Source organism: Streptomyces sp. NPDC089799, assembly GCF_040684755.1.
In the GTDB taxonomy this organism is placed as follows: Bacteria; Actinomycetota; Actinomycetes; order Streptomycetales; family Streptomycetaceae; genus Streptomyces.
The window spans coordinates 1-54,056 of the sequence record NZ_JBFBGR010000042.1 but is presented as its reverse complement, the minus strand read 5'-3'; the positions used below and the strand labels follow the sequence as shown (position 1 = coordinate 54,056).

62 protein-coding genes and 6 pseudogenes are annotated in these 54,056 nt (G+C 68.4%); 36 read left to right on the top strand and 32 right to left on the bottom strand.

Going from position 1 to position 54,056, the window contains the following annotated elements:
- The first annotated feature begins 43 nt into the window (after positions 1–43).
- The gene (locus AB0O36_RS32210) at positions 44–382 is read left to right on the top strand and encodes a hypothetical protein (protein WP_365116340.1); all 339 of its coding nucleotides are present in this window, start codon (positions 44–46) and stop codon (positions 380–382) included.
- A 78-nt stretch (positions 383–460) separates the two neighbouring features.
- On the opposite strand, the gene AB0O36_RS32205 is transcribed toward AB0O36_RS32210, so the two are convergent.
- On the bottom strand, positions 461–673 hold the full coding sequence (locus AB0O36_RS32205; protein WP_365116339.1) for a DUF397 domain-containing protein: 213 nt from the start codon (positions 671–673) through the stop codon (positions 461–463).
- Positions 670–1,542 (bottom strand): helix-turn-helix transcriptional regulator, encoded by an 873-nt coding sequence (locus tag AB0O36_RS32200; RefSeq protein ID WP_365116338.1) that lies wholly within the window; start codon positions 1,540–1,542, stop codon positions 670–672. Before AB0O36_RS32200 ends, AB0O36_RS32205 begins: the two co-directional genes overlap by 4 nt.
- Before the next feature lie 477 nt (positions 1,543–2,019).
- On the opposite strand from AB0O36_RS32200, the gene AB0O36_RS32195 reads away from it, so the two are divergent.
- From AB0O36_RS32195 to AB0O36_RS32150, 10 genes are all read left to right on the top strand, one after another.
- A complete protein-coding gene (locus AB0O36_RS32195; RefSeq protein ID WP_365116335.1) occupies positions 2,020–2,340 on the top strand; it encodes a recombinase family protein in 321 nt (106 codons plus the stop codon).
- Positions 2,337–2,795 carry a hypothetical protein gene (locus AB0O36_RS32190; RefSeq protein WP_365116332.1) on the top strand — a complete coding sequence of 153 codons (459 nt, stop codon included), beginning with the start codon at positions 2,337–2,339 and terminating at the stop codon, positions 2,793–2,795. The genes AB0O36_RS32195 and AB0O36_RS32190 overlap by 4 nt, the downstream gene beginning before the upstream one ends.
- Positions 2,796–3,216: 421 nt before the next feature.
- The gene (locus AB0O36_RS32185) at positions 3,217–3,792 is read left to right on the top strand and encodes a methyltransferase domain-containing protein (RefSeq protein ID WP_365116331.1); all 576 of its coding nucleotides are present in this window, start codon (positions 3,217–3,219) and stop codon (positions 3,790–3,792) included.
- Between the two features lie 175 nt (positions 3,793–3,967).
- A complete protein-coding gene (locus AB0O36_RS32180; RefSeq protein ID WP_365116328.1) occupies positions 3,968–4,198 on the top strand; it encodes a DUF5999 family protein in 231 nt (76 codons plus the stop codon).
- Positions 4,199–4,256: 58 nt separating this feature from the next.
- The gene (locus AB0O36_RS32175) at positions 4,257–4,739 is read left to right on the top strand and encodes a hypothetical protein (RefSeq protein WP_365116325.1); all 483 of its coding nucleotides are present in this window, start codon (positions 4,257–4,259) and stop codon (positions 4,737–4,739) included.
- A complete protein-coding gene (gene fxlM / locus AB0O36_RS32170; RefSeq protein ID WP_365116323.1) occupies positions 4,726–5,928 on the top strand; it encodes a methyltransferase, FxLD system in 1,203 nt (400 codons plus the stop codon). Before AB0O36_RS32175 ends, fxlM begins: the two co-directional genes overlap by 14 nt.
- A gap of 65 nt (positions 5,929–5,993) precedes the next feature.
- Positions 5,994–6,167 (top strand): FxLD family lanthipeptide, encoded by a 174-nt coding sequence (locus AB0O36_RS32165; protein WP_365116321.1) that lies wholly within the window; start codon positions 5,994–5,996, stop codon positions 6,165–6,167.
- Positions 6,168–6,421: 254 nt separating this feature from the next.
- On the top strand, positions 6,422–7,285 hold the full coding sequence (locus tag AB0O36_RS32160) for an SAM-dependent methyltransferase (protein WP_365116318.1): 864 nt from the start codon (positions 6,422–6,424) through the stop codon (positions 7,283–7,285).
- A gap of 180 nt (positions 7,286–7,465) precedes the next feature.
- Positions 7,466–7,882 (top strand): hypothetical protein, encoded by a 417-nt coding sequence (locus AB0O36_RS32155; protein WP_365116315.1) that lies wholly within the window; start codon positions 7,466–7,468, stop codon positions 7,880–7,882.
- Positions 7,883–8,198: 316 nt separating this feature from the next.
- Positions 8,199–8,327, top strand: a complete 129-nt coding sequence (locus AB0O36_RS32150) for a hypothetical protein (RefSeq protein ID WP_365116313.1) — start codon at positions 8,199–8,201, stop codon at positions 8,325–8,327.
- Positions 8,328–8,356: 29 nt separating this feature from the next.
- Here the strand turns inward: AB0O36_RS32150 and AB0O36_RS32145 are convergent, their stop codons facing one another.
- The gene (locus AB0O36_RS32145) at positions 8,357–8,692 is read right to left on the bottom strand and encodes a hypothetical protein (protein ID WP_365116311.1); all 336 of its coding nucleotides are present in this window, start codon (positions 8,690–8,692) and stop codon (positions 8,357–8,359) included.
- Positions 8,693–9,525: 833 nt separating this feature from the next.
- Here AB0O36_RS32145 and AB0O36_RS32140 point away from each other — a divergent pair.
- A complete protein-coding gene (locus tag AB0O36_RS32140; RefSeq protein WP_365116308.1) occupies positions 9,526–9,654 on the top strand; it encodes a hypothetical protein in 129 nt (42 codons plus the stop codon).
- 335 nt (positions 9,655–9,989) lie between these two features.
- The gene (locus AB0O36_RS32135; protein WP_365116307.1) at positions 9,990–12,527 is read left to right on the top strand and encodes a helix-turn-helix domain-containing protein; all 2,538 of its coding nucleotides are present in this window, start codon (positions 9,990–9,992) and stop codon (positions 12,525–12,527) included.
- A gap of 180 nt (positions 12,528–12,707) precedes the next feature.
- Here the strand turns inward: AB0O36_RS32135 and AB0O36_RS32130 are convergent, their stop codons facing one another.
- From AB0O36_RS32130 to AB0O36_RS32080, 11 genes and pseudogenes are all read right to left on the bottom strand, one after another.
- The gene (locus AB0O36_RS32130) at positions 12,708–13,382 is read right to left on the bottom strand and encodes a hypothetical protein (protein WP_365116305.1); all 675 of its coding nucleotides are present in this window, start codon (positions 13,380–13,382) and stop codon (positions 12,708–12,710) included.
- A gap of 42 nt (positions 13,383–13,424) precedes the next feature.
- Positions 13,425–14,027, bottom strand: a complete 603-nt coding sequence (locus AB0O36_RS32125; protein WP_365116304.1) for a hypothetical protein — start codon at positions 14,025–14,027, stop codon at positions 13,425–13,427.
- Positions 14,028–14,218: 191 nt separating this feature from the next.
- Entirely contained in the window at positions 14,219–14,920 is a 702-nt protein-coding gene (locus AB0O36_RS32120) for an HNH endonuclease family protein (RefSeq protein WP_365116302.1), read from the bottom strand.
- Positions 14,921–15,422: 502 nt separating this feature from the next.
- Positions 15,423–15,689: a hypothetical protein gene (locus AB0O36_RS32115; RefSeq protein WP_365116300.1), complete on the bottom strand. Its 267-nt coding sequence runs from the start codon at positions 15,687–15,689 to the stop codon at positions 15,423–15,425.
- Positions 15,690–15,749: 60 nt separating this feature from the next.
- Positions 15,750–16,619 (bottom strand): IS3 family transposase, encoded by an 870-nt coding sequence (locus AB0O36_RS32110; protein WP_365116297.1) that lies wholly within the window; start codon positions 16,617–16,619, stop codon positions 15,750–15,752.
- Positions 16,619–16,912 (bottom strand): annotated as a pseudogene (locus tag AB0O36_RS32105) (transposase); the annotation flags it as partial. The gene AB0O36_RS32110 and the pseudogene AB0O36_RS32105, both read right to left, overlap by 1 nt.
- Before the next feature lie 1,031 nt (positions 16,913–17,943).
- Positions 17,944–18,411 carry a lamin tail domain-containing protein gene (locus AB0O36_RS32100; RefSeq protein ID WP_365116295.1) on the bottom strand — a complete coding sequence of 156 codons (468 nt, stop codon included), beginning with the start codon at positions 18,409–18,411 and terminating at the stop codon, positions 17,944–17,946.
- Between the two features lie 724 nt (positions 18,412–19,135).
- A pseudogene (locus AB0O36_RS32095) lies at positions 19,136–19,397 on the bottom strand (HNH endonuclease); the annotation flags it as partial.
- A gap of 187 nt (positions 19,398–19,584) precedes the next feature.
- Positions 19,585–20,070, bottom strand: a complete 486-nt coding sequence (locus AB0O36_RS32090; protein ID WP_365116292.1) for an RICIN domain-containing protein — start codon at positions 20,068–20,070, stop codon at positions 19,585–19,587.
- Between the two features lie 279 nt (positions 20,071–20,349).
- Entirely contained in the window at positions 20,350–20,538 is a 189-nt protein-coding gene (locus AB0O36_RS32085; RefSeq protein WP_365116289.1) for a hypothetical protein, read from the bottom strand.
- 165 nt (positions 20,539–20,703) lie between these two features.
- Positions 20,704–20,946: a hypothetical protein gene (locus AB0O36_RS32080; RefSeq protein WP_365116373.1), complete on the bottom strand. Its 243-nt coding sequence runs from the start codon at positions 20,944–20,946 to the stop codon at positions 20,704–20,706.
- On the opposite strand from AB0O36_RS32080, the gene AB0O36_RS32075 reads away from it, so the two are divergent.
- On the top strand, positions 20,836–21,285 hold the full coding sequence (locus AB0O36_RS32075) for a Tn3 family transposase (RefSeq protein WP_365116362.1): 450 nt from the start codon (positions 20,836–20,838) through the stop codon (positions 21,283–21,285). The two genes, AB0O36_RS32080 and AB0O36_RS32075, sit on opposite strands and share 111 nt — an antisense overlap.
- Here the strand turns inward: AB0O36_RS32075 and AB0O36_RS32070 are convergent.
- On the bottom strand, positions 21,243–21,806 hold the full coding sequence (locus tag AB0O36_RS32070; RefSeq protein WP_365116287.1) for a TIGR03086 family metal-binding protein: 564 nt from the start codon (positions 21,804–21,806) through the stop codon (positions 21,243–21,245). The two genes, AB0O36_RS32075 and AB0O36_RS32070, sit on opposite strands and share 43 nt — an antisense overlap.
- Before the next feature lie 25 nt (positions 21,807–21,831).
- Positions 21,832–23,043: a hypothetical protein gene (locus AB0O36_RS32065; RefSeq protein WP_365116284.1), complete on the bottom strand. Its 1,212-nt coding sequence runs from the start codon at positions 23,041–23,043 to the stop codon at positions 21,832–21,834.
- Between the two features lie 278 nt (positions 23,044–23,321).
- Here AB0O36_RS32065 and AB0O36_RS32060 point away from each other — a divergent pair, with 278 nt between their 5' ends.
- Complete coding sequence (locus AB0O36_RS32060; protein WP_362452790.1) at positions 23,322–23,987, top strand: hypothetical protein; 666 nt, start codon at positions 23,322–23,324, stop codon at positions 23,985–23,987.
- Positions 23,988–24,053: 66 nt separating this feature from the next.
- Here the strand turns inward: AB0O36_RS32060 and AB0O36_RS32055 are convergent, their stop codons facing one another.
- Positions 24,054–26,030 (bottom strand): hypothetical protein, encoded by a 1,977-nt coding sequence (locus AB0O36_RS32055; RefSeq protein WP_365116282.1) that lies wholly within the window; start codon positions 26,028–26,030, stop codon positions 24,054–24,056.
- 278 nt (positions 26,031–26,308) lie between these two features.
- On the opposite strand from AB0O36_RS32055, the gene AB0O36_RS32050 reads away from it, so the two are divergent.
- From AB0O36_RS32050 to AB0O36_RS32040, 3 genes are read left to right on the top strand one after another with little or no spacing between them, the layout of a single operon-like run.
- Complete coding sequence (locus AB0O36_RS32050; RefSeq protein WP_365116280.1) at positions 26,309–26,596, top strand: hypothetical protein; 288 nt, start codon at positions 26,309–26,311, stop codon at positions 26,594–26,596.
- A 50-nt stretch (positions 26,597–26,646) separates the two neighbouring features.
- On the top strand, positions 26,647–26,790 hold the full coding sequence (locus tag AB0O36_RS32045) for a hypothetical protein (RefSeq protein ID WP_365116278.1): 144 nt from the start codon (positions 26,647–26,649) through the stop codon (positions 26,788–26,790).
- Positions 26,787–27,086, top strand: coding sequence for a hypothetical protein (locus AB0O36_RS32040; RefSeq protein WP_365116276.1), 300 nt, complete (start codon positions 26,787–26,789; stop codon positions 27,084–27,086). Before AB0O36_RS32045 ends, AB0O36_RS32040 begins: the two co-directional genes overlap by 4 nt.
- A gap of 450 nt (positions 27,087–27,536) precedes the next feature.
- Here the strand turns inward: AB0O36_RS32040 and AB0O36_RS32035 are convergent, their stop codons facing one another.
- From AB0O36_RS32035 to AB0O36_RS32015, 5 genes are all read right to left on the bottom strand, one after another.
- Positions 27,537–27,977 (bottom strand): hypothetical protein, encoded by a 441-nt coding sequence (locus AB0O36_RS32035; protein ID WP_365116274.1) that lies wholly within the window; start codon positions 27,975–27,977, stop codon positions 27,537–27,539.
- Between the two features lie 363 nt (positions 27,978–28,340).
- Positions 28,341–29,093, bottom strand: a complete 753-nt coding sequence (locus AB0O36_RS32030) for an HNH endonuclease family protein (protein ID WP_365116271.1) — start codon at positions 29,091–29,093, stop codon at positions 28,341–28,343.
- A 576-nt stretch (positions 29,094–29,669) separates the two neighbouring features.
- Positions 29,670–30,188: a hypothetical protein gene (locus AB0O36_RS32025; RefSeq protein WP_365116269.1), complete on the bottom strand. Its 519-nt coding sequence runs from the start codon at positions 30,186–30,188 to the stop codon at positions 29,670–29,672.
- 117 nt (positions 30,189–30,305) lie between these two features.
- Positions 30,306–31,358 (bottom strand): hypothetical protein, encoded by a 1,053-nt coding sequence (locus tag AB0O36_RS32020; protein WP_365116267.1) that lies wholly within the window; start codon positions 31,356–31,358, stop codon positions 30,306–30,308.
- 626 nt (positions 31,359–31,984) lie between these two features.
- Positions 31,985–32,446 (bottom strand): hypothetical protein, encoded by a 462-nt coding sequence (locus AB0O36_RS32015; RefSeq protein ID WP_365116264.1) that lies wholly within the window; start codon positions 32,444–32,446, stop codon positions 31,985–31,987.
- A 571-nt stretch (positions 32,447–33,017) separates the two neighbouring features.
- Between AB0O36_RS32015 and AB0O36_RS32010 the strand changes: the two genes are divergently transcribed.
- From AB0O36_RS32010 to AB0O36_RS32000, 3 genes are read left to right on the top strand one after another with little or no spacing between them, the layout of a single operon-like run.
- A complete protein-coding gene (locus AB0O36_RS32010) occupies positions 33,018–33,443 on the top strand; it encodes a hypothetical protein (RefSeq protein WP_365116262.1) in 426 nt (141 codons plus the stop codon).
- A 52-nt stretch (positions 33,444–33,495) separates the two neighbouring features.
- On the top strand, positions 33,496–33,705 hold the full coding sequence (locus AB0O36_RS32005) for a hypothetical protein (protein ID WP_365116259.1): 210 nt from the start codon (positions 33,496–33,498) through the stop codon (positions 33,703–33,705).
- 12 nt (positions 33,706–33,717) lie between these two features.
- Positions 33,718–34,179, top strand: a complete 462-nt coding sequence (locus AB0O36_RS32000; protein ID WP_365116257.1) for a hypothetical protein — start codon at positions 33,718–33,720, stop codon at positions 34,177–34,179.
- Positions 34,180–34,248: 69 nt separating this feature from the next.
- Here the strand turns inward: AB0O36_RS32000 and AB0O36_RS31995 are convergent, their stop codons facing one another.
- Complete coding sequence (locus tag AB0O36_RS31995) at positions 34,249–34,650, bottom strand: DUF5958 family protein (RefSeq protein WP_365116254.1); 402 nt, start codon at positions 34,648–34,650, stop codon at positions 34,249–34,251.
- 169 nt (positions 34,651–34,819) lie between these two features.
- A pseudogene (locus AB0O36_RS31990) lies at positions 34,820–35,275 on the bottom strand (DUF6000 family protein); the annotation flags it as partial.
- A gap of 41 nt (positions 35,276–35,316) precedes the next feature.
- Here AB0O36_RS31990 and AB0O36_RS31985 point away from each other — a divergent pair.
- From AB0O36_RS31985 to AB0O36_RS31960, 6 genes are all read left to right on the top strand, one after another.
- Positions 35,317–35,625 carry a hypothetical protein gene (locus tag AB0O36_RS31985; protein ID WP_365116251.1) on the top strand — a complete coding sequence of 103 codons (309 nt, stop codon included), beginning with the start codon at positions 35,317–35,319 and terminating at the stop codon, positions 35,623–35,625.
- 833 nt (positions 35,626–36,458) lie between these two features.
- Positions 36,459–37,166 carry a hypothetical protein gene (locus AB0O36_RS31980; protein WP_365116248.1) on the top strand — a complete coding sequence of 236 codons (708 nt, stop codon included), beginning with the start codon at positions 36,459–36,461 and terminating at the stop codon, positions 37,164–37,166.
- Positions 37,167–37,378: 212 nt separating this feature from the next.
- Positions 37,379–37,687 carry a hypothetical protein gene (locus tag AB0O36_RS31975; RefSeq protein WP_365116245.1) on the top strand — a complete coding sequence of 103 codons (309 nt, stop codon included), beginning with the start codon at positions 37,379–37,381 and terminating at the stop codon, positions 37,685–37,687.
- Complete coding sequence (locus AB0O36_RS31970; protein WP_365116242.1) at positions 37,681–38,364, top strand: sigma-70 family RNA polymerase sigma factor; 684 nt, start codon at positions 37,681–37,683, stop codon at positions 38,362–38,364. Before AB0O36_RS31975 ends, AB0O36_RS31970 begins: the two co-directional genes overlap by 7 nt.
- Before the next feature lie 5 nt (positions 38,365–38,369).
- Positions 38,370–40,058, top strand: a complete 1,689-nt coding sequence (locus tag AB0O36_RS31965; RefSeq protein WP_365116239.1) for an IclR family transcriptional regulator C-terminal domain-containing protein — start codon at positions 38,370–38,372, stop codon at positions 40,056–40,058.
- Between the two features lie 297 nt (positions 40,059–40,355).
- Positions 40,356–41,120 carry a competence protein CoiA family protein gene (locus AB0O36_RS31960; protein WP_365116236.1) on the top strand — a complete coding sequence of 255 codons (765 nt, stop codon included), beginning with the start codon at positions 40,356–40,358 and terminating at the stop codon, positions 41,118–41,120.
- A gap of 120 nt (positions 41,121–41,240) precedes the next feature.
- On the opposite strand, the gene AB0O36_RS31955 is transcribed toward AB0O36_RS31960, so the two are convergent.
- Complete coding sequence (locus AB0O36_RS31955) at positions 41,241–41,465, bottom strand: hypothetical protein (RefSeq protein ID WP_365116233.1); 225 nt, start codon at positions 41,463–41,465, stop codon at positions 41,241–41,243.
- A gap of 174 nt (positions 41,466–41,639) precedes the next feature.
- Here AB0O36_RS31955 and AB0O36_RS31950 point away from each other — a divergent pair, with 174 nt between their 5' ends.
- Both AB0O36_RS31950 and AB0O36_RS31945 read left to right on the top strand, forming a co-directional pair.
- The gene (locus tag AB0O36_RS31950; protein ID WP_365116230.1) at positions 41,640–42,518 is read left to right on the top strand and encodes a GNAT family N-acetyltransferase; all 879 of its coding nucleotides are present in this window, start codon (positions 41,640–41,642) and stop codon (positions 42,516–42,518) included.
- Positions 42,519–42,829: 311 nt separating this feature from the next.
- Positions 42,830–43,222, top strand: coding sequence for a hypothetical protein (locus AB0O36_RS31945; protein WP_365116370.1), 393 nt, complete (start codon positions 42,830–42,832; stop codon positions 43,220–43,222).
- An 18-nt stretch (positions 43,223–43,240) separates the two neighbouring features.
- Here AB0O36_RS31945 and AB0O36_RS31940 read toward each other — a convergent pair.
- From AB0O36_RS31940 to AB0O36_RS31925, 4 genes and pseudogenes are all read right to left on the bottom strand, one after another.
- A pseudogene (locus AB0O36_RS31940) lies at positions 43,241–43,636 on the bottom strand (transposase); the annotation flags it as partial.
- A 429-nt stretch (positions 43,637–44,065) separates the two neighbouring features.
- A complete protein-coding gene (locus AB0O36_RS31935; RefSeq protein ID WP_365116227.1) occupies positions 44,066–44,584 on the bottom strand; it encodes a hypothetical protein in 519 nt (172 codons plus the stop codon).
- A 163-nt stretch (positions 44,585–44,747) separates the two neighbouring features.
- Positions 44,748–45,671 (bottom strand): NucA/NucB deoxyribonuclease domain-containing protein, encoded by a 924-nt coding sequence (locus tag AB0O36_RS31930; protein ID WP_365116224.1) that lies wholly within the window; start codon positions 45,669–45,671, stop codon positions 44,748–44,750.
- A gap of 388 nt (positions 45,672–46,059) precedes the next feature.
- Positions 46,060–46,248, bottom strand: a complete 189-nt coding sequence (locus AB0O36_RS31925; protein ID WP_365116221.1) for a hypothetical protein — start codon at positions 46,246–46,248, stop codon at positions 46,060–46,062.
- A 559-nt stretch (positions 46,249–46,807) separates the two neighbouring features.
- Here AB0O36_RS31925 and AB0O36_RS31920 point away from each other — a divergent pair.
- A complete protein-coding gene (locus AB0O36_RS31920; protein ID WP_365116218.1) occupies positions 46,808–47,257 on the top strand; it encodes a lamin tail domain-containing protein in 450 nt (149 codons plus the stop codon).
- 375 nt (positions 47,258–47,632) lie between these two features.
- On the opposite strand, the gene AB0O36_RS31915 is transcribed toward AB0O36_RS31920, so the two are convergent.
- Complete coding sequence (locus AB0O36_RS31915; protein WP_365116215.1) at positions 47,633–48,721, bottom strand: hypothetical protein; 1,089 nt, start codon at positions 48,719–48,721, stop codon at positions 47,633–47,635.
- Positions 48,714–48,896, bottom strand: coding sequence for a type II toxin-antitoxin system Phd/YefM family antitoxin (locus AB0O36_RS31910; protein ID WP_365116212.1), 183 nt, complete (start codon positions 48,894–48,896; stop codon positions 48,714–48,716). The genes AB0O36_RS31915 and AB0O36_RS31910 overlap by 8 nt, the downstream gene beginning before the upstream one ends.
- Positions 48,897–49,060: 164 nt before the next feature.
- Between AB0O36_RS31910 and AB0O36_RS31905 the strand changes: the two are divergent.
- From AB0O36_RS31905 to AB0O36_RS31880, 6 genes and pseudogenes are all read left to right on the top strand, one after another.
- Positions 49,061–49,492, top strand: a pseudogene (locus tag AB0O36_RS31905) (transposase); the annotation flags it as partial.
- Between the two features lie 88 nt (positions 49,493–49,580).
- The gene (locus AB0O36_RS31900) at positions 49,581–49,703 is read left to right on the top strand and encodes a hypothetical protein (RefSeq protein WP_365116367.1); all 123 of its coding nucleotides are present in this window, start codon (positions 49,581–49,583) and stop codon (positions 49,701–49,703) included.
- Between the two features lie 63 nt (positions 49,704–49,766).
- Positions 49,767–50,048, top strand: a pseudogene (locus AB0O36_RS31895) (RNA-guided endonuclease TnpB family protein); the annotation flags it as partial.
- Between the two features lie 635 nt (positions 50,049–50,683).
- Positions 50,684–51,031 carry a hypothetical protein gene (locus AB0O36_RS31890; RefSeq protein ID WP_365116209.1) on the top strand — a complete coding sequence of 116 codons (348 nt, stop codon included), beginning with the start codon at positions 50,684–50,686 and terminating at the stop codon, positions 51,029–51,031.
- Between the two features lie 3 nt (positions 51,032–51,034).
- Positions 51,035–52,174 carry a sigma-70 family RNA polymerase sigma factor gene (locus tag AB0O36_RS31885; RefSeq protein ID WP_365116206.1) on the top strand — a complete coding sequence of 380 codons (1,140 nt, stop codon included), beginning with the start codon at positions 51,035–51,037 and terminating at the stop codon, positions 52,172–52,174.
- A complete protein-coding gene (locus AB0O36_RS31880; protein WP_365116204.1) occupies positions 52,171–52,353 on the top strand; it encodes a hypothetical protein in 183 nt (60 codons plus the stop codon). Before AB0O36_RS31885 ends, AB0O36_RS31880 begins: the two co-directional genes overlap by 4 nt.
- Positions 52,354–53,431: 1,078 nt before the next feature.
- On the opposite strand, the gene AB0O36_RS31875 is transcribed toward AB0O36_RS31880, so the two are convergent.
- Entirely contained in the window at positions 53,432–53,860 is a 429-nt protein-coding gene (locus AB0O36_RS31875) for an ArsI/CadI family heavy metal resistance metalloenzyme (RefSeq protein WP_365116201.1), read from the bottom strand.
- Positions 53,861–54,056: the final 196 nt, after the last annotated feature.

Sequence of the window (54,056 nt, the reverse complement as noted above, 5' to 3'; positions counted from 1 at the left end):
CCGGCTGCGCCGCTACCCTCCAGACCGGGCCTGCGGGAACCGGATGCGGCCCGGCTCCATCAACGAGCGCATCCAGGTACTCGCCGAGCGGGCCGGCGTGCCCTACATCGACGGCAGGAAGGTCACCAGCCACTCCTTCCGCCGCGGCGCCAACACCGACATGAAGGCCGCGGGCGTCCCCCTGGCCGAGCGCAACCTCGCCGGCCGGTGGAAGCGCGGCTCGACCACCCCAGACACCCACTACGACAACCCCCTCGGCATGGGCAGCCGGGACCCTCTCGCTGAGGTACCGCTGTACGGCGGACCTGCTCATGCCGCGGTAGCAGAGGCCCGATCCACCGGCGGCACTGCGCCATCCAGCCCCAGCTGGCCGTGGAGGTGACTTCTGTCGTAGCGGTACGGCAAGCTGATCAAAGCGGGTGCCCTCCTCGGTTAGGGCGAGGAGGACGCCCGCGCTGGTTCAGCGGCTTTCACCAGCGAAGCTGGCGAACATGGACCATGCCGCTGAGGTGAAGCCCAGGGTCGGCGCGCCAGGCTCCGCATTGCGCTTGGAGTCCCGAACGAGGACCGTGCCCGGCTGGGAGCACGCCTCCAGACAGTTGTCGTTGACGCCACCGCTGTACGAGGACTTGAACCACTGGCCGTTTGGACGGACGGAGTTGGTGCTGGTCATGATGCTTTTACCTCTCGCGCTAGTTGATCAAGGAACGTGGGGGTCTCGTGTACGGGCAGGGCGCTCTGCGCCAAATGCTCGAATCGCCGGATGAACTGCTTGACGGGGCGCTCCTTGGACAGAACGCGGGTCTCGCCGCCCACCGACGGGCTGGCGACGACCGGGCCCGGTAGTTCCTTCCGATCGAAGTCGAGCAGCAGAAAGTCGCCGAAGACTCGGTATGCCGGCGCACAGGTGGGGATGATGCGCACCGCTACGTTCGGCAGTGCGGCCAGGCGCTTGATCTCTTCGAACTGCTCCCGCATGATCTCCGGGCCGCCGACCATGTTGGTTAGCGCGGACTGATCCATGATGCAGAGAAGCTCCATGCCCTCGTCGGTGATCCGCTTCTTTCGGTTCATTCGGACGACAACAGCGTTCTCTACGAACTCCTCTGTGCGATCATCCGCGATCCGCGCGGTCTCGATCAGCGCGTTGGCGTAGCTCTCAGTCTGCAAGAGGCCGTTGACGACCATCGGGGTCCAAGCACGGGCGATCTTTGCGCCGGACTCGAAAGCCAGATACGTACTCAAGCCCGATGGCAAGACGGACGCCTTCGGCGTCCACCAGTCCTCCTGCTTCGCGTTTTTGTACCAGTCGGTGAGTACTGCCATGTCTTGCCGACTCACCTCGTAGGCGTCGAGGAGCTTGGCGAACTGCTCTATGCGCTGAAAGCCGCTGGTGCCGCTCTCGACCCGGCTGATGGCCGATGGTGCGCAGCCCACCTTCCTTGCTGCTTGGTCGCCCGTCAATCCGGCTTGCTCACGTAGACGGGTGAGTTCCGCTCCAAGGGTGATCCTGAGGAACGTGGCTCGCACGTTTGCCGCCATACGCCTTGCCTCCTCTCCGGTTCGGACCGTGTGAGCCTCGGCCCTGATGGTCGCAGCTCCGGTTCGCGCTGTGCGACCCGCGGTGCGCTGCCGCCGGCTCCCGGTACGCCCCCTGCGGGCGTCGGTTCGCCTAATGCATATACCAATTCACTTCTACGAGCAATTGCTCTGGAGCTTCTGATTGCACATCAACTCTCTTTCAGAGCAGGGTAGTCGAGCCACCCCGGGCAGCCGGTGTCCGACTGCCGTACACACCCGGTTCCCGGGGCGGCTTCCACCACCATGCCTGCTGAGGAGGACGCCGTGACCGCCTCGACCGAGCTGCAACCGGATGACTGGATGGACCACGAGGCCCGGAGCGCCTGGCTCAGACGTTCCGGACAGCCAGCGCAGCGCAGCGATCCGTTGGCCCGGCTCCTCGCGGTTCGCACGGACGGCGTACGGGCTGCCAACGACCGGGCTCGACGCAACGGCCGCATGCTGAAGGTTGTCCGTTACGTCCAGGCTCCGGAGCGCGAGGCTGCCGCGCAGTTCGAGGCCCTGGAACTGGTCGCCCAGTCCCGGCACTGGCTCGTGCGGGACGAGACGTTCGTGGACTCGGCGGGACCAGCCCTCCTGGAGTACCGGCCGGGCCTGAGCGCCGCGCGGAAGATGCTGCGCTCAGGCTTCGCGGACGGACTGCTCGCGCCGACGTACGAGCACATCAGCCCGCACTTCGCCGAGTACGAGCGGTTCCTCAGGGACATGGAGGCCCACAGGTGGTTTGTGGCGCTCGCCCTGCCGGAGACTGGCCGGTGACCGGGATTGTCGAGCCGAAGCCGGCATCGGTCGAGCCAGAGTTCCTCAACGAGCTGCTGGTGCACCGCGGCTTTGACCAGCAGTACGGGCCGCTGGTGATGCTGTGGCACCGCGAGTCGCACCCGAAGAACCACGGCGTGAACCGCCGGCTGGTGTCGATCGCGTCCGGCCTGGGCCTGTGCTGGGGGATCGGCTTCCCGAAGATGGCCCGCCCGATCTACTGCATCAGCGGGATCTGGTGCCTCGATTTCGGGCACCCGTCGGAGACCGTAGCCCTGGGCGTCCCAAGCGCGGTGTGGGAGGTGCTGACTGTTCACACCGGCCGGGTGCTGGTCGCGGTGAGCCTGGAGAGCAGCGGGAACCCGTTCATGGCCGAAGACCGGATCCTGACGGGCCGGGCCCGGGTGGCGTATCAGGCGCCGTCGTCCTGGTCGCGGCTGGGCCGGCGCCCGTAACCAGTGGGGGGAGGTGTGTGTGATGGATGACGAGATCCGTAGCAGCTGGAGCGAGGGGGACCGGTGGGTCATGTACTCGCTGGTGCTGACGCAGGTGTTCCTGAAGATGTACGACCTGGGCTGGCTGTGAAGGCCGCTCTTGGCCGGTTAGCGGCCTGGATGGATCGGAGAGGGTGGGGATGGAGACAGGTGGCCTTTCAGGTGCTGATCGTCATGATCGCGTGCGGGATGGTGATTCCGCTGGCGCTCATGTCCGACCCGCACCGGTAGCGCTGCCCAGGCGGGCTCCGGGCGGAACATTACGGCTGGCGTGGCCGCCCAGCGCGGACGGACTTGACCTGTTCGAGCCCGCGGTCCTGCCAACTGCGCGCGTGCGGGGGCGCGTGCAGCTGGTGCAGTTCTTCCGGCCTGGGGAGGATCGGTGAACCGGCTGAAGACCGCCGCCGACTGGGACAAGTACAACCGGGCCGAGCAGGGCCGGAAGCTATCCCCGTTCGAGCTGGACCAGTTCCGGCAGCGTGTCCCGCTCAAGCCCGGAGCCCGGGTCGTGGACCTGGGGTGCGGGAACGGGCACTGGACGCGCGAGCTCGCCACTCTCGGCTGTGACGTCGTCGGCTACGACTGGGCCCCGGGAACGGTGAAGCGGGCGCAGGTGAAACGGTCACTGGCCAGGCAGCCCCACTTCGAAGTGTGGGACATCGACGCCGGACCCCTGCCGATGGGCCTGTTGCACAAGCCTGTCGACTTGGTGACGTGCCGCTTCGCTCTGGGGTGCTTTGACCTGCATGGGTTCGGCGAGCTCGTCGGCGAGATCCTCGGGGCGACGGGCCGGCTGTATGTGCTGACAGACGTACGGCGGACCGGGATCGACCTGCCGCCCTCATTCCAGGCGGTGCCGGCCAGAGCCCTGCGGAGGCTGGAGGCGCGCTTCAGCTCGGTGGAGTCCTGGCAGCTGGGGCTTCGCGAGGCCCGGCTGATGTCCGGGTGCGCGCTGTAGATCGTTTGGCTCAGGCCCGGTGACTGCGCCTCCGGGCCGGAGCCGGGACTCCACCACACGGCTGGAAAGACCACCGGCATGCCCGACAAGGGTCATCCTGCCGCTCGGCGCCCTGTTCCATCTGCCACCCGGCTCCGCGTCACCGGCCATCCCGCTCCCACCCCAGAGGACCACCATGTGTCAACACCAACCCCCGTGCCCGCTGGCGGAAGCCAACGACCGCGAGGCCGCCCGCACCGTCAGCAGCCGTCCCGAACAAGGGTGGAGCCTGCTGTGCAACGGTGTGCTGCACTTCGAGGACACCGGTGAGCTGCTGCCCGACGGCCAGGTAATCGAGCCCCACCGGCCCGCGGGTCTCCCGCAGACCGTCGTGCCGGCACCAAGCGGTTGCGCAGGTGCTCGATGAGGATCGCGCCGCCGCCCGGCCCGGACTTCCGTGCCGAGATCCGATGACGACCCGAGCCGTGTCGAACGGCGACTTCTGGGACCGGCCGGGCTGCGACTGGGGCGAGGGCCCGCCGCAAGATGACGTGACACTGAAACTTCGGCAGCACGCGAACTCCTGCTACCGCCTGGGGTCCGAGGCACTCGCGCGAAGGGACCTGGAGTTGGCCGAGAACTGGCTGTGGGCGGCCGTGCAAGCGGATCACCCTGGGGGCTGGTTCCGGTTCGCCATCGTCGTCTACCGCCAAGGCCCCAAGGCGTACGGCGGCGCCGCCAATGCCGACGCGTATGTGCGCTATCTCGTCGAAGGCGCCGCGGGATTCGGGCACGGTGATGCGCAGACGATGCGCCCCTTGCTGAGAGACCCCTCCGCGGGCCTTCCGCCGTTTCCCTGGGAGGACCCGCAGTACGGACCCGAGCTCGTTGCCGCGCTCCGAACCGGCCTTCGAGCCCTCCACCCGCTCAACAACGACAACGACGGGAAATCGGATGACCCATCTTGAGACGGCTACCCCCGAGGCTCTGCGTGCCGACATGGTCCGCGCCCTGCATGAGCAGGACGCGATCGTCTCCGAGGCCGTCGCGGCAGCCTTCACCGCCGTGCCCAGGCACCGGTTCGGGCCCGACACGACCATGGAACAGGCATACGACCTCCACAGCGTTCTGCCTGTGAAGAAGGACGCCAACGGGCTCCCTCTCAGCGTCATCTCCGCGCCGCACCTCCAGGCGGTGATGCTGGAGCAGGCCGGAATCGAGCCCGGCATGAGGGTGCTGGAGATCGGCTCGGGCGGCTACAACGCCGCGGTCATCCAGGAACTCGTCGGAGCTGATGGTGAGGTCATCACCCTCGACATCGACCGCGACGTCATCGACCGGGCACGCCAGTACCTGGACGACACCGGATACGACCAGGTCAAGACGATGGCGGCCGACGCCGAGACCGCCCTGGCCGACCTCGGAACGTTCGACCGGATCGTGGCGACGGTGACGACGTGGGACATCCCCCCGTCGTGGATCGGTGCCCTCGGCGAGAAGGGCAGGCTGGTCACCCCGCTGACGGTGTGCGGGACGACCAGGTCGGTGGCCTTCGAGCGCGACGGCGACGGCTTGGTCAGCCGCTCGTACCGCCTGGCTTCCTTTGTGCCGATGCAGGGCGAGGGAGCCGCTCCGGACCGCAAGGTCATGCTTCGGGAGGGCGTGGCCCTCCAGACCGACAACGAGCAGGTCCCGCTCAACGCGAAGGCTCTGGGCCGGGCCTTGGCCGGCGACCGGCTGGAGAAGTGGTCCGGGGCGGCCTACGACCTGCCCGACGAGCTGGACTGGTTCATGACCCTGAACCTGCCGAGCCCCGCCCGCCTGCACGCGAGCCAGGACGTGATCGACAGCGGTCTCGTGGAGCCCTCCGCGAAGCTGGGCGTTGTCGCCCTGGTCAGCGAGGACAGCATCGCTTACCGCACCCGTCGCCCCAATCCGGACACCGGCACGGCCGGGTACGAGAGTGGCGTCATCGCCCACGGGCCGCAGGCTGAAGCGCTCGCCGAGCAGTACACGGAGCTGCTGCGCAGGTGGGCAAAGGATCACCAGCGGCGGGGGGCCGCGACGATCCGGTACCTACCGGGTGCCGCCCCGTCCCCGCTGCCCCCGGGCACGGCGCGCAAGCGCCACGGCCACGTGACCGTGACCTGGGCCTGAGACTCCGGGGCCGGCCGGCCCCGGGACATCGCACCATCCATCCACCATCCCACGGAGGGGAACCAATGACGGTTCAGACGGAACAGACGACCGCACCGACGGCGCCGGCCATGGACGACGCCAGCTTCGACCTGGACATCACCATCGTGGAGGGCGGCGTCGCCGCGGACCAGCTCATCCAGCTTACGGGCGACAACTGCGGCTCCACGTGCGCCTCCGCCTGCACCAGCTGCCCGTAACCGAACATCCCAACGCAACGGCCCGCCGCCCAGACCCTCATAGACCGGTTGTCCCAGGACCCACGACCTGGGGCAATCCGAGAGACGGGGCCCTTCCTCCCCCTCGTCGAGCCCGCCGTGGCGACGCGCATGCTCCGGGGCCCCCCAGAGGAAGGAAGGAACCGCTGCCAGCCGCGCAGCCGCGTGCCCCGGCCGCCCCACCCCTCCAGGGCGGCCGGCCCCCAATCCGCCCGCACCAGTGAGAGGACGACGCCGTGAACCTTGCCGATGAACGCCCGCCCATGGCGCCACCGGTTCCCACAACCAGCTCCTCCAGGCTGTCCGCTGTCTGGCTCGGGTCACGACCCACCCACGACGCCGACCAGGACGTCGCGCGCGCCGTCAGGAATGTCTTCCCGCGCCAACCCGCGGCCGCGAGGATCAACCGCGAGCACCACCTGCTCATCACCGACGCCCTCGCCAGACGAGGAATCACCCAGATCCTGGACCTCGGATGCGGGTACCCGGCGAACGGCCAGCACGGCGCCGCCGATCCGCTCCTGTCCCAGAACACCCACGAAGTCGTGCAACGGCACTGGCGCGCCGCCTCCGTCACCTACGTCGACAACGACCCGGACGTCGTCAACACCCGGCACACCGAGATCGCCGCCACCGCCAGCCAGACCCGAGCGCGAACCCTTCTCGCAGACATCACGGACCTGGTCGAGCTCCTCGACCAGCTTGAGCGGACCGCCGCGGTGACCCGCGACCGCCCTGTTGCCGTCCTTGCCCACGACGTCTACCCGTGGATCCCGGACGACGACGCCGTAATCAGCAGCGTTGCCTACCTGCGCGGCTGGCTGCCGCCTGGCAGCGCCCTGTCCTTCGCGCACGCCACCGCCGAGATGACTCCCACCTGGATCCAGCGGCTCACCGGGGTGTACGCCGAGGCCGGTCTCACCTTCCGGCCCCGCGGCCGCCGCTTCACCACGGACCTGCTCGGCGACTGGGTGGACCTCTACGGCGGTCCCGTGCGCGTCGTCCCCACTGCCCGACACCAGCCCGGCCACCACGAATCCAAAGCCCCCGACTTCCACGCCGCCGCCTACGCCGGCGTCGCCATCAAGCCCTACACGTAGAAGAAGACGACCACCATGTACCTGATGCAGCAGCTCTCCAACGAGGACCGGGAGCCCGTCTCCCAGCTCATCCGCGACCGCCAGGACCACGACGAGAGAGAAGGCCGGCCCACCTAGGACGATGGCCGCATCCTCATCCGCCTCCTGTCTGCCGCCGCCCCGGACACCCAGCTCGTCGGCATGTGGGAGGACGAGCACCTCGTCGCGGCCCTCGCACTGCAGCACGGCAACCCTGACGACGCCTGGACCCACGAGGAACGCGCCGAGCCCAGCTGGGTGCTCCGCCTGGTCCATACCCACCCGGAACACAGGCGCCTCGGGCGGCTGATCACGCTGTGGGCCGGCAACTACGCCGCACGCCAGGACCAGCCGCCAACGTGGATCAGGTGCTCGGTCCGCGACGTGAACGTCGCGTGGTACCTCGAGAAGATGTGCGGCTGGGCAGCCGTGCGAAAGCGCCAAGGCCCGAGCGGAGCACTCACCTACCTTCAGCGCGTACCGGAGCGCATCGACCACTTCGACTTGATGGTCGCAACGGGCACGGAGCTCTGGGCCGAAGGCACGCTGAGGCAGGCAACCACTGCCGTCGGCGAGTGAGCGCCCGAGTGACTGCATCGGGTGGGACTTCTGGTTTTCACGGCGGCGCACGAGGCGCCGTCCCTAGGCTCCAACAACACGACGGTGGGCTCGCAGCCCGCCACAGGCGAACGGGTGCGGGAGAGAACGTGCTGCTCGAAGGCAAGCTGGTCCGGGACCGAATTCCGCAGATCATCCGCGAAGACGGACTCGAGCCCCAGGTCTACGTGGCGGAGCCGGCGGAGTACCGGGTCGGCTCCACGCGAAGCTGTCCGAAGAGGTCCTCGAGGTCCAGGAGGCGGACGCCACCACGGCCCCGGACGAGCTCGCCGACGTCATGGAGGTCATCTACGCCCTGGCCGCCGACTACGGCATCGACCAACAGCAGCTGGAGAAGATCCGCCAGGACAAGGCCGACCGGCGCGGAGGCTTCGCCGACCGCATCGTCTGGACCGGCAACCGCTGATCGAGCGGCCGCCGGGCCCAGACCGGCATCTAGCCCGCCACCCTGCCGAGCAGCACATGACTCACCCCGGGCAGCGAGAGCCGCGGCGCCGAACTCCCCACGGGCGCAAGCCCCGCGTGCCCGCCAAGCAGCACTGCCTCCTCGGCGCTGATGCCGCGCTGGAAGGTCCCCTTGCCCTCGCTAGACCAGAAGCCGTCATGGTGCCGTGCCCAGCCCCCGGCGGCCGCGGCCTTCGTGATCTCCTCGGGTGAGCGAGTCACCACCAGCAGGTGCCCGCCAGGCCGTACGAACGATGCGGCGTCCTTGAGGGCACGAACGCGTTCCCAGGGGTTGGGCAGCACGTTCAAGACGAACGCCTGGGTCACCAGGTCGTACCCCCCGCGTCCGCATAAGGGTCGTAGCCGTCCGCGTCCAGCCCCGCGGAACGGTAGTGCGCCACGTCCGCTCCCCGTCCGCACCCATGGTCCAGCAGCGTCGATACGCCGAGCGGGCCGGAGCCAGGTCTGACTGGCAACGGCATCGACACCCGGGGGTCCGGGGGGGAAGCCAAGAACTCCGGCCCTCCGCGGAAGAAGTTGTGCCAGAGCCCGTTCTCGTGGACAAAGCCAGGGGGCCACCGCGCCCCGGTCGAGCCCCGCATGCACCTCCGTACCGCCCGCCGGCTCCGGGAAGTCGCGGTGCCGAGCGCGCCCACACGTGCGGACCGGCCGCACAGGCGCTCCGCCTCACCTCAGGCAGCACCCTGCCCATGCTCCTGAACCCTCCTGGCGATCCTGAGCTACGGCCAAGATCGTGCGTGGCCCCGGCGGCTGAAGTGAACAGCAGCCGAACATGAGATCTCCGGTCGAGGATTCGGCACGACAGTGGACTGCATAGATGCCTGGCATGTGCCTACGCAACAGGTTGTCGACGTTTACGGATTTTACGGTGGGGAATAGGTAGGGCCCCGTATGCGCGGGGGTGCGCTCCGGCGGCACCGGAGGGCGCGTGGATCTGCACGTCAGCGGCCTGAGCGTCGGACGCATGCACGATCTGACGACACATCAAACAGCTGGCACAGTGAGGAGTTGCCTGGCCAGACGTTGTGGATGGGCACTGTGGTCTACCTGGAAACCGGTAGCATCTGAGTCGCCACCGACCCCACGGTACGGCCTGCCTCGACGGCGGGGTCGCCCGTACCCCGGAACGGAGGCACGCGATGGAGAACAGCCCGCCCAACGAGGGCGGGAAGAAGCGGTTTAAGAAGATCGCCCGGATGGTTCTCGGCTGGCTGGCACTGCGGGCCCTGTGGCTCGCGCTCCGCCGGCTGTTCGAGCACCTCGTCTAAACGGCGAAGCCCCCTGCAGCAACAGGGGGCCTCTTCCAAGCCGCGGCTTCACCGCACCCGCCCCGCACCCTCGAAGGATGAACACCACATGGGGGTGTGGGGCATTTCGTGTGTGTCCGGCTCGCTGACGCGGCCGCAGCCGCGTTGCTGACCTGCATATCACACGGGACTCAGCGGTCACCAAGTTCGCGCATTCTGGTTCCCGCAGCCAGCGACACGGCCTCTAATTCTACATCGGCGCAGGTGAACACAGGCTTAAACGGGGGCCGGTTCACTCTGGACAGCTGCGGCAGGGTCACTGAAATGGACCAGCCGTATCTGAAGGGAGACGAGCGATGGCGCGGGGACTTGCCGACTTCGATCCACGGGCTCTACAGGAGCTGCGGTGGACCTACCCCGGGCCGGGCGGGAAGCAGGGGCTGACCGCCTCCGACCTCGCCAGGCGGGCGGGCGCCTCCAAGGCGCAAATCGTGGCCTACGAGAACGGGCAGACGGTGCCCGATCCGCGGCGGGTCGCCAGGCTTGCGGCCGCGCTGAACGTCGAGCCCGCTCGGCTGATGCGGACCAAGAACCGCAAGGTGTGGCAGGTGGCCGACTTACGGCGGGCCGCCGCGCTGACCGCAGCGCAGGCAGCGGAGCGGCTGGCGATTTCGGCCAAGGCGTACCGCAGGTTCGAGCAGCACGGGATCGTGCCGGCCCGGCGGGCGGCCTTCCTCGATCACGTCGCCGATCGGTTCGGGGTGGAACTTCGGGTTCTGGACCGGGCGATCGACCGCATTCCGGCCGTGGCCGAGCGGCAGGAGGCTGTCATCGGCCTGCTGCGGGCACTGCGGGAGAAATATGTCGAGCGGGATGCTGCCTGGCAGCCGCCGGACACGAGGGACGAGTACGTCGTCGAGCTGGCCAGGCTGTACGGGCGCACGGCGCACCGGGTGCTTCCGGTGATCTCGCACCTGCTGGCGGAGCTGCGTCAGCGGGAGATCCTGATCATGCGGGAGAAGGCCGTGGCCGAGTACGACACCGATGCGGTGCGCAGGGCGCGGGCCGCGGGCACGATCGCCGAGCACAGCCGGCACTTCAACCGGGAGGTGGAGCTGATCCCCCGCCGGCTGGAGGGCTTCCACCGGATGGGGCAGCCCTCGGATGTGTGGCAGGCGCTGGTCGACCTGTACGACCTTGATGCGCGCGAGGGCGGGCCCTGGGTTCCCGCCGCCCTGCTCGCCGGACCGGACACCGCCGCGAGCCTGCCCCTCTCCCTGGTCCGCACCGGAATGTTCCGGGATGTCGCAGCCTGCAGGCTGACCGTTCAGGGAGTCACCCACGTACGGACCTTCCGGCAGTTGTACGGGGCCCTGTATCCGGCGGTGCGGTCACCGATCCCCGGGGGGCAGAACCGCCCGCGGGCCCGGGCCGAGCACCAGTTCATGCTCGAGGGGCCGGAGCGGTTCGCGGTGCCGCTGCCGGTGGCCCACCGGCTGCTGGCGGAGGCCGAACTGCGCGGGATGGGGGAAGTGAGGCTCTCCCCCTCGACCAAGCTGCTCCTCGGGCCACCCGCACCAGGAGTGGGGGGCCGACCGCGTGCACGGACTGCGGAACTGCCCATCGCCGAGCCTCCGGCCGAGATTCTCCAGCCCCTGTCGTGGTCCGCGCTGAGTCTTCGCGCGCCGTCGGTGGCCGCCGCCGCCCAACAGGCCGTCGCCCTGGGCGGGGCAGACAACGCCCTTCTCCGCCAGGCCCAGACCGCCCACCGCGTGGTCGCCTTCCTCCAGCAGCACCCCGTGGGCGTCGAGATCCGGCGTGTCGAACGGGCAACCGGCCTGGCGGCCAAGGAGCTCGGCCCGCTGCTGGCGATGCTGGTCGAGGAGGAGTTCGCCACCGCCGTCGCCGCCGGCATCCACGCCCCCGGCCCGGCACTGGACCGCCTGGCCTCTCCCGGCGGAGTCGGACTCCAGCTCGAACACACCCTCGCGCTGGCCCGGGACACCGTCGGCGCCGCGGTCTACTTCGCCCGCTACCTCGACGGCGAGGTCCACATCACGCAGATGGCCGACGGACCGATCACCCCCCGCGTCCATGAATGGGTCGACTTCAAGGCCGCCGCCCACGCCAGCGCCGTCGGCAAATGCCTCCTGGCCCAGCTCCCGCCCGACATGCGCGCCGACCACCTCTCCCGGCACCGCACCGCCCGCCTGACCGGACGCACCATCACCGACCCCCGCAAGCTCATCGCCACCCTGGACCGCCTCGCCCCCAACCAGCCCGTCTACGACCACCGCGAGTACGCCACCAAAATCGAATGCGGCGCCATCCCCACCAGCATCACCGGCGACTACGGCACCCTTGCCCTGTCCATGCCCCTGGCCACCTCACACCGCCTCGAAGAAGCCACCCAGGCCCTGGCCCGCAAAGCCGTCCCCGTCCTCCTGGCCCTCCTCCTCTCCGGCAACGCCCCCACCGGCAACCCCCCACACTCCCCCGCCGGCCCCCAGCGCTCCTCCGGCAGCAATCAACCCGCCGAGCCCGCCACCCGCGCCATCACCCCAGCCGGCCTGCAACGCCTGCGCGCCGCCTTCCCCACGCCCCTGAACTCCCCCGACGAAATCCGGCACCTGGTCGCCTGCCCCCACACCGGACCCCACCTCGCCGCCGACGGGAACACCGGCTCCATCCACCTCTTCGAAGCCGCCCGCGAGCACCCCCACCCCACCGACGAACCGGCCCTGGAGCTCCCCGCCTACACCTACACAACCACCTCCACCGAGTTCGCTTCCCCCCAGAGCCGCACCTGGCAAGGACACACCGAACCCGACCGCATCCTGCTCCGACGCCCCCACCACACCCTGGCCAACACCACACCCCCACACTTGGCATAACACTCCCCCCCGGCTGCAGACCGGCCGGCCCAGACCGTGTCCCCGGACCAGAGCGCCCGCCTTTGCCGCAGTGAGTGCCCTGTGTCCGGCGTTGCCGCCCCGTCCCACGAAGTGAGGGCCGCCACCCCGCGGGTGGCGGCCCTTCACCTGGCCTCGCAGTCACTGCGGCGAGAGGACGGATCAGGCCCAGTTGGTGAGGTCGTAGACGGCTTCGCACAGCGGATCCCGGGCATCGGGAACACGATGTGCGGCCAGGGTCGTAGGTTCCTCAGGCCGCAGGAGGGCAATGAGTTTGGTCGAAGCCCACCAGCCGACGGTGCGAGGTGCTCCCGTGTCGTAGCGCACGGCCAGGTCAACGCCGATGATCCGGTCCTCGTGGGCGAGGTAGACGCGGACGGTGTCGGGACGGTGGTGGTCGAAGCCCGCCAGGACGTACAGCTCGGCGTCCACCGAGGGCAGGGCGTTCTGCCACAGCGGATCGCCGGCGAGGTCGGCGATCAGGTAGTCGATGCCGTCGTCCAGGGTGACCTCGGTGCCCTCGGGAACGACAGTGCCGACGAGATCCGCCACGTCCACATGCGGGAATCCACCTGCCGGGCTGGAAGGGATCGTCTGCCCGGTGAGCCAGACAGCGGTGTGGCGAAGGGCTCCGACGTACCACCAGGTTCCGTGCTCACGGCCGTACCGGGTGGGCAGGTCCACGGCAACGGCCTGGTCCCCCGTGCCGGCCAGGCGCACCCGGATTCGGTCCGCGCCCGGGCGAACCATGGCACGGATACGCCAGTCCGTGCCCGGAAGGGGTACCCCGATGAACCTGCGCAACATCAGCAGAGCATCGGTGAAGTGCTCATCCATTCCCTACACCCTTCCCCTTCCGGTATCCCGCCGATCTGGCGATCACAGATCGTTGACCCAGTCGGGACAGACCGTCTGGCCCAGGCAGTACGCGGTCATGGTGCCGATCGGGCGCCCATCCGGGGTGGGCTTACCCGCCGGACCCCGTGTACCGCGCTCGGCAACGGAGACGGTACGCATGCGGACCTGACCCTGATTGGTGGCGACGACACCCCAGTACTCCACCCGGGTGCCGGTGACCTTGTCGGCCGTCCCGTCGTACGGAGCATTGATCGCCTTGGCGCTGTACATGTTGTGCTTCGAGGAGGCATGAAGCCAGCCGAAGTCATCGGTCCCGTGTCGGGTCGGGATGTCGTTGCCGTCCCAGTCCCGCACCGACCAGTTCACCTTGTGCCAGGGCTGCTGCGGGTCCCGCACCCCTGCGACCCGCGCCAGAGGCTCCTGCGGAACCTCCACACCGGCCGCCCGCGCCAACTGCTCGCCAAAATGCTTGGTGTACGCATCATTTGAGAAGACCAGCAGATCGCCGCCGCCGTCGGGGCCGGGCCCAGCAGCCTCCACCGCCGGCGTGAACACCAAGACCGGCACACAGGCCACAGCCGCAGCCATCACGGCCAGCACGACACGAGACATCAGCACAGACACCAGACACTCCTTCTTGAACCATCAGGCAAGTGCCCGGCCGCCGCGCGGGTGCACCTTTTGACATGCCACGCACCAGCTCGCGGACAGAACCGCCGAACACAAACATCCACGACCCGCGCCATCCGACATTTGGCCGCGTGGGCACACCCGGGGCCAGGGGGCTGCTTCCCCCCTGGCCGTGCTGCAGACCGCTACGGAGCCGGGGTGAACTCCACCTCCGTGCCACCGCAGCCCGCCGCGATGTCCAGCAGCCGGTCCCGCTCCAACTCGTCCACCGCCAGACCCCACCGGAGTTTCGTCGCCGTCCACTCCGCCCCGTACCGGCACAGGGCATCCGCGGACGGCGGCAGCCACTCAGCCGGATCCTGGTCGGATTTGCTGCGGTTCGAGCGAGCCGAGACCGCCACCAAGGAGCTAGCCTGGCCCTGGTCGTTCGCGTACGCCTCCCGCCGGCCCGCCGTCCACCCCGACGCCCCCGAATCCCACGCCTCCGCAAGCGGGACCATGTGGTCGATGTCGAACTGGCGTGCATCGCCAGTCTGTACGCCGTCGTAGTACGACGACCACAGCCCACCCGTCAGGACGCAGCCCGGACCGATCTCCGGGTAAACCACCGCCTCCGCCAAGAGAACTTCCTGACGGGTATTACAGCCATCGGAAGGCTGCTCCCCGGCGTTCCAGTGCCGGAAGCTGGTGCGCTGGTAGCCGGTACGGTCCTCCACCGCGAGCGGCAGCGCGGACACCGCCACCCCCATCGGAAGCACCTGCGGCACCACAGCGGCCGCGGCAGGTGCGGCGGGTGCGGGTGCCTCGGCGGCGTGGACGGTGGTGGCGGGCAGGGACAGGGCGAGAGCAGCGGTCACCGCGGTAGCGGCCCGCACGATCATGATCATACGGGCCGTTCTACCGGCCACCCCCACCCCCACGACAGCGCCCGAGGCAGCAGTTCACCCGCCCGGGGCGCCCGATTCACCGCCGAAACGCCACTGCACCTACCGGCGTGCCACAGGGGTGCAGGATGCGGCCCGGCCTTCCGCCAGCCCCGTGCAGCGGACCCCACCGCCGAGATGCCACTCCATCACCGGACCGACCCCATCCCCGTGCTCCGTGCACCAGGACACCGGGACCACACCACCGGAGTCGTACCGGCGGCACACACGCCCCTCCCCCAAACCGGCGGACGGAACCCCGTGACGAACCACCCCACCCGCCGGCCCCTCCGCAGCAGTGCCTCGCAGGCCGGCCGGCCAGGCCAGCGTCACCCGCAAACCACCCGACCCCGAACAGAACCGGCCTTGGCTTCGCGCGCTGAGCTCCGATCATGGCGTGGTGACGATGACGCTGCCCGATCCGGCCCAAACCCGGGCCGCGTCTGCCCTGGGGCTGCCAAGGCAGTCAGCCAACCCGACTCGTCCCACCCGGCTCGGCAGCGTCGCTGCGCCGTCGAAGATCTCGCAACGCCACGACCACACCCCTATAGACGCCCATCAACATCAAAATGTCCGCCGGGACGATAAACCACCACCACCAGGCAATGTTGGACTGGGTGATAGCGACGAGCGTCGTGATGACCGTAAACGCCCCCCACGCCAGGTTTCCCAGCAGACGCAACACCGGATGCAGCTTCCTGCGGAACACCACTTCGAACCAGGTCTTCTCCACTTTTCCCCCCTCATACAGTCTGAGGTTGTTCCTGTTTGGCGGACAGGTTGTATGTGTTGGTCAGGCTGTGATGGTTTCGTACTGGGCTGGGCTTTGGTAGCCGAGGCTGCTGTGGAGCCGGCGGGTGTTGTACCAGCCTTCGATGTAGTCGAAGATCGCGGTCCTGGCGGCGATGTGGGTGTGCCAGCGGTGTCGGGTGACGAGTTCGGTTTTCAGGGTGCTGAAGAAGGATTCGGCGAGGGCGTTGTCCCAGCACACGCCGGTGCGTCCGACGGAGAGCCTGATGTTGCGGGTGGCTGCGAGGGCGGCGAAGGCGTGGCTGGTGTACTGGCTGCCGCGGTCGGAGTGGAAGACCACCGTGCCCTGGGGCTGCCGGTGGTGGCAGGCGTTCTTGAGTGCGTCTGTGGCCAGTGAGGTGCCCAGGTGGTCGGATGTGGCCCAGCCGACGACGCGGCGGGAGGCGATGTCGATCACGGTGGCCAGGTAGAGCCAGCCCTGGCCGGTGGGGATGTAGGTGATGTCTCCGCACCAGCGGGTGTCGATAGCCGCGGGGTCGGGCCGGAAGTCGCGTCGGACCAGGTCAGGGCGGGTTTGCGCATGCTGGTCGGGGATCGTGGTGCGTTGTTTGTGCCTGCGGTGTCGGCCGGCCAGGCCGGCGGCCCGCATGAGGCGGGCGACCCGGCGCCGTCCGCAGGGATGGCCCTCGCGCAGGAGTGCGGCATGGACGCGTGGGGCTCCGTAGGTGCCGCGGGACTGCTGGTGGACTTCGGTGATCCTGGTGCTGAGTTCGGCGTCCCGGGCGGCCCGGGACCTGGTGGCGGGGCTTCGGCGGGCGTAGTAGGCGGACCGGGAGACCTTCATCAGCTCACACGCCCGTTTGACGTTGTGACCTGCCTGTTTCTCCGCCTCGATGAACGGATCAACCGTCACCGGGTCCCCCTGGCGAAGAAAGCCGTGGCCCGCTTGAGGATCTCGATGTCTTCCCGCAGACGGCGGTTCTCCCGCCGCAGCTCCGCCAGCTCGGCCCGCTCGTCCCTCTCCAGGTCTTTGGGCTGGTGGCTTTCGTCGGCCTGGGCCAGCCACAGCCGCACCGCGGTCTCGGTCAGGTCGAAGTCCTTGACGACCTCGGGCACCGAGCGGTCACCTCGCAGGCACAACTCGACGATCTCGGCCTTGAAATCGGCCGTGAACTGCCGCCGCGGACGCGGCTTCTTCTTCGGCATGTCATCCATCATGGACATCCCTCCCCGGGCACGAGCCCAGATCTCCGATGTCCGCCAAACCGAAGCAACCTCAGTCCGGGACCGCCCCGGACAGCGACAGCTCACACACCGCGGAGCCGCTCAACCCGACGGGTCAAGTCCCGGCTCGTCAGGGTGTGGGCCGCGGCCTCGTCACCCAGGTCAGCCGCCCGCGCCAGGGCAACGCCGGCACCCGTGCCCCCGCTGGCGGCGTCGGGCATGCGGTACCCGCAGCACCCCTACATGGCCTCGCGGAACCAGCCGAACTCGCTTCGGCCGCAGCCGGTCCGGGACAGGCAGTAAGCATGTTCACGCCCATCCACCCGCACTTCTCCTTGTTCTCGAAGTACCGAACCACCTTTGCTGGCATTCAGACGCTCTCTCGTGGATCAGGTCTGACCCAGATGTGACTCGCGCAGCCGACGAAAGGTTGCACAGGTCCGCCGAACAGCCGCTCTCACAGGCCGGCCGGTACACCTGGCGGTTCGACCGCCGCGCCCGACCAGGGGCCGACGGCTCTGCGGTGTTTGCCGACCAGTCGGAACACCTCCGGTCACAGCAGAGCTGTGCGCGCCACGGCGCACATCCGGCCCGACGCGGTGGTGGCCAGCGGCGGGGAGCTGTGGGGCATTGAGGTTGATGGCGTCACGCCGGTGTCGGCACTTCCCGGTCGCCAGTATCAAGGGGGCCTCGATCGCCAAGCGGGCCTGCAAGGTCGACTCCTCCAAGTTCGCCGCGCAGAAGATTGCGCCGAAGAACTCCTGGAAGCTGGACGAAGCCTTCTACACCACTACCGCGACCGCCGCGAACGCCGTCGGCAAGTGCCAGACCACCTGGCGCCTCACTCTCACCAACGCCCCTTACGGCTCTGCGTCGGTGGACTACGCGCAATCTTGTCGGCGGAGCGGCGGGCATGGGTTTGTGCCGGGCGGCTCCCCTGCCGCCCGGCACACCGGCTCCCCAAAGCCGGGCTGCCGCTACCCCTCACCTACGCCTGCGGCCCGGCCGTGTGCTCAGCGGTGGTGGCGGCCCCAGGACTCGGTGTCGACGGTGCGGCCGCGGCCGTCACGCAGGGTCGCGGTGTCGGAGCGGTTGTCCCACACGTGGTCATTGCGGTCCTGGTAGAGGTCGGTACGGGTGTCGCGGCCGTGGCCGGTGTGGATGCGGATGGTGTTGCGGCCGCCCAGACGGACGTCCTTGAAGCGGTAGCGGTTGCCGTCCTCGTCCTTCAGCGTCCACCCCTTGAGGTTGACCGCGTGGCGGGTGGTGTTGGTGATCTCGACCCACTCGCCGTTCACGGAGCGGTTCGAGCGGTCGTCACGGCCGGGGCTATCGGCCTGGACCCGGCTGATCTCCACCTGCGGCCGCTGATGACGGCGGTCACCGTCATGCGCAGCAGCCGGCAGCACGGCCGCCGCGACAAGGGCGCCGGCGGCCAGGACGGTCGCGGTGACACGGCGGGTGGACGACACAGCGTTCATGCTGATGCTCCCTCAAGAACAGGCCTACACCCGCCGATACAGGACGTGTAGCGGTCTGGGTGCCCGACCCCTGGGCGGGGCCGAGGACCCAAACTCTCGACCCTGGACGCCGCCGGCTGCAGAGGCCCACCAGCCCCGTTACCGGAAACGGACATTCCCGTCACCCTCGACTGCATGATGCAGACAACCCGGTTGTGCGTGACCCTGACATCCAGTGCTTGCTGCACGCACCCCGCTCCACAGCCGCGGCCGCAATGTTCGCGCCCCGGCGCACCACCCGGCGCATGTTCCGGGCGCATACGCCAAACGGAGTAGTTGATTCCGTAACAAGTGTTCTGGGGTTTTCTTCGCACACATGACCATGCGGCGTACGAGCATCCGTACACGGGGCCCGTCAACAACCCGCCCCGAGGCAGCCGACCCCGCACCGCAGAACGGAACGCCACCGGCTTGCACCTGAGCCCATGCGCCCCCACCACCCCCGGCCTGCGACGACAGGAGCCTCAGCCTGCCCCTCTGGCGGGCCCTCCCCGCGCCCAACAGAAAGGGCCGGGTTACCCCCACCAGGGGACCCGGCCCTTCCTCCGTCCGCCACTCGGCTCACTCAGCCCTGGGCAAGCTCCACCCGGCGCAGGCCACCGCCGGCACCGCCACCGCGCAGAGGGCCGGCCGTCCACGACGGCCGGCCCTCCGAGCAACCGCGCCTACCCGGCGACTCCGCGATCTACGGTGCGAAGGTGCACTGTACCGGCGTCCCGCCACAGCCGGCCGCGATGTCCAGCAGCCGGTCCGTTCCAACTCATCCAACGCCAGACCCCACCGGAGCTTGGTCGCCGTCCGCTCCGCGCCGTACCGGCACAGAGCATCCGCCGCCGGCGGCAGCCACTCCGCGGGATCCTGATCCGCCTCGACCGGCTCGAACGCGCCGAGACCGCCACCAGACTCGCCGCCTGGCCCTGGTCGTTGGCATACGCCTCCCGACGCGACAGCCGGGCCACCACCCTGCCCGCACGAAGAAATCCTTGCTCTACGAGCAGAAGGGTCCGCCATCAAGCTGACGGACCCTCACGCGAAAACAAGGCTAGCGTCGACGATACAATTTCGGCCGTTCTGATCACGATTGATCCGGCTGAAATTCACGAGGTGACACTGACAGATTTTCGCTTTCCCTTGCTACCGCGCGAACGCAGTACCGCCTCCGGTACTCTGGATCACGTTGGTGCCGTTGTCGACACTGTCGTTCCACACCCTGAGGTAGAGCCCTGTGGCCACGTTTCGGTAGTAGTACTTGCCGTTTCCGGTAGTAAGCCGATCCCACTTATGCAAGGTAGAGAGGGTGTTGCAGTCCCACTGGACGATGTAGGCGCCACCAGCGTGGCTTCCACCGTAGGGAGTCATACACCTACCGCTGTTCTGGTTGATCAGCATTCCACCGCTGTAGCGCCAGTACTGCGCGGGATGCAGGGCGCCGCAATCCCACTGGACAATGTTGGCGCCATCATTACGGCTTGCGCCGTACGGCAAGAGACACTTGTAGGTATCGACGGTTTCCAGCTTCATCAGCGGGTCATCCGCATACGAGTTGGGAGCACCGAAGAGGGCGGCTGCGAAGGCCATTACCACAGTTGCGGCAAACGCATAGAGCTTCTTGAGTTTCATTTCCCCCCAGGGAAAAAGCACAGGAATTCCGAGCAATGATGATCTTAGCACTCGTGCGTAAGAGGCCGGACAGCGACGTTTGTCTCTCTGCTCGATGGACGTGAGCCAACAGCAGCACCGGGGCGTCCAGCCTCAGGGAGCCGGCGTGATTGGGGACGACAGCTTCTCGACCAGGCGCTCACCAAACTTGCCCGGGCCGGCGTGCGGGGCGTGCCGGGACTGGCTCGGCCGCCTAAGTCGGGGCGCCTGTAAGGACGCGGAAGGCGGCATCAGGCAGTGTCAGCCAGGCAGCCTGAAACCGATCCGGAACCGCAGCTCACCGGCCGCGTCGCGGATCTCCCCGTCGCTGTCGTCAGCGAGCCGGACCAGAAGAACCATCAGGGCGCGGGCTTCGCCCTCGGTCAGCAGGGGACGGCGGGGCTCCTCCACGTCGGGATCAAGCAGCGCGTCCAGCAAGTAGGTGTCCATACCGGAACAACCCCTGCCCCGGACGGCGGGTCACGCTCGCCGCGGTGGCACGACATGCAGGTTGGCGTGGCAGCTGCGAGCGGACGGGTCCTGCCGGCGTCAGGCTGGTGACGCCGCCTGGACTCGCCGTTGCCCGGCACGGTGCCGGTCTGCGTGCCCTGGTGATCAGGACTGGTAGATGGTCAGCTCCCACACTGCGTGTGCCGTGAGCCGGGTCCATCCAGAAGGGCCGGTCTGCCGGAGGCGGCGGCCGGCCGGGGGTGGGACGGTGAGGGTCTGCGGGAGCGCGAGCGGCGCCTGCTGAATGGGGCCGGGGGCTGCGTCGAAGTAGTAGAACTGGGCCGCGCCGTACGCTCGATCTTCGCCTGCGACTACCTCGCCAGCCCCTGCCTCCGCCGCGAGATCCACGGTGGCCTCCAGGTCGTGGAGAACTGGAACAGCGCGAACACCGTCCCCCACGATGGCAAGGACGGCGCCCTGACCGGCCCGGACAAGGAGCACGCCGAGACATCCACCCTGCTGCTCCAGCAGGTCCTCGGCGAATCGACCTGGGCATCGAAGCTCACAAACGAGGACCTGCGCGGACTGGCTGCGCTCTTGTCGCAGTCGTCCCAAGGCCCCGTACGTTCACCGCTCCCGCAGGTTCGTGCGGCTGAAGCCTGCACATCGAGCGCAGGACACGCGAACGCGAGCCGCTCCGAAGGTCACGCGGCTTCCCGCCCCAGAAGAGCCAGAAGCTGCTGCTGAGGCGTGGCCTGCGCCGAAGCGGTCAGAGCGGGTGCGTACATTCCGGTAGCGGCGAATTGCTCCGCCATGGGAGCAATGGCGGTCAGGCATGCCTCGACGGCCTCGCCATCAAGGAGCGTTTCGAAACCCGCCGCCTGCGCGAGGTCCCAGGCGTGTACGAGCGGTTCGATGACGGCCGTGGCCAGCACCCACTCGGCCGTCACTTTGCCGTGATGTGAGGCAACGCAGCTGTTCGGGTCGGTGGTGCTCAGCAGATCCAGCATGGACTGGCAAGTGGCGGTCCATGCAGTGAGCGGTTGCCCGATGACCGCCTCGGCCGGATCCCGAAGTGGCTCACGCGGTCCCTGGCCCGACAGCAGAAGGGCGATCTGCTGCTGGCCGTCGATGATGTGTCCCAGGACGTGTAAGCCAGTCCATCCTGGGCAGGGAGAGGCGCTGGTCCAGCGGTGGGCCGGCACTCGATCGACGACGTCGCTGACGCCTGCGAGTACGCGCTGGTAACGCGCGAAGACGTGGTTCATTGCGCTTCCTCCAAGGTGGGCGTCGCTATGAGCGGATGCAGGGCGTTCCATGCGGCCCGGGCCAGTGCTGTTGCCGCCGTGTGGGGTAGCCCGGCGTTCCGATTGATGAGGTCCTGGAGAAGCTCGCGGTGGGCGGCGGCATCAGCCCCTCGGTGGCGAGGAGGTGCCACTGGCAGCCGGGCACGAGGCGGTCGAGTCGCCGATACTCCCCGAGCTGGTAGAGGAGGACCAGGGTGTCGAGGGCATGCTGGGTGGGTGGCCGGTCGCGCTCCTTCAGCGTGCTGAACACGGCCAGGCCGGCCATCGCGTAGCGGCCGTTCATCCACTCCACCGCCGCCTCGCCCAACTGACCGGCGGCGAGTTCCTCCTCGACCCGGCCGCAGAGGTCCAGGGCCCACCGTCGTACGTCCTCGGCGGTCTTCCAGGCCTGCGCGAGGTCCTGAAGGGGGGCCGTGGCGGCCAGGTCGCGCAGATGGTCGCGGGCGTCCCGTACGGGGCCGAGGGCCAGCTGGTTGTCGTCGGTGAGGATCACGTCGGCGAACGCGGGGACTTCCTTGCGGGTGGTCTCGACGAGGGACGCGATCGGGTTGGCCGTGGCAGTGGGGTTCATCGCGCGCAGCAGGCCGCCGATGTCCTCCAGGGACATCGTTCCGTTGATGGCGGCGGCGGCCGCGGCCAGCGCGGCGTCCTTGGGTGTGGTCGTGGTCGTGCTGGGGTTCGCGTCGAGGGCAGCGAGCTCGGCCGGGGGCCAGGTGTGTCCGGCGGCGCGGACGAGGCGGGCGATGCCTTCGTCGATCCGCCGGGCCCGGGCGGGCACCAGGGTGACGGTCGAGCCGGTCTCCGCGATGTGGTCGGCGAAGGCGTCGAGCCGATCCTCCGGGTCGGCGTCTGGTTCGTCGTCGCCGCGGACGGTCAGGCTGTCCACGGCCGCGCTGAAGGCGGCCCGTACGGTCTGCTCCGGTACCGGGAGCCCCTCGCCGAACAGGAGCAGTGCCACATCGTGGGGACGCTTGCCGCGGCCGCCGTGACGGGCGAGGCCGAGGACCAAGGCGAAGCTCTCCGGCGCCGGCCGGGAGGTGCTGCCCTTGCCGCGGCCCAGGCCTCCGCCGGAGATGTTGCCCGGCAGCAGCCGACGGCTCCTCCAGACCTCCAGCATCTTCGCGGTCACGGTGAACCCGTGCCGGAACGCGTGATCGATCAGCAGTGGATCCGCCGGGCTCGGGGTGTCAGTGGACATGCACTGAGCCTCCGCCAACTTGAAGTCGCAGGTCAAAGGGCTGGTGAGGCCGATCCTCAGGGCGCTCATGCTGGTCGTGGGCGGGAGCCCACGGCGAAGATCATCCGTCAGCGGTTGACTTCGAGGTTCGTCAGAACAAGCAGGGCTCGCAGGAGCTGGGTGGCGCGGGCGGGGTCGGTGCGGAGCTTGGTGAGGATCCGCCAGTTCTTGAGGTAGGCGACGCCGGCACTCTGTTCCCCGCCCTGCCCCTGTCAGACCGGCCCGATAGTGTGACCGCCATGAGCGACGGCATCGCGTGGATAGGCGCACAGCAGACCACCCCCACCCCGCCCGGTACCCGTGGCATGTACGCCGGGATCTCCCTCACCCTCGCCCGAGGTGTCGATCAGGACGAGTTCCTCATCAACCTCGGCGCTGACCTCGACGAGCTGAGCGAGCGCGTTCCCCTGTCCGAGCTGCGCACCCGGCCCCTCCCCGACGCGCCGCCCACCGCACAGTTCAGCTACGCCATGTACGGCACGTGCGGGGATTGGACGTACGTGCTGGAGAACGACCACATGGCCACCTGGGCAGGCGGCTACCAAGGCAAGGTCAAGTCCATGACCCCCTGCCCGGATGAAGAGATCCTGTGCCTGACCGTCAACCGGTACAGCCCCCCCGCCGCGCTCATCCACGCCCCCGGTGACGGGCGCGCCTACCGGGCCGAGTTCGGCACCGCCACCGGCCGGGGCGGCTTCCTCGACCTGGCGCTGACCGCCGAGGGCGCCGTGTTCCCCTCGATCCCCGATGCCAGTGAGGCCGAGGTGGTGGCCTACCACGAGGAGCACGGGCCGCGCCTGCCAGAGCTGGTGTTCACCGCCGTCGGCAAGTACACCGACGTCGTTATTGACCAGGCCGCCGTGATGGCCGGTGACCTCCCCGCCGTCCACCTCCTGATGTCCTGACCCCGCGCACACAGAAGCGGCCCCCACCCAGAACCGGGTGGGGGCCGCTCGCTGTTGTGCCGGGTGTTACTGCGCAGCGAGCTGGCAGATCACCGGCTGACCGCCGCCGACACCGTACGTGCAGGTGCCGCCGTCATCGATCCGCGTATCCAGCCAGTACGCATCCTTGTCCTTGATGCGCATCTGCTTCATGAAGTTCGCGAAGTGGCCGCCCATGGATTCCTGGTTGTGCATGCCCGAAATCGCCGCCCGGCCACACACCTCGTTGAACGTGGGGTCAGCCCCGTTCTGCGAGAACAGGTGGATCATGCTGCCGTGCTTCTTCGCGTACATCGAAATGCACGCATCCCCGCTGGGGGTGGTCTTCCCCGGCGGGATCGCCGGGTTGATGCCGCCCTCGGTGGACGACATGCCGCCGCTGTTGTACGACGAGGCAAACGCGAACTCGTCACAGTTCAGGGTGTCGCCCGCGTCGACCAGGGCGGAGGCGTCACCGTTGTTCGTGGCCCACCCGGTGGGGCAGATCCGCCCACGGGAACGGTTGTTCTGCGCCTCGTCGCCCATGTAGTACAGGGGCTTTTGATCCGTCATCGAACCCGGGTGCTTCGGCGTGGCCCTCTGGATCAGCCACGCGTGCGCGGCGGCCTGCGGGAACGCCTTCGCGTTGAACGTGTACGTCGGAGCGACATTCACGAACACGCAGCCCGGAACGGACCCGGCCGGAGCGTCCGCGGCAGGGGTGTCGCAGCGGATACGGTCGAGATCCTCGGTGCCGCCGTCGTAGTCAAGCGACCACTGGTAGCCGGTCTTGAACGGGCGGATCTTCCCATCGGCGGGGAGAATGTTCGCGTCGATCTGAATGTCCGGCTTGAACCGGTAGTCCGTACCGGCCAGCGACGTATCCCACGTGTACGGCGTCGTCAGCGTCGCCGAGTGCATCTCACCCGGCACCCACCACGGCTTACCCTTCCACGCCGTCACCGGCTGCTCCTGCGGAGTACAGAAGTTCTCACACAGGTGGTTCCAGCCCACAAAGTTGATCTCACGGAACGCGGGCGGGATCTGCTGCGCGGGCTCGATCGTCAGGTGCTCGGTGAACGTGTTCTGTCCGTCAAGCTCGATCATCCGCAGGAACATGAACTTCGCCACAGCCTGCGGCACACCGTCCATGCTGATGATCACCGGCACCGACCGCACATCGCACTCAATGAACCGCGTCGCGAGGATCGATTCAAAGTCGGTGTTGCACCACTCCACCCCGGCCGTCGCCGCAGCCACACCCGCCTTCGCGGACGCGTGGGGCGCCTTGCCCTTGGGCGCGGGAGTCGACTTCCCGAAGCACACCTGACGGCCGGTCTCATCCGGCTCACTGCACTGCTCCACCGCATCCTTCGCCGCGGCCGTGGCCCGCGCCGACAGCGGCGTACCCGGCTGGCCGAGAGGCTTCGTCTGGTAGTAGTGCGGCTGCTGCGCGTCGAAGTGGTTCGGGTTCGGGCTCGCATAGTTCGGTGTCGGCAGGGTGAGATCCACGGGCAGCTCCACACGGAACTTTGCCCACGGAGACCACACCGTCTCGTACAGCGAGCCGTCGTAGGCATTGGTGCGGAACACATAGTTCGTGTTCAGCGCCAGCTTGCCCGCCGGAACATCAACCTTCGCCGTGCCCCCCGATGCCACATACGGGGAGACGATTACCCCATACGTGGAGTCGTTCAGCTTGACCTTGGTGACCGGCTTCCCGGCAGCATCCGCCGTCCACACCTCGAACGTGAGGTTGACCTGATCCCCGTCGGGGTCGGTCACCGTGTTCGTGAGCTGCACCTTTTGCGAGGTCACCCGCTGGAACCCGCCAGGCGCCGCGTTCCGCGACAGCGGCGCAGCCTTGGGAGTCTTGCCCGAGGCAGGACGCGCGCCCGCCGTGGCGGCCCACGTCGACTTCTCCGGCCCGTGCACCTTGGGCGGTGCCGCATTGGGGTCGGGCTTCGCCGCCGCGGCCGGGGCCTCGGCGGCCTCGGCCACCCCGCCGGCACTGAACAGCAGCATCGCCGCCGTGCCTAAAGCCACCCGGGAAAGAACGTTTTTCCCTCTGGATTTGGACGTGCCAAACAAGACATGTCCCTTCTGGCCCCACCCCCGCACCCCGGAGGCAGGACATCGCTGGTGTGTCGCGCCGCCCCCCTTCCTACGCGGGTAGACGACCCATCAGCAACGCGCCCAACCTGGGCGGTTCGTCTCTATCCGCCGCTAACGGACGTGATCCACACCACGGTTGTACGCGCACGCGTAAGAACCCTGCGGGGGAGTTGTGGAAAGCTGCGACCGTGGACCCCTTCGTCACCGACCCCGACCACCCCGCGTGCGGCATCTGCCCCTCACGCCTCCTGCGCCGTGAGGGCCTGCATGCCGCCGCCAGCACCCACCTCATCTGGGCAGACATTGCCGAGGACCTCGGCAACCCCGAAGAGCTGGATCCACAGGTCCACTGCGCACACAACCTGGACGGCTGGGAGGAGAGCTGGGGAGTCTCCTTCGAAGAACTCAGCAGGGAAGCAGTCGAAGTAGCGAAGCAGTTCTTGAACAAGCGCTCGGAAGCACAAGCAGGGAGCTGAGCGTCCGGTTCTTCCCCGCTGAGGATCGTCGGCCCTCTACGATCCGGTGCATGCTGGATCCCGAACTGCTGGAACGGATCACCGCGGGGCGTGCGGAACTGGACGAACTCGAAGACCAGCTGGCCAAACAGCTGGCGGAAGTGCGGGCCGAACGGACGAACTCGCTGTCGCCGAAGGGGTCCTTGAACGGATGACCGAGCAGCTCGTCGAGGAACGTTCCTCAGCCCGTCCGGTGCCCGGGCAAGTGGGTGGCCGGGCGGTAGTGCTGATCCCGCACCGCGAACCGGGCGCGGAGGAGGATTCGCTCCCGCCGGACTACCAGCGCATCATCGCCGCCGTGCGGCAGGCCGCCGGACCGGTCATGGCCCGTGAGGTCGGCGAGGTCGTGGGGGTGGACGTCAGCGTGAAGTCCACGCTGGAGCCGCTACGCGGCGCCGAACTGTCCCACACCTCGGCCCGTGGACCGTACCGCCCCGGTCTTTCGTCCTAGGCCAGGAGGCGGGAGATCACAGCCGATCGGGCTCCGAGAAGGGAAGCCCGGACAGCGGCCGGTTGGGAGCGAGATCGTCTGACGGGACACCTCGGCGCCATAGACCTCCGCCAGGTGGGCCTGGACCTCGCCGGTGGTCAGGCCCTTCGCGGACAGGGATGGGACTGCGACACCACCGGCGCCCAGCGATGGGCCATCCCCAACCTCGGCACCGCACCTCTCCCCATCCCCACCTACTGACTGAACCGCGATGACATGTGCGTGCCCGCCTCCACCGCGTGGAGGCGGGCACGCACATGTATGGGGGGGGACACTCCGGCAACCCTGCTGGCAACGACGCCTCCATCGTTCCAGGGGCCTGCGACCAGACGAGGAGTCTTTGAACGGTTGAGGGGACTGCCCCGGACCGGCTTCTGGGACGGCCGGTGGGAGGTACTGGCGGCTGGCGGTTCACGGGGCGGGGCGTAAGTCGTCCTGGTCCTTGAGGACGGTGACCTGGTCGCCGTCGGCGGCGTACGAGACCACGCCGCTCCACCGGCCGTCCCCGCCGCGCCGCCACTCGGTAAGCAGACCGGGCAGCCACCGGCCGTTCTCACGGACCAGGCAGGGCTTGGCAGTGCGGGACGGCCTGTAAGCGGGGAAGCAGGGGATGCAGGCGCCGCGGCCCTGGGCCATGGCGTCGGCGAGCGCGGTACGGGTGGGCTGGTGAACGTCCCGGCCGAAGCGTGCGGCCCGGTTTTGGCCGTCGGCGAGGGCTTCGCAGGCGACCGTCCGATGGAAGACGGAGCCGCCGCGGGTGGTCCAGACGTTGGCGGTAAGCCCGTGCGGCACCGGCTTGCAGTGACCGCACTGGCCGACTATCAGTCCGTGATCGCAGCGCTCGTCCGTCATTCCTGCATCGTGCCCCGGCAGCAGCCGAAGATCAATGACTGCCCGTCAGTCCACCGTCCTCGACCAACGGGTGGGGACGGCTGTATGCGGAGCACCGGAGCACTCGGCGAGCCAGCGGTGCTATTCGGACAGGCCGTCCGGCGGTCGCCAGCCGCGCTGGATCCAGGCGCATCGGAGGTCACGGCTTGGGCTGCCTCGGCGGCAGCCTCCTCGACCGCCAGGCCGGCGAAGGCAGCCACTGAGCTGCTCCACGCCGCCGACCGCGGCCACCCGTGCGGGCTCCCGGTTCACCGGCGAACGCCACTACAGCCCCGCTGCAGCCAACTTCAGTCCTTCACCGGTTCCTGCGGGCTCGACAGGACTTCACGTCGTGCATGTGCCGAGCATCTGCTCGAGCTTGTTCTTCTCCGCTTCGGTAACGGACAGCCTGTAATGGGCTTTGACGTTGGTCCAGGCCGTTGCGTAGGTGCACCAGTACACCCTGGCCGGGGGCTGCCAGTCCTCCGGCCCCTGGTCGCCCTTGCCTCGGTTGGTGGCAGCGCTGACCGGCAGCAGCTGCGGACGGTCCAGGTCGTTGGCGAAGTCCTTGCGCCGCGCCGCCGTCCAGACATCGGCTCCGGAACGCCAGGCATTGGCCAGCGGCACCACGTGGTCGATGTCCAGCTCCGCAGCGTCGGTCACCACCACACCGTCGTAGGGGGAGGTCCAGGTACCGGCCACAGCCCTGCACTCGGCATCCCGCTGGACGTCGGCGCCGGTGCGCTGCAGGACTATCTCGCGGGTGTCGCACGATTCGCCATGCCCAGTCCAATGGGTGAACTTGGTGCGGGTGTAGCCGGTCATCGGCTTCTGGGGCGCGACGTTCAGGGTTGTCAGCTGGATCCGGGCGGCCTCAGGGGTGGACAGACCAGGCAGTACCTGGACCGCCGGCTGCAGGGCCTTGGCGTCTTCGACGGGAACCGTCGCGGTCGGGCTGCCCGGTGTGGAAAGAGACGCCTCATAGGACGTGGCGCCGGAGGCGTTGGGAGCGCGGTGCGGGGCCGTGCCGCACCCGGTCAGTGCGAGCAGAACGGCAACGGCTGCTGTCATGGCGCGCGCTGTGTTCTTCTGGCCCACCGATACCCCACCCCAGGACGATCAGACATGCTTGGCCCGGGCGAACCCTACCCCGGCTATGCCACTGCGATACGCGCGCGGACTACGGGGCCAGGTAAGGCCCCGGCTCGGGATCGGCGCCGGCCGGATCCCGATCCGTTTCCCTACCGGAGATGGCTGGGACGCCGGCAAGGGTGTCCCAGCCGCACTCTCTTTCCCGCTCTGGGCCGTGTGGGACGCGGGGCCCGGGCCGTCCGATGTGCGGGATGGCCGCCGCGTTGTGCCGCCCTGGGGCTGGCCGACAGCGTCTGCCGGCGCAGAGCAGAGCGTGTTCGGTTGGACAGGTGCGGGATGGTGTTGGGCGCGTGGCGGGCTTGTCGCGTTGGGGCAGGGCACCGCGATGGCAGCGTCGCAGGTACTCGATGGTCTGAGATGCTCCTCGGGCCGCTGCCCCAGTCGGTTCGTCCAGTTCGTAGCAGGCCAGTCGACCGGTCCGAGGCGAGGAGAAGGGCCCCGGAGGACGTGCGGAGGGCACGTTCGGCCTTCGGCCGCTTCCCCCTCCCCAGGGCGCCCGGCAGGCCGAAGTTTTCTAGAACACTACGCTCCAGAACCGCCCCGCAGGAGTCGGTCGCGCAGCAGTTGGCCCCCATCATCGGCCTGCTCGATTGAGGTGGATGGCGGAGGCGGAGCGTCGTGTGCTGGCCAGATGGTGATCAGGTACTGCTCGATGGAGTGGAGGTTGGACCCGTCGCGTTCAAGCTCCCGCCCATATGCCCTGATCTCGGTCTCGTACCAGCCGGGGCCCGCGGTGCTGAGCAGTGGCAGGTCGGGGTGGGGGCCGTTCACGAGTGATTCGATCCTGAGCTGGCCGGTGGGAGCCCAGAGCAGCACTTGCGCGCATTGTTCCCAGGCAGCCGAGGCGTGTTCCTCTGCTGGTGCCTCGAGGGTCGCCACTTGCACGCTCACGTTGCCGGTGTTGATGCCGGTGAGCACCAGTGCGCCCCGGTCCATGCGGGCAACGAGGTCGTTGGACCAGTCAGCTGTCTCGATAGGCACCTCGCCGGCATCGAGGATGCCGAAGGATCCCTCGTTGACGAATACCCGGGCTAAAGGCATGTTGCTGCTCCCTGATCCAAGGCGGCGCAGTGTCGCCGTGGTAAGGAACGGTAGCCACCGGCGAGACCCGTGTGCCAGTGGGTGCTGCGGCGAGGCGCCGCAACACCCACCGACCACTTACTTCACCGCGACGGTGAACGGATCTTTTTCCAGGACCCGCCAGCGGCGGAAGAACTGAGTGTTGGTCCCGCCCTGATAGTTGTTGTCACCCCCGGCGATCATGCAGACGCTGGCTCCGGTGGGGCCGGAGCGCGATGGTATGCCGGTGAAGCCGCACCCTTGATGTGTTCGCTGCTTCCCTCCGGCGTGAAGGCCCTGGTGGGACGTGGCTATGGGGTACTCATCGCAGCTCTTGCCACGGATGCTCGGTGCGTTTCCGCATGCCTTCGTGCGGTTGCTGTCGATGATTGCCTGATTCTCTGTGCGTGTGAGGGTCCGCGGCAGACCAGACTTTTGGGCCTTGGTGACGTGGTCGGCCAGCGTCGGGGCCTTGGCACGGGAGTAGGCCAGTTCCTCGGCGAACCACGGGATTACACAACCTACAACCGGCCGCCCGGCGGTGGCATTGTCACAGCGGACCTGGTTCATGGACACGCTGGTGACGCCCGGAGTGTAGGGCGGGTTGGTGAAGGTCAGGTACCAGTAGGTCGTGCAGGTTCCCTTGCTGCCGGCGCGTGTTGCGGTGGTGTCCCAGAAAGACTCTCCGATATGCCAGCTGTTCACCGGCGCGATCTTCTGCTTCGGGAACTTGGCGCTCTCTCGCTTGCAGGGCCCCTGGAGTGTGCCCTGCCCGTCGATGGACGCCTTGGTGGCGTCGCCCCAACCCTTGTACATGGACACATCGATCTGATGTGCATACCGGCCCATGTCCGTCACAGTGTAGTTGTACTGCATTACCGTCAATTCCGCCTGGCCGGTAATGGTCGTCTTCCCATTGTGTGTTCGCCTCGTCGTGTACGTGACGGTACTCCAGATGCACGCCTGCGTCCGAGTGCCCCAAACCTGATTATGGGCCTTGTCGCACCAGGTGGGAGGATTGACCGGAGCCATGGCCCGATTGTCTCGGTTCAGAGCGGAGGCGGGGACTGCGTCGCGGCTGCCGATCTCGATGCAGCTGCTGTTACCGTCGGCCACCGGGTCGACGCACTCCGCAAGGCTCATGGCCTGCATTCCGCTCGCTCCGGGCTTAGCCGCGGGCTGGCTCCCCGTCTGCTCCGGGACAGGGAGGACACGTGCCGGTGCGGAGATGGCCGTGTCGGGCGCGGTTTGCGCGGGAGCCGCCCCCGTCAAACCAGCGGTGACTGCAACAGCAGTAGTGAGTGCAGCGGCGAGGCGTAACGCAATCCGCCGGGGATGTCGCTTCACAGAGCTCCTTCACTCGTTCCGTGTACGCGCCGGCGACAGTAGCGGGTTGCACCGGACCAATACCCTCCAAATCCAAGGCGCGAGATGTCAAGACCCCCGTATCGGCATGGAATCTCGCAGAGAAAGTCGAGGAGTTCGCGGCAGCTCACACGCGAGCGCCTGCATTCCGTATCAATTCCGCTTGCATGCCTTTGATGCCTCACGTACTGGCACTCCACCGGCGGGGGCCGCCTGCCAGTTAAATTCTTAAGGATTGAACTGACAATGCATCAGTCGATAGCCAGACTGGACTCTCCGGAGATGAAAAATGTCCGGATCAGGCCCTGATGTTGGTCCGACAACCCAAGCCGCCGGAATGGGCCGACCACCAAGGAGCGCACCATGACCTCCTCCGCGGCTGAGCCTGGGGTCTGGTGCCGACTACCCGGCGATCACCCGAACGAGACAGGCTTGGTCCGGCGCTGATAGGAGAGGGAGCACACGCCGAGGGACACTCCGATGGAGAAGAAGTTGAGGAAGCCGATGACGAACACCACTGGGGAGAAGCCGGCGGTGTTCGCATGGGAGAGGCCGCCGGTCACCATGACCGCCAGACCGAGGCTCCCGTAGGGCGCGAGGGCCACCGCTGAGGCCCAGCCGGGCGCGAGCAGCAGCCATCTCGGGATCCTCCGCCCGCGGAGACCGGGTACCCAGCGAGGGACGGTCTGGCCCCATGGCCGGGTGAGGGCGCCAAGTAACGTGATTCCCAGAACGATGCCGACGGCGGTGAAGTCGATACCGTGCCTCTCCAGCCACACAAGAACCTGGGGAGCTCCGTTCTTGGCGAATTCGTCGGCGAGACTCATCCCCATCGGCTTGCCGGCTGTGCCACCCCATGACCAGTAGAGCTTCATCGCCACATAGGGAAGGGCTCCGGCGGCTCCCGCGATTGCTGCCCACGTGACGGCTGGCGGGGGGCCGAGGTACCGCGTACTGAATCCGGTTCGTCGACTCATGTCATCACTCTGCCGAGACGGCCGCACACGAGGCATCCACCCACGGCACGGTGTGCTTCTCCCCCCAGCGAGGGAGGCACGGAACCCGCGGGGTTCCGTGGGTCTGCGGTCCAGACTTCAGCACCTCCGAGATGAGCAAGAGCCCCCGCTGCTATGCGCGCTTTGAAGAGTTCACCGGGCCGATCGGACCCACTCGAACTGGCACTCACCGTGATCGGTAGAGCAACGCGCTCTGAGGCGGAGCGGGAAGGATGGCTGGGCGAAAGTCGAGGGCCTCCAGGCCAGCCTCACCGGCGCGCAGGCAAGCTGGACCAGCTCGATGCCGAAGCAGCCCGCCGACCCTCCACAGTCGATCTCGGCATGCCGACCTTCGCCGACGTCGCCATCCGCACCACCACTACGTCTACGGACCAGCACCGTCCCTGAAATCCATGGTCGCCACGAAGCTGAACTGCCTACGCTCCAACCCATGCGAACTGTCTTCGTGTTTCCCGCAGGTGAGCAAGCTGCGACCGTCGCCTCGCTCAATCGGCATCTGCCCGAGCAGCTCAATCCATGGACTCTGGACGGCAACCTCTACATCGACATCGACGATGAGCAGACCGGCTACCTCTTCTCCGATTGGGATCCCGAGGATGTGGCGATCCTCGAAGCGGCCGTCGGACATCACCCCACTTGGGCGGTGCAGATCGACATCTCCGGGCGGATCGACGGCACCGCAGAGGTTCACCGAATGATCGCGCTGCTGCTTGAGCATGGAGGCGTGGCAACAGACGACTACACCCCCCACCCTTGGACCTTGCCGGAAATCCTGTCTGGAGCGGTGATCGACGGCCTGCGGTTCTTCGACTTCCGCGGCTACCACGAGCTCAACCGCGAGCACGGGCGCTCCTGACTCTGTCCGCTGCTCCCTCCTGCGCCCCAACCCCGCCCAGCGCGGACGCCTGGTGGAGATCCGCGACAACCTCCTCGACCGGATCGCCGAAGCCGAGAAAGAGGGTTGGCTCGGCGAAATCGAGGGCCTGCGCGTCAGCCTCGCCGGCGCCGAATCCAGAATCGACCAGATCGACTCCGCGCCCGGCAGCGTGGCGATCAACCTCGGCATGTCGCGCAAGGCCCCGGCCAACCCGCCCAGAAGGAGGGAGCAGGGTCGCTGAGACAATCGCGGGATGATCAGCAATGAGATCCGGTTCGATTGCCAGCACCGTGGCGACAGGGGTCCGCTCGTGGTCGTCCCTCACATCGACGGAGCACCACTCACCGAGCTGATCGATGAGTACGAGATCGCGGCCGGGATGCAGCCTGCAGGTGATGCCTACGGTGGTCTGATTCCGGAGTTCTTCCGGTTCGGCCCGATGCAGGACCACTTCCTCGGACTGTCCAATAGCGCGATGGGGCCGAAGACCCCCGTCCTCGGTTGTGAATGCGGTGAGTGGGGGTGCTGGCCGCTCATGGCCCGCATCACCGCGACAGCGGATCTCGTAACCTGGGAAGCCTTCGAGCAACCCCACCGCAAGACCCGCGACTACGTGGCATTCGGTCCGTTCCAGTTCGACCGCCACCAATACGATGACGCCTTGCAGGCCCTGAGCGCGGTGATCGGCTCCGCCGCCGACGACACGAGCGCATGAACACTGCCGTCAGTCCGTCTTGCCGCACATGGAGTCCAGGGGCGGAGGCCAGCGGCGGGGGACTCGTCCTCACCCGTCGGCGACGGGCAGGTTGTGCCACCAGTGGCCGCATCCGCCGGAGCAGAAGCGTTCGCGGCGCCGTTCGTCTGCGACCGCGAGGACCTCGACCAGTAGCCGGAACGCCTTGCGTCGTTCGTCGACAGGGGCGAGGCCGGCGATCTTCCCCAGTTGCTGGTCGATCGGGCCGCAGGTGATCAAGACCGCCGGGGTGTGCGTCGGGCGCAGCCCGGCACGTCGGATGCTCTCCGGTCCGTCTTCGGTGACGGCGCGCGCCTGCACGCAGTGGTGGCGCAGGAACAGGAGTATCTCGGCCTGCTCCGCCGGGCTGTGGGTGTCGAACCACTCGATGCCCTGTGACATCGGGCGCAGTCCTTGGGCGAGTTCGTTGAGGATGTTGTCCCGCTCGGTCATGATCAGCTCCCGCAGGCCAGCGAGGCGAAGACCTCAGCGGTCTCGTCGACGAAAGCGCACAGTTGCTGCCCGGCCTGCCGACAGGCGGGTCGAGAGCCGCCACGGCCCGGACTTCGAGCCATCGGTCCCAGGGACCGGCCGGGGCAAGGAACCGTGTCGTGTACTCAGAGCCGAGAATCTCATCGAGGTACAGAAGCGTCCCAAGGACGATTGCCTGGTCGTAGTCGAGGTCGGGACGCGACAAGTAGTGATCAAGGTATGCGCTGAGCAGTTCGGCATCTGCTGCAGTACCGAACTTCGCAAGGGCGACGCAGTATGCCGCGCCCGCATACGGCCCCTCGCTGGCCAGCAGGAGCCGGCCTATGAGCTCGCGGAACTCGGACCTGTGGGCCACAGCAACCAGCCAGGCGGCAGTCTGGGGCTCGCGCCATCCACCCTCGAGGAGGACGCCGAGCTCCGCCGGAGTGATTTCGTACGTAGCCTGAGCCAGATCCCGCACAAACGCGGAGCGCTCGACCGGGCTCAACCGGAAAACGCTCCCGCCCAACCGAAGGTATCGCCGATCAGGCGTGACGAACCGCCGAACCAGATCCTGCAACTCGGGATCGCTCTGGACATCACGCATAGCCGCATCCTGGCCCGGGACGGTACTCATGTGCCACAGGTTTGCCGTCTGCCTCAACGGACCGTAGTTACTGGTTCAGAGAAGCCTGCGTCCGCTGCCCGGTCCTGATCGCCGCCCTGGACGAGAAGCCCCACCTGGAAGAGATCCGCGACAACCTCAAAGACAGGATCGCCGAAGCCGAACGCGAAGGATGGCTCGGCGAAGTCGAAGGCCTGTCCACCAGCCTCGCCGCCGCCGAGGACAAGATCGCCCAGATCGAAGCCCAGCAAAAGAGGAAGCAATCCCCCGTCTTCCTGGGCCTACCCAGCCTCGCCAAGCTCACCGCGTGCACCAGCGAAGCCACCAGGTAACGGCCGAGGGCACCGGGCCCCGGCTTCCACAGCCGCTCTCGACCAACCCTCAGTTCAGAAAAGCTTGCGTCTGACCGTGATCTAGGCGGACAGCCCGCCGTGCTGGCGCTCACATCTGTCGTGCTGCAAGTGCAGCCGACGGAGGTCTTGCAGCGCAGCAACGGGGAATGGGTGCCGAACCCACTTCGCCCTGTAGCCGTCCTCCCCGTGAAGCCGGACCACCGATTGAGCAGCTTCCAAGACGACGTGCCCAAGGAGACTAAGGGGCCGAGTGGAGGACCACGAGAGTGCGCCTGCCTGGTCCGGCGCGTCGAAGCTCGTGGACATGTCGGGAAACCGGTAGATCGCGACGTGAACTTCTGAGCCTTCGCGGCGGAGAACCCACCTCACCTCAGCTGGCTCAAGATCGAAGGAGAAACGCTGGACGAGGTGCGACCGTAGAGCCCTACGACACCGTGGAGCACGTCCGCAAGGGCGTCCGTGCAGTAGCTCACGACGTCCTTCCGCTCCGACACACCGTCCGCGATGCGGCAGGTCGCCCAACCACTACCACTGAGTTCCCAGCTGAACTCAAGCTGACTCATCCCGCCCCCTGCCAGTGATCTTCTACCCAACGACGGTACAGCGGCGTTGAAGGAAGCCCTCGCCCTCCCTTCACACCGGCCGTTGTACGCGTAGTTCAGAGAAGGCACGCCGCACGTGATCTGGCGCCGCATCGGCACTCACTCGATCCTCACCGGGCCCTGACCTTCCGGGCAGGGCCGTCGGGCCGGACCGGAGCAGCGATTAGGGGGTGCCAGCATCACCGACTGGCCGGACTCGTTGGACGGCACATGCAGCACTCCACCTCCCTGGACCCACTGGCCGAACGCGCGGTGATCGCGGTGTGTGCGCTCGCCGACGCCGCCGGTCCCGAGCGGTGGAGCGCCGGCGCCGTCGAGGACGCGGCCACTGCGCTGGAGGTGCTCGCCGGAGCGCTGGCCGAGATCAGCCCGGAGGCCGCCGAGCTCCTGGAGGTCGCCCCGGCCGCCGTAGCCGCGCTCCGCGAAAGCGTCGAGCACGCCCCGGCCGCAGTCCCGCCGTCCGTCCGGACGGACCGCGCGGAGGACCCGGCGGTGCTGAACACCGGCCTGCGGCGGGTGCTCACCGCGCACGGTCTGACCAGGCACCGGGTCCACCAGCTCGGCCCCGCCCTGCTGACCGTCACGCTGGACGCGGCCCACGCCCAGGCCCTCGCCGTGCTCCTCGCCACCCGCCGCGAACTCCCCCGCCAGGCACCCGCGGCCGAAGACGAACCCCGGTGGGGCGCCGGGCCGGCCAAGACGGCGGCGGCCTCCCTCGCGGTGGCTCTGGCCGCGTACGGGCCCGGGACGTACGCCCGGGTCCTCGCCTCCGGACAAGTGACCGCTGGCCTCACCCCGACGGCGGGCCGGCAGGTGACCGACGCGCTGAACACCCGCCCGGCGCCGGCCGTCCCGGCATCGCGGCCCCGGCGCCACGGGCTCGGGCACGGCTGGACGGGCATCGGCGCCAGTCGCTGAAGCATCAGGGCTCCGCATCCCGGGACAGCTGCTGCAACATTCAGGCCCCAGGCGCCGAGCATCAATGGAGCCGTCTTGTCCTGTACACCGGCTCACGCCACTCGAATGGGTGATTCGCAGGGTGGTGGAGGGAGAAGTGAGGTGGGCCGGCCGTCAGGGAGGTGGGCGCGAACCTGTGCCCGTTCCAATCCCCAGATGGAGAAAGACTTCAGATGCCCTTCGACTGGACCGGGGTCACCCCGGCTGTGGGCGCGGCGGCTGCTGTGGTGGCCGCCCTGGTGAACCTGTACCGGGACCGGCGGTCCCGGACAGCGGCGCTGCCTGCGCCCGATGGCGACCCGGTCGCCGTGCTCCCGCCTGTGGCCGGGGAGGGGCCGGTTGCGGTGCGCATCGAGGTGTCCGGGACGTCCGGGGTGCGGGTGGCGGTCGCCGGCCGGACCGGTCCGGTCCTGGTCGAGGTGCTGGTGGCTCCGTCCTCCGGCCCGTCGGGGCCTTCGGCGAAGGAGCGGGCGCCGTGGTAGCAGGCAAGGCACCGAGGAAGCAGGCACCGCGCCCCCGCGCGGACAAACCGCTGGCCGCAGTCGAGGCCGCAGGGCCGGGGGAAGGAGAAGATGACAACGAGTGGGCCCGCTCCCCGCTGGCGGAGCGGCTGGATGTGGAGGCCCGGTCGTTCATGGAGCGGGAGCCGTTGGTGCTGCGCGCCAAGACGGGCGGGAAACTGTCGTTGCCTGCCTGCCAGGACGCCGTTGCACAGGCCGTGTGCAATGTGACGGCGCGGCTGCGGGACGGCCTGCTCGACGAGAGCGTCAACCTGCCCGCTTACCTGCGGAAGACGGCGTGGAACCTGGCCGTGGACCAGCTGACCGCGGATGCACGGGTGGAACTGGCCGGGGACGAAGTGGAGTCCGCCGCGACCCTGGCCCCGCCCCCGGAGCAGGTGGCAGTCGGGGATGTGGATCCACTGCAGGACCTGGTTCTGCCGGCGATCGACGCGCTCCCGCCGTCGCAACGCCGACAGGTAGTGCGGCTGCAGAGTCAGGGTCTGAACGACATCGAGATCGCGGCCGCGCTCGGCATACGCGCCGACCGGCTCCACCGGGAGCGGCACAACGCCGTGGTGGAGCTGCGGGGTGCCCTGCGGGCGTTCATTCGTGACGGGCACCGGAAAGCAACGGGACGCTGGAAGAAGGACAGGTGACGGTGGTGAGCCGTTTGAACGACGACAGCCGCGACCGTCCGGCGTCGGCTGGGCTGGTGGAGCTGATGGCACAGCTGGGACGGCCAGAGGACACCTGGGACAGGCCGGGCGGTGACTTCGGTCCGCTGGCCAGCTTGTACGGGCTGGACCGGGACGGGTGGGAACGCGCGAACTCGCAGTACCTGCTCGGGTCCAAGGCCCTGGCACGCGGAGAGCTCGCCGCTGCCGCGGACTGGCTCGGCCAGGCGGCAGCGGCCGGGCACCCAGGAGCAATGTTCCGGATGGCTGCCCTCACGCTCCGGGCCGGGGCGGACTGGGCCGACGAGGCACGCTTCCTGCTGGCCGAAGCCACCCGCCACGGCCACGGTGACGCTGCGCAGCTGCTGGCCGGGCTGGCACGCCGCCGCCCTCCCCTCGAAGCGGACACGCTGGAGGACCCCGAATACTTCGAAGAAATCCGGGAGGGACTCGGCGTGCCCGCGCACATCCTGCACCCTGACACAACGTCCTCCCCCGCCAGACAGGACACCGACGGCGACACCGGGAAGCGTGTCCAGGCACTGCCAGGCCGGCCCCCGGCGGTGCGTGAAGAGCCCGGCGGAGGACAGCCGCGGCTGTTCCTCGTCCCCGCCCCTCAGGTTCCCCAGTACGGCCCGCCTCCGCATGACCCGAATATGCCTGTGGCAGACACCAAACGCCCGCAGCTGGCTGCGCTCTCCAAGGACGGCCTGCAGCTACCGATCCCCGAGCTGCAACCGAGCCGCTCAGCCACCGTGCTCCCCCTGCTACAGGCCACCACAGCGGAGGTAGGGGGCAGCGAGCCACAGGAACCGTGGTGGTCTGCAAACGCGCTACGGCCAGCTGTCCTGAACGACATGGGCCGACACCGCAGCAGCCCGGCCCGAGTGCCGGAGAAGTGGCAGGCCACCCAGCGGGCCCGCGACCTCCTCCACCTGATCGCTGCAGGCGGTGGGATCGACAGCCGCACCCTCGCCCACAAGGCAGGGATGTCCCTGAACACCACCGTGCGCATGCTGGACTGGCTCTTGGGCCAGAGGCTCGTCGAGACCGTCGCCGGCGCCTACTTCACCGGCCCGGTCATGGACCTGGTCACCGGCCCCGGCCCTGGCCGCGGCATGCTCAGCCGCGCCCTGGAGCAGCTGCGCGACGACCTCGGCGCAGCCGTCTACATCAGCACCTACACCCACGGAGAGATCGAGGTCAAAGCCTCCGCCCACAGCCCCACCGCCCCGCCTGTCGACGAATGGGCCCCCTTCACCGACACCGCACACGCCAGCGCCGTCGGCAAGAGCCTCCTCGCTCAACTCGACTTCGACTCACGCATGGACCACCTCAGCCGATACCCGTCCATCCCGCTCACCCACCGCACCATCACCAGCGAACGCGACCTCATCGAATCCCTCGACCAGCCAGGACCCCATGCCGCCCAGTTCGACCTCCTCGAATACTCCGACCACGAGGTCTGCGTCGCCTACTCCCTCGGCCTGCCCGGCCGGGCCTCCAGCATCGCCCTGTCCTTGCCCGCCCGCGAACACCCACGTCTGATCACCGCCGCCCAAGCCCTCAGCCAACGCGCCACAGGCCTCCTCCTCGCTCACCTCCTCACCGACGACCACCAACCCGCCCACCCCACCGCCACGACTGAAGAACAGCCACGACGAGCACTCCCGTGACCTCGCCCAGAACCGCTTCGCCCCGCCAGCACCACACGCAGGGCCGCTCCCGCCAGGGCGGCCCTGCCCGCGTTCCCGACCAGAACACGCCCGTCCGTGAACCGACCACGAACCATGCCCGGGAGTCCCTGGACGGCGCCGCAGGTGTACCTTCGGCACGCCCACCCCAGATGAGAGCGGCATCTCAATCCGTGCCCGCCTCAGGCGAGGCTGAGTCGCCCCCTTGCAGATGAGTAGCAACCAGGACCAGGCTCACGGTCTGAGTGAGCCGAACCCGACCTCTGAAGGGCATAGCGCGTGCTCGTAGCCATGGCCCCTGACGGCAGTCGCACCGAGGCCCACCGCGAACTGCACCTCGACCCCGGCGGCTACACCTGCCCCTACTGCCACCACCCCGTCCACCTCAAGCGCAGCCGGGTCAAGGTCTCCCACTTCGCACATGCCCCCGGCGCCGACTGCCCCGCTGCCTCCGAGCCGGAATCCCCCGAGCACCTGGCCGCCAAGGCCCTGCTCGCCGACGAGTTCCGCCGGCTCGGGTACGACGTCATCCTCGAACGCCCCCACCCCAAATACCGCCGCCGGGTCGACGTCGCCGTCCGCGTACCCGGTCGCAGCGGTCCCGTCTTCGTCGCCGTCGAAGTCCAGGCGTCTGCCATCAGCACCGAAGAAGTCATCCGCCGCGAACGCGCCGATCACGCCGGCGGATACCTGTCCACCCTGTGGTGCTTCACCCGGTCCAGCTGCCCAGAACTACTCGTCATGGAACCCGACGTCGAGTTCCGCGTCCCCGAAGAGATCCGCTTCCTCCACCGCACACTCAGCACACAGGTGGCAATCCTCGACGTCAGCAGCCGCACCATGTGGTTAACCGACCTCGCCCGGCACCGACGCAGCGGCGACTCCTGGTTCGACACTGCAGGCAACGAACAATCCAGCCGCGGCTACTCACCCCGCACGCTCCGCAGCGTCGAACGCACCCGCGCTACCTTTGCACTCCAGCCGAAATGGGTCACCCCTACCAAGCAGCGCCCCCGTTGGATCGCTACCTTCACCCCGGCCTGACCCGCTGCGCCCCAGGGGCATCGCAAGGGGCGAGACGTCTGGCAAGCGGTCTCTGCGGGTTCCCCGGTGGCTGGGCAGTGGGTGATTGGCTCGGACGCTCCTCACAATGGCCCGACCGTGCTACGGCTCAGAGCGGTTGACCGACACCGGGGCCTCCGTGTCGGCGGCTCCGGGGATGACGCTGATGCCGGGCATGGGGAGGGTGCGGTCGCCGGTAAGGACGAAGAGGATCTCACGCGCGAGGTCCCGTACCGCCGCCCAGGCCGGATCGGTGGCCAGGGCCTCGTAGGTCCAGGGGTCAGCCAGCCGGTCACCGCACATCTCCCGGAAGTGGTCCTCGATCATGCGGAGTTCCCCATCACCGCCGCGGCGTCGATCTCAAGGCACGTCTGTTGCGTGGCGGGACGGGTTCCGCCAGGAGCCCGTCCCGCTTGCCGACACTGACGAAGGTGATGGCGCATGGGCGCCAGCGGGGGCAGGCTTGGGAGGAGACACCCTGCAAGGAAGCGGAGGAGGTCCTTGGCAATCCCAACCTTCGGTCAGGCGACACCACTTTCGGTACGGCCCTACCAGGCTGGCGACGAGGTCGCGGTTCTCGACCTGGTGGCCGCCGACCCGCTGCCCGGCCAGCCGCCGACCACTCCAGCGATGCTCGCCGAAGCACTGGCCGGCCGCTCGCCGGTGGACGGCGGCTGGTGGGCCGAACTCGACCCGCCCGTCACGGATGTGGTGCATGACAGCAGAGGCCAGGTACTGGGGGTCGTTTCCTACGCCACCCGCCCCGGCGACGGGGCCGGATTCCTCCTGTGGCTCCACTGCCGCGAGGACACCGCTGTTGCCAACACGCTGATCGCCCACACGCTGGACCGGCTCGGCCGGCGCACCGTACACGCCTTCGAGTTCGCCTCTGCCCTCACTCACGGCCTGGAGGGCCTGCCAGCCCGCCACCGCCCGGTGACCCGCCGGGCACTCGAAGGGGCCGGGTTCACCAGCCGGGACCTGTGGCGCTATATGCGTGTCCCCCTTCCTGTCTCTGGGCTGTCGAACGCCGCCCACGTCACCGTCGACGAGTGCGAGGACCCGCCGGGCAAGCGCCTGGAAGTACGCGAAGACGGGCAACTGGCCGCTGAGGCCACCATCGGCCGCCCCGTCACGGGGACCGGCGTGCTGTGGTGGATCAGCGTGGTCCCTGCCGCGCGCGGGCGGGACCTGGGTCTAGCACTGCTGGGCTCCGCTCTGGACCTACTCACCGGGCTCGGCGCCCGTGAGGCGATCCTCTACGTCGACGACGGCCCGGTCGGCGACCCCGAGCACGACCGCACCGCTGCCAACGGCATGTACGACCGGGCCGGCTTCACCGAGGTCGACCGCTTGCACTCTTTCACCCGCCGCCCGTAGACGCCTCGGATATCCGGGGCGTCCAGCAGATGTGACGGTCCTGACCTGAGCCACTCAATCGCCCCGCGATGTGAGCCGTCGACGGGGGCGGAACACCAGGTCCATGCTCCTTTGCAGTCTCAGTCTCGGGTGACTGGTTGCACTCGATGGGCCTGCCCAACACCGTCGCCCGCCGGGCCCCGCGCCGGATCGACGCCGCCCTGCAGGCGCTTGGCTGCGTAGGTTTCAAGCGGGATCAGGCACACATTTCGTGAGCCGCCTCTCAGGTATTCATGTGGTGCTTCCGGGCCTGGACGTCGGATGATTGGGGCATGCCTCACGTCGTGCACGCTCACTACACACTTCTGTTGCGGAAGAGCCCGCTCGATCTCTGGGTGAGGCTGCGGAGCCTCTTGAGGCATCAGATGGTCGATCCAGCAAGCGCCGTGCTCGTGGATCTCTTCCCCGACGGCGGAGACCACGAGTTCGGCCAGGTCATCTGTGGGGAGGGTCGGGTCTATCGCTTCGATCTTGTCTACGACCGCGACCGTTCCGGAGGTGCTCGGCGAGCCGTCCTGCGGCATTGGGCCGACATCACCGATTCCTGGCAGACAGAGCCGCTCCAGGAACAGACCTCGGATGCATTCATCTCGATGATGCCGACAGGACGGACAGACTTGTCGGAGCCGGATTCTGGGCGCATCAAGGACCCCGTCCTTCACTAGGGTGTGTCTGACAAATGATCACCTGGTTACTTCGCGAAGCCAGAGGATCAGCGAGGCCATAATGACTCCGGCCCGGTAACGGGTGACGAGTTTGTCGAACCTGGTCGCGATCGCACGGAACTGCTTGAGGCGGGCGAAGCATCGTTCGACCACGTTGCGGTCGCGATAGATCTCCTTGTCGAAGGCGGGTGGGCGGCCGCCGAGGTTGCCGCGTCGCCGCCGGTTGGCCACTTGGTCGCGGCGTTCGGGGATCGTGGCAGCGATGCCCCGGCGTCGCAGCAGGTGGCGTATCGCCCGGCTGGAATATGCCTTGTCGCCCAGCACCCGCGTCGGTGTCGTGCGAGGTCGGCCCGTAACGGCGCGCGGGATGCGGATGCTGTCGAGAACTTGGCCGAAGGCGGTGGCGTCGTTGATCGGACGCTGGCTCACCGCCCAACGCCGCGACTGGGCGCGACTGAACGAGGAGCAGCAGGCCCGGCTCGGCGCGCTCGGCGTCACCGCGACAGCCGTACCGACCCGCAGGGCACCGGTGAAGACCAGCGCGACCACCGCGTCAGCCCGGCTCACCCGAGCCTCTGTCGAGCCGCTCCCCCCGGCTGAACCGGGTACCCCGGCCGGTACAGACGGTGACGGGCAGAGCATCCAGTGCGAGGGCGACCAGCGTCGGAGGACACAGTTGCGTCATGCCGCGGCAAGTCGACCGCGGCCGGCCGCGACGTCCAGCCGCCGGTCCGGCTCCGGCTCAACCACCGTCAGGCCCCAGCGGAGCTCGGTTGCGCCGGTCGCTGGCCCGCCCAGTGCGCAGCGGAGTGGGTGGCTGCGTCGAGCTGAGGTGTGGCGTGGTCAGGGGGCTCGGTAGTCGGCGCCGGTGGCGTCGGTCGTTTTGATTTGTCTTTCGGTGGTCTTTGGTCCGGGCCAAATTTGGATGAGGTGCTGTTCGATCGGGGTGCCGTCGTCCTGGGTGGGCTGGTCGCCGGCGGCGGCTGCTTCGTCGCGGCCGCGGGCGTGGAAGCGGAATCGCCACCACTGGTCTGGGTGGCCTGCGGGTGTGAGGTCGAGGGGCTGGAGGTCTTCGGTGATGAGGCTTCCCAGGAGGGGGCCGTCGCCTTCGAAGTGGAGACTGGCCTCGACGATGTCGTCCCAGTCCTCTTCCTCGGCTGTCGGGGGGCCGGTGCGGATGTCGACGGTGGCGTCGAGGTGGCCCCAGGTGGTGCCGGTGAGGATGGTGGCCTGAGTGTGGTCGTCGTTGACACGGACCAGGCCGTTGCCGGGCCGGGAGTCGTCCGGTTCGTCGGCGTCGGTGTCGGTGATCACGTACATGTTGTGCGTGACCGGCACGCGCCAGGTCTGGGCGTCGCTCATGAAGGCTCCCGATTGCTCATCCGGTCCGTCAGGCTGTGTGCCGGGCCGCTGTGATCGGTGCTGTGGCGGCCCGGCGCAAGGTGTCGTCGTGCGGGTGGTCCCCCGCACTGCTGGGCGGGGGACCACATCATCCTTTCAGCGCCGGCAGCGGAGTGCGGGCGGGTCAGACCTTGACCCAGAAGCCGTCGCCGTGCACGACCCGCTCCTTCTTGTGGAAGGTCTGGATCCGGCCGCCCTGCTTGTTCTGCTCGCTGGCGGGGACCCAGCGGGTGCCGCGGCTGGAGGGGGGCACGTGGTGACCGCCTTCGAGGGTGGAGGCGAAGGGGTACTCATCGCAGGACAGGCCCGGCCGCGGCGGGACCTGTCCGCGCGGGCAGACCGCGTTGCGGTTGGCGGTGATGTTGGCTTCGCGGGCCTCACGCCGGATCACGGCCCCGCCGGGAACCCCCAGGTGCCTGCCGCGGGACTGGACGTCACGGATGTTCCTGGCGATCTCCGGCAGGGTCGCCATCGTGGTCATGGTCGGCGTGAACGCCGGGTGCACGCAGCCCGGCGAGAGCGTGCGGGCGGTGTTGGCCCGGTTCCAGAACGTGTCGTCGCAGCGCATGCGCAGCGACCCGTACCTGACCGTTGCCGGGGTATAGCCGGCCTTGGTGAACGTGAAGGTGTACTGGGCGGTGGTGGTGTCCTGTTTCTGCTTGGCGACGCTGCTGGAGTAGTCCACCTTTCCGTTGATCGCCGAGCCCCCCAGCGTGCCGCCCGGGAACTTGGACTTGGCGGTGCACTTCCCCCCGCACTTCACCCCCAGGCTCACCCTGATCCCTGAAGCATTGACCAGGGTGGCCTTGCTGACCGACGTGGTCTCCGACCACTTGACCTTCTTGTTCTGCAGGGTCATGTGGTTGGTGATCTTGAACTTCGCGCTCCCGACCGGCCGGCCGTTGCGCAGCAGCGTCAGCGTCACATCGCCCACCGCACAGGACTCGTACCGGTTGTAGACGATGTGGTTGACCTTGCACGACACCCCGGCCGCCTCGACATCCGGCGCAACGGCGGCGCTCGCCGCCGGAGTGAAACTCGCCGACATCGACAGACGCTCCGGAACGGAAGCAGCCTGAGCCGGCGCGATCACCGCACCGGTCAAAGCGAGCGTCACCACGCCCACTCCCGCGAACCTTGCATGTGCGGACTTCATGCTGGAGTCCCCCAACTCCTGCCGTATCCCCCCTGCGAGCCGAATGCTCTCAGAGCCGCGGCAAGGCCCCCGACGCTACGCACCCCCACCACGCTCCCGCGACCAACCCACACCCCGACCGACCGAAAGAAACACCCGAAACGTCCGGAACACACACATGCACTTCCGGGCATATGACCCTGACCCGGGCAGATGCGGCCGAGACCAATCAGAGCACGAGCACTGCCCTCAGCGAGTGACGGCCCGTCCTCTGCCCCACGACGCCTGGCATCGGGCAGTGTCAGCCAGGCAGCCTGGAACCGATCCGGAACCTCAGCTCACCGGCCGCGTCGCGGATCTCCCCGTCACTGTCGTCATCGAGCCGGACCAGAAGAATCATCAGGGCGCGGGCTTCGCCCTCGGTCAGCAGGGGACGGCGGGGCTCCTCCACGTCGGGATCAAGCAGCGCGTCGAGCAGGTAGGTGTCCATACCGGAGCAACCTCTGTCCCGGACGGCGGGTCACGCTTGCGGCCGTGGGCGCGGCATGCAGGTTGGCGTGGCGGCTGCGAGTAGACGGGTCCTGCCGGCGTCGGGCTGGTGACGCCGCCTGGACTCGCCGTTGCCCGGCGCGGTGCCGGTCTGCTGCCGCGCCATCCACTGACCCCAACGGCCGCCCCGGGGCACCAGCGGACCGAGTCATCAACCCAGGGCGGCGATGTGGGAACCGAGCCCGGCGGCGGTGGCCCGGTTCGGCAGGGCAGCTTCGGAGAACGTCCCGGGGCGGGGACCCGCCGGCCCTCATCCGCCTGCCACACGCGGTGCCCCTGGCTCACCCCCGCAGCGCCCGGCCAGGCTCCCACCAAGCGGGACACTCCCCGAGCCGACCCCGGCCCATCAAGGCGGCCTGGAGGCCGAAGAACACCTGCGGGTGACGTTCTGTCACGAGCAGGCAACAGCAGCCCCACGCGCTTCGAGCGGCACATAGCGTCCAGGGCTACACCGCCGATCCGACGGCGGCCCTACGGACAGGACGTGACCTCTCTTGCCCATGCCCCGAACCCGCCACCTCGCCGCCGGTACCGCCCTCACCGCCGCCGCGCTGCTCCTGGTCCCCGGGCAGGCCCACGCCGCTGGAACCCTGCGCATCTCAAAGATCTGGTACGACTCCCCCGGCAGCGACACCGGCGCCAACACCTCACTCAACGGGGAATGGGTACAGATCACCAACGGCACGGCCGCGTCGGTCAGCCTCAAGGGCTGGACCCTGACCGACGCCTCCCGCCACACCTACACCTTCGGAGCCTTCACCCTCAAGCCCGGCAAAACCGTCACCGTCAAGACCGGGCGCGGCACCAACACCACCTCGACGCTCTTCCAGCAGCGCGCCGCCTACGTCTGGAACAACGACAAGGACACCGCCACCCTCCGCCGCGCCAACAAGACCATCCACCACACCTGCGCCTACAACTCCACCCGCTACGACTACAAAACCTGCTGACCGGACAGGGCGTGCCGCACCCGCCCGCAAGAACCAGGCGACACCCCAGCCCCGCAGGCCAGGCGAGTGCCGCGCATCCGCGGCAGTGGAGCGCCCGATCACCGCTCTGGCAGCGCACACGCGAGCCGAACGGCCCTTCCGCGCGTCCCGCGCAGCAGGCCAGGGGCGGGTACACGGGCACGAGGCCGCCACCCCCGGGGGGAGTGACGGCCCCTGCCTGCGTGCGGCCGCCTACGGGGCGGGGGTGAACTCCACAGCCGTGTCACCGCAGCCGGCCGCGATGACCAGCAGCCGGTCCCTATCCGCCTCGTCCACCGCCAGGCCCCACCCGCTCCCTCCCGCGCCACTGACATCGGGTGGGAGCGCCCCGGGCGCTTAGCTTTCTGCGTCCCAGTCCCAGCCGCTTTCGGCGGGCTGCATGGAGAACGGGGTGTGGTCGACGTCCGGCAGCGCCCTCCGAACAATGACGTTGCATTGGTAGCAGTTGGGCAGGCGATCGTCTGCGGGCCTGAAGCCGTCGCGGGTCTTGCGATAGGTGGATTTGGTCTCGTCCAGCATGTCGCCCGCGTGCCGGGTCAGCGTTCGACCGCCCTGGATTTGGGCGGTGAAGTCAGTGTCGGTCCTGATGTGCACATCCCCACCGTGCCCGGTCGTCCACGCGCGGAGCGTGACCCCGTACCGGGCGTGGAATGCCCGGCGGAGCCGAACCCAGTCGACGACCTGCGTCCAGTAGGGGGGCCGGTCGCCCCAGATCTCGTCGTCGTACTCAGCAGCGATTGAGGCGGCTTCAGCGGGGTCCGGAGAGGTCTCCAGGCGTGCTTCGATCGCCGCACGGAAGTCGCCGTCACCGGGAAATTCGGCCGCCTTCCGCTCGGGGGCAGGGGCGGCGATGGCGTGCCAGACTTCGGTTGCCAAGCGGATGAGCTCCAGCGCTGCCTGGGACTGCGCCTCCTCGCCAGCGGGGGTGGCCTTGAGCAACTCTCCCGCACGGGCGTGTACCTGCTCCAGGGCCGACTTGTAGGTCAGACCGGTCGGTTCCGGTTCGGGTGCGCTCTGCGGGCCCGCGGCTGGACGCAGGACGATCCAGCTGCGGCCGTCCTTGATACCCGCGAGCTTCCCGGTCCTCAGGTAGCTCTTGATCGTGACTGGGCTCAGGTCGAGCTCGGCGACTGCGGTCTCCACGTCCATCAACAGCGGCCGGCCATTGCCGTCCGCTTGGGGAAGCTCGGGAGCCTCTTTCCCGGGTGCGGTAGGGACGTCCGGGACCGGACCGTATCCGAGGGTGGGAAGGTCGCGGAGCTGGGAGATGCGGCTCGATGAGACGCCGCATGCCTGCCCGATCACCGTGTTGCTCCAGCCTGATTCCTGCGCCGCCCTGATCGTGGCCAGGAGGCGAGGGTCGCGGGTCGTGTACAGGGCGTTCAGGATCTGGGCAAAGACCGTCGGAAGCTGGTGACTACTCATAAGTGTCTCCTTCGGGCTCGGGGTCCGGCTCCATCTCGACTGGGGCGAGGGGCACGAGTCGCGCGACGGGCTTTCCGTTGCGGGTGAGGATCACGTCGGCACCGGAGTAGCGAACTTCGTTGACGAGGTCGCCCAGGATCTTGCGGGCTTCCTCGATTCCCACTTCCTTACTCATGCCATAACCTTAAGGACCTTAAGGTCCGCAAGCAAGCGAAACCCGGTAGCAGCTTCCGATCGGTGGGCCTCAGCCTGCCTCGGCAATCCACCACGGAGGTCCGGCAGCAGAGCGAGGCCGAGCAGGCCCACCGCCAGCCGCCACCTCCGCCGCCGCCGGCCTGAGTGATCGAACGCGGCAAGCGCCTGGGCCGGCTGATCGCGCGCGGCCAGGCGGTGGTGCAGTCGGTGACCGTGTCCCGGTCCGGGCACCGCTGGTATGCCTCCGTCCTGTGCAAGGTCACCCGGGCCCTGCCCGACCGGCCCACCCGGGCGCAGCAGGACCGCGGCAGGGTCGGAGTCGACCTCGGCGTCAGGCACCTGGCCGTGCTCTCGCGCCCGCTGGCCGGCGGGGACCCGGCGTCCGCGTCCGTGGAGAACCCCCGGCACGTCCGGCGTGCCGAGCAGCGGATGACCAAGGCGCAGCGGGCCCTGTCCCGCACGCAAAAGGGCTCCGGGCGCCGCCGCAAGGCCGTCCAGAAGGTGGCCCGCCTCCACCACGAGGTGGCAGTGCGGCGGGCGACCGTCCTGCATGCCCTGACCAAACAGCTCGCCACGCGATTCGCCACCGTCGCCGTCGAAGACCTCAACGTCGCCGGGATGACCCGCAGCGCCCGCGGCACCCCCCGACCGGCCCGGCCGACGCGTGAAGCAGAAAGCCGGCCTGAACCGGGCCGTCCTCGACGCCGCCCCCGGCGAACTGCGCCGACAGCTCACCTACAAGACTTCCTGGTACGGCTCCACCCTCGCGGTCCTGGACCGCTGGTGACCCTCCAGCAAGACCTGCTCCACGTGCGGATGGCAAAACCCACACCTCACGCTCGCGGACAGGACGTTCCACTGCCCCACCTGCAACACCCGAACCGACCGGGACCTCAACGCCGCACGCAACATCGCCGCCCACACCGTCCCCCTCACAACCCCGGTCGCCCCTGGTAGAGGGGAGACCCAAAACGCCCGCCGAGCCTCCACAAGACCCCCCAGCCCACGCGCCGGGAGGCAGGAGACAAAGAAGCGGGAAGGCACCGGCCCACCGGCGCCACCCCAGCAGGGCAACCCGCTGGCACTTCCCACCCCCACACACCCACATAACAAAACTGCAAAGCGGACCTAACAGCGCAGGCCAGCAAGGGAACACACGCGGGAGGCGACCGCAGGTGTGGTGTCAGGCGGACGCGGCCTTGGAGAACAGCCCCTACACGCGGGAAGCGACCGGAGCGAAGCGACGCAGCCCGCGCTTGCGCGGGGACAGCCCCTACACCCGGGAAGTGACCGTAGCAAGAGGCCCCCACACCGCGTGTGGGGCGTCCGGCCCAGACGCGCGGGAAGTGACCGGGCCCGGGACCGTAGTCCCGGACCCCAACATCGTCCGGCCCAGACGCGGGAGGTGACCGTCGTCGACAGTGAACAGGCCACCCCGAAGACCGGCAGTGAGGAAGTACCCCGCAGTCAGAGCCGGAGCCCCGGCATGCCTGTCGACGCCGCCAGCACGAGCGATGGCACCCGATCCGCACCTGCCGATGCGCACAGCCGGGTTCGATGTACGGCCCCGCCCCAAGGGGAGGGCGTTGCGGGGCGTCGAGCCGGCTGCGAAGAACTGCGGATCAGCAGGCGCCATTGCAATGGCGGGGCGCAGGTTTCGGCTGTTGTCGATCCCGGCGTTGGATTTCTCGAACTTCGAGTGAACCGGCCTGCCCGTCGGATGCCTTACCGGGGTGAAGGCAGACACAACCGGCTCAGGGAGCGGGCATGGTGGTTCAGATGATCCGAGCAGCGCTGTCACTCGCAGGCGGCAACCGGACAGGAAGGGAAGGCGGTATGTGGCACACGATCCGGAGCTGGGTCGAAGGCAAGAACGCAACGAGGTTCGAACGCGAGCGCCGTACGACTCTGCTCACGGCGCCGCTCGCAATTCAGGAGGGTGGAAGGATCTACGACCGGCGGGCTGACGGAAGCGTCCTGGAGATCACCGTTCCCCTGCCCGCGCAGCTGGACGTCATCGTCGGTGAGTCCGTTCGACGCGATCGCGCTGTACCAGCACCCGCAGAACTACTCCCCACCCGAAACAACGCACTCACGACGGCTCAGGAGCAGTGATCAATGTCCCTGCCCGCTTCACCCCCATCAACGCAGCAGTTGCAGGCTCTCGGTGCTGAGCTTCCAGCAGACACCCCGCTGTACAGGGTCCACCGCAAGCGCTTCTCCTCGACAGCGTTCAACCCCCGACCTGCGGACACTTACACCGGTGGACGCTTCGATGGCACTCCAGAGGATCCGTATCCCTACCTCTACGCCGCCCGCACCCCCGAGGCGGCCGTGGCAGACACGTTGCTGAAGGCGCTGCCATTCGACCCTGATAGCGGGATGCGACTGGTGCCACTGGCGGCGGTTGTGGACCGCCAGCTCACTCAACTGCGGACAGCTCATCCGCTGCTGCTCATCGACCTGACTACGGCGGAGTCCCTCCACGTCGCCGGCGTTTCCTCCGAGATCCTCTTCTCCGACAACTTCGTCCGCACGCGAGCCTGGTCCGCAGCGCTACGCCGGCACAACCCGTGGGCGCAAGGGATCCTGTGGCCCTCGCGCTACCGCCGCCCACACCAGCTGGTGATGCTCTTCGGGGATCGCTGCGCCCCCCAGGTCCTCAAAGAGCACACCGCCTGGCCACTGGAGGACCGCGCCAATGAGCTTCTGGCCTGTGTGCGAGCTGCGGTGCCACCTCCTCTCCTGCCGGCCAAGAGCTTCGACGACTTCTTCAAGGCCCACTTCCTCCAGGTCTGCCGCATCCTCAACGCTCGGCAGAACGACTGGGAGCTGGTGCAGGAGGCAACCAGCCGATCCTTCGAAATCGCCTACCGCAAATGGCCTGAAGTCAGTGCACATCCCAATCCCGTCGCCTGGGTGGCTGTCACAGGCCGCCGCATCCTGAACCGGGCGTATCAGAAGCTGGCGTCCCGCCCAGAGCGTCCCTTGAACGACTCGTTCACGGGCAGGCCGTGCGACGGTCGCGACTTCGCCTCGACAACGGTGGACAAGATCACGTTGTACACCGCCATCGGGAACCTGCCGCGAGACAAGCGCGAGTGCCTCGTGATGCACTACGTGTACGGGTACCCCATCAACGAGATCGCCGAGCTGGTAGACATCCCCGTAGGGACGGTGAAGAGTCGGCTCAGCGCTGCGCGCAAGGACCTCAAGGAATCACTCGGCTACGACTTCCGCGAGGGAGGCACTCGATGAAGCACGACACCGAACTCCACGTCGACGGGTTCGAACAGACCTCGTCCGACGAGGAGGTACTCAGCTACCTGGCCGAGCTCCGGCACCGTGCCACCTCGCGCACGCCCATCCTCGACGATGACGACTACGAGACGGCCATCGAAGAAGCAGCTGACGAGATCACTGGACTCTTCCGGTGAGCACGGCAGCCTGAACAGCATTGGTGACAGCCGTCGGGGTCGACGATGGCAAGCGCGGTGGTGTCCCGGCAGGGAGCCGCATCCGGACAGTCGGCCGCCAGCGGAATCGATCGACTCGCTGCAGTCCCCGAAACACAACAAGGCCCGCACCCTCCTCGCGAAAACGAGGAGTGCGGGCCTAGTCCGCGACGACGCCACCAGGGAGCCAGTGGCGCTGACCCGGCTGTGGGCGTTCGACGCCGCGAGCGCCGCCCCGGCCGGGGTGCCGATGCCGCCCTGGCAGCAGTACGGCATCGACGACTACCTGCCGGCCGCGCCGGCCGTCGGCCCCGGGGAGAACAGCCGCGAAGCTATAGCGGAAGCCACGATGGGCCCGCTGCCGATCTGGGCCCTGCGCATGATCGACGACTTCGCCGGCGACATCCTCACCGCACAGCAGGACGCTCGGCGCCTGACCGAGGGACGGCCATGGGCCGCGGCCCTCGACTTCACTGAGATCCCGCAGCTCATGCGGCACCTCAGCACAGCCTGCCTCATCGTCGTCGCCTACCTGACGGGCATGAGGCCCGGCGAGGTGACGGCCCCGGAGAACGGCTGCTGCCCCGAACCCGACCCAGCCGGGCCGCACCTGATCTACGGCCGGGTCTTCAAGAGCGTCTTCAACCTGGACGGCAACCACCTCTCCGCCGGCCAGGCACGCGAAGTGCCATGGGTCGCCATCACCCCGGTCGTCACCGCGATCCGCGTACTAGAACGCATTGTCCCCGACGGTCTGCTCTTCGACACCGCCGCCCACGCCATCCCGCGCGGCGACCGGCCGGAGCCACCTGCGCACCACGATGAGCGCCGGGTACGCCGCCCGCGGCCGCGACGGCATCCACGAACTGCTCGACATCGAGACGGCCCGGGCCACCGCCGACACCCTCACCACCCTCCACGACGACCTCACCCACGGGGTGGGCATTTCCGGGCCGGCCGCCCGGCGCGCGCAGGCCGCCGTCCAGGCACCGACGTTCACCGGGTCGATCCGGACCCACCGCCAAGCCCGCGACATTCCGGGCAACCGCACCCTGACCGTCTACGACAACCCGCTGCCGCAGCAGGCGCTCGGGGCGCCTTCGGCGCTCTTGCCCAGGGTGTCGGCATCGGCCTTGACCACGTACACCTCCCACGGCTCCTTGCCGGGCCCGGTGACCCACACCTTGTCCTGAAGGGCGTAGCAGCAGGAGGTGTCGTTCTCCTCGAACGTGGCCAGGCCCGCGTCCTTCAGCCGGTTCGTGGCGGCGGTGACATCCTCGGTGCTGGCCACCTCGACACCGAGGTGGTCCAGGCGGGTCTCCTCGCCGGCCTCGCCCTCGATGAGAACCAGCTTGAGCGGCGGCTCGGTGATGGCGAAGTTGGCGTAGCCGTCGCGGCGCTTGGCCGGTTCGGTGCCGAAGAGCTTGGAGTAGAAGGCGATCGAGGCTTCGAGGTCGGCGACGCGCAGGGCGAGCTGAACGCGGGACATGGCGGTCTCCCAACGACTTGTTTCGACGTCTGTCGATACAGCCGACCTTGCCACCGGTTTAGACGACTGTCAACATAGAGAAATGTCGAAACAAGCTGGTCTGCCGGTGCTCGGACAGGACGACGTCGCGTGCTGCGCGCCGATGGTTCGCGAGCCGCTCGGCGAGGAGGCCGCGGCCGAGCTGTCGCGGATGTTC

Excerpts from the sequence above, each read along its gene's own strand:
- AB0O36_RS32210 (WP_365116340.1), top strand. The coding sequence starts at position 44 with ATGCGGCCCGGCTCCATCAACGAGCGCATCCAGGTACTCGCCGAGCGG.
- AB0O36_RS32205 (WP_365116339.1), bottom strand. The coding sequence starts at position 673 with ATGACCAGCACCAACTCCGTCCGTCCAAACGGCCAGTGGTTCAAGTCC.
- AB0O36_RS32200 (WP_365116338.1), bottom strand. The coding sequence starts at position 1,542 with ATGGCGGCAAACGTGCGAGCCACGTTCCTCAGGATCACCCTTGGAGCG.
- AB0O36_RS32195 (WP_365116335.1), top strand. The coding sequence starts at position 2,020 with ATGCTGAAGGTTGTCCGTTACGTCCAGGCTCCGGAGCGCGAGGCTGCC.
- AB0O36_RS32180 (WP_365116328.1), top strand. The coding sequence starts at position 3,968 with ATGTGTCAACACCAACCCCCGTGCCCGCTGGCGGAAGCCAACGACCGC.
- fxlM (WP_365116323.1), top strand. The coding sequence starts at position 4,726 with ATGACCCATCTTGAGACGGCTACCCCCGAGGCTCTGCGTGCCGACATG.
- AB0O36_RS32165 (WP_365116321.1), top strand. The coding sequence starts at position 5,994 with ATGACGGTTCAGACGGAACAGACGACCGCACCGACGGCGCCGGCCATG.
- AB0O36_RS32155 (WP_365116315.1), top strand. The coding sequence starts at position 7,466 with ATGTGGGAGGACGAGCACCTCGTCGCGGCCCTCGCACTGCAGCACGGC.
- AB0O36_RS32150 (WP_365116313.1), top strand. The coding sequence starts at position 8,199 with ATGGAGGTCATCTACGCCCTGGCCGCCGACTACGGCATCGACCAACAG.
- AB0O36_RS32140 (WP_365116308.1), top strand. The coding sequence starts at position 9,526 with ATGGAGAACAGCCCGCCCAACGAGGGCGGGAAGAAGCGGTTTAAGAAG.
- AB0O36_RS32135 (WP_365116307.1), top strand. The coding sequence starts at position 9,990 with ATGGCGCGGGGACTTGCCGACTTCGATCCACGGGCTCTACAGGAGCTG.
- AB0O36_RS32130 (WP_365116305.1), bottom strand. The coding sequence starts at position 13,382 with ATGGATGAGCACTTCACCGATGCTCTGCTGATGTTGCGCAGGTTCATC.
- AB0O36_RS32120 (WP_365116302.1), bottom strand. The coding sequence starts at position 14,920 with ATGATCATGATCGTGCGGGCCGCTACCGCGGTGACCGCTGCTCTCGCC.
- AB0O36_RS32100 (WP_365116295.1), bottom strand. The coding sequence starts at position 18,411 with ATGAACGCTGTGTCGTCCACCCGCCGTGTCACCGCGACCGTCCTGGCC.
- AB0O36_RS32090 (WP_365116292.1), bottom strand. The coding sequence starts at position 20,070 with ATGAAACTCAAGAAGCTCTATGCGTTTGCCGCAACTGTGGTAATGGCC.
- AB0O36_RS32085 (WP_365116289.1), bottom strand. The coding sequence starts at position 20,538 with ATGGACACCTACTTGCTGGACGCGCTGCTTGATCCCGACGTGGAGGAG.
- AB0O36_RS32070 (WP_365116287.1), bottom strand. The coding sequence starts at position 21,806 with ATGAACCACGTCTTCGCGCGTTACCAGCGCGTACTCGCAGGCGTCAGC.
- AB0O36_RS32065 (WP_365116284.1), bottom strand. The coding sequence starts at position 23,043 with ATGTCCACTGACACCCCGAGCCCGGCGGATCCACTGCTGATCGATCAC.
- AB0O36_RS32060 (WP_362452790.1), top strand. The coding sequence starts at position 23,322 with ATGAGCGACGGCATCGCGTGGATAGGCGCACAGCAGACCACCCCCACC.
- AB0O36_RS32055 (WP_365116282.1), bottom strand. The coding sequence starts at position 26,030 with ATGCTGCTGTTCAGTGCCGGCGGGGTGGCCGAGGCCGCCGAGGCCCCG.
- AB0O36_RS32045 (WP_365116278.1), top strand. The coding sequence starts at position 26,647 with ATGCTGGATCCCGAACTGCTGGAACGGATCACCGCGGGGCGTGCGGAA.
- AB0O36_RS32040 (WP_365116276.1), top strand. The coding sequence starts at position 26,787 with ATGACCGAGCAGCTCGTCGAGGAACGTTCCTCAGCCCGTCCGGTGCCC.
- AB0O36_RS32035 (WP_365116274.1), bottom strand. The coding sequence starts at position 27,977 with ATGACGGACGAGCGCTGCGATCACGGACTGATAGTCGGCCAGTGCGGT.
- AB0O36_RS32025 (WP_365116269.1), bottom strand. The coding sequence starts at position 30,188 with ATGCCTTTAGCCCGGGTATTCGTCAACGAGGGATCCTTCGGCATCCTC.
- AB0O36_RS32020 (WP_365116267.1), bottom strand. The coding sequence starts at position 31,358 with ATGCAGGCCATGAGCCTTGCGGAGTGCGTCGACCCGGTGGCCGACGGT.
- AB0O36_RS32015 (WP_365116264.1), bottom strand. The coding sequence starts at position 32,446 with ATGAAGCTCTACTGGTCATGGGGTGGCACAGCCGGCAAGCCGATGGGG.
- AB0O36_RS32010 (WP_365116262.1), top strand. The coding sequence starts at position 33,018 with ATGCGAACTGTCTTCGTGTTTCCCGCAGGTGAGCAAGCTGCGACCGTC.
- AB0O36_RS32000 (WP_365116257.1), top strand. The coding sequence starts at position 33,718 with ATGATCAGCAATGAGATCCGGTTCGATTGCCAGCACCGTGGCGACAGG.
- AB0O36_RS31995 (WP_365116254.1), bottom strand. The coding sequence starts at position 34,650 with ATGACCGAGCGGGACAACATCCTCAACGAACTCGCCCAAGGACTGCGC.
- AB0O36_RS31980 (WP_365116248.1), top strand. The coding sequence starts at position 36,459 with ATGCAGCACTCCACCTCCCTGGACCCACTGGCCGAACGCGCGGTGATC.
- AB0O36_RS31975 (WP_365116245.1), top strand. The coding sequence starts at position 37,379 with ATGCCCTTCGACTGGACCGGGGTCACCCCGGCTGTGGGCGCGGCGGCT.
- AB0O36_RS31955 (WP_365116233.1), bottom strand. The coding sequence starts at position 41,465 with ATGATCGAGGACCACTTCCGGGAGATGTGCGGTGACCGGCTGGCTGAC.
- AB0O36_RS31945 (WP_365116370.1), top strand. The coding sequence starts at position 42,830 with ATGCCTCACGTCGTGCACGCTCACTACACACTTCTGTTGCGGAAGAGC.
- AB0O36_RS31935 (WP_365116227.1), bottom strand. The coding sequence starts at position 44,584 with ATGAGCGACGCCCAGACCTGGCGCGTGCCGGTCACGCACAACATGTAC.
- AB0O36_RS31930 (WP_365116224.1), bottom strand. The coding sequence starts at position 45,671 with ATGTCGGCGAGTTTCACTCCGGCGGCGAGCGCCGCCGTTGCGCCGGAT.
- AB0O36_RS31925 (WP_365116221.1), bottom strand. The coding sequence starts at position 46,248 with ATGGACACCTACCTGCTCGACGCGCTGCTTGATCCCGACGTGGAGGAG.
- AB0O36_RS31920 (WP_365116218.1), top strand. The coding sequence starts at position 46,808 with ATGCCCCGAACCCGCCACCTCGCCGCCGGTACCGCCCTCACCGCCGCC.
- AB0O36_RS31915 (WP_365116215.1), bottom strand. The coding sequence starts at position 48,721 with ATGAGTAGTCACCAGCTTCCGACGGTCTTTGCCCAGATCCTGAACGCC.
- AB0O36_RS31910 (WP_365116212.1), bottom strand. The coding sequence starts at position 48,896 with ATGAGTAAGGAAGTGGGAATCGAGGAAGCCCGCAAGATCCTGGGCGAC.
- AB0O36_RS31890 (WP_365116209.1), top strand. The coding sequence starts at position 50,684 with ATGGTGGTTCAGATGATCCGAGCAGCGCTGTCACTCGCAGGCGGCAAC.
- AB0O36_RS31885 (WP_365116206.1), top strand. The coding sequence starts at position 51,035 with ATGTCCCTGCCCGCTTCACCCCCATCAACGCAGCAGTTGCAGGCTCTC.
- AB0O36_RS31880 (WP_365116204.1), top strand. The coding sequence starts at position 52,171 with ATGAAGCACGACACCGAACTCCACGTCGACGGGTTCGAACAGACCTCG.
- AB0O36_RS31875 (WP_365116201.1), bottom strand. The coding sequence starts at position 53,860 with ATGTCCCGCGTTCAGCTCGCCCTGCGCGTCGCCGACCTCGAAGCCTCG.